Origin of the sequence: Rhizobium sp. NRK18 (genome assembly GCF_024385575.1) — a bacterium.
Classification (GTDB): domain Bacteria; phylum Pseudomonadota; class Alphaproteobacteria; order Rhizobiales; family Rhizobiaceae; genus JANFMV01.
In genome coordinates this window covers 57672-115342 of the sequence record NZ_JANFMV010000001.1, presented here as the reverse complement: position 1 = coordinate 115342, position 57671 = coordinate 57672, and the positions used below count along the sequence as shown (strand labels likewise).

General features: G+C 61.0%; 47 protein-coding genes (1 of these 47 only partly in view). 20 read left to right on the top strand and 27 right to left on the bottom strand.

Features of this window, described 5'->3' with window-relative positions; all coding sequences use genetic code 11:
• The 3 genes in view from NN662_RS00480 to NN662_RS00470 are tightly spaced (each overlapping or abutting the next) and all read right to left on the bottom strand, a layout consistent with a single transcriptional unit that may run on beyond the window.
• Positions 1 to 2060, bottom strand: the 5' portion of a protein-coding gene (locus tag NN662_RS00480; protein ID WP_261928358.1) for an error-prone DNA polymerase. The gene continues 1264 nt to the left of window position 1, outside the view; 2060 of the gene's 3324 nt are visible here — the first part of the coding sequence; it begins with the start codon at positions 2058 to 2060; the stop codon falls past the left edge of the window.
• Entirely contained in the window at positions 2057 to 3592 is a 1536-nt protein-coding gene (locus NN662_RS00475; protein WP_261931823.1) for a Y-family DNA polymerase, read from the bottom strand. Before NN662_RS00475 ends, NN662_RS00480 begins: the two co-directional genes overlap by 4 nt.
• Positions 3516 to 4448: an ImuA family protein gene (locus NN662_RS00470; RefSeq protein WP_261928357.1), complete on the bottom strand. Its 933-nt coding sequence runs from the start codon at positions 4446 to 4448 to the stop codon at positions 3516 to 3518. Before NN662_RS00470 ends, NN662_RS00475 begins: the two co-directional genes overlap by 77 nt.
• Positions 4449 to 4657: 209 nt before the next feature.
• On the opposite strand from NN662_RS00470, the gene NN662_RS00465 reads away from it, so the two are divergent.
• The gene (locus tag NN662_RS00465) at positions 4658 to 5092 is read left to right on the top strand and encodes a metallopeptidase family protein (protein ID WP_261928356.1); all 435 of its coding nucleotides are present in this window, start codon (positions 4658 to 4660) and stop codon (positions 5090 to 5092) included.
• Between the two features lie 21 nt (positions 5093 to 5113).
• Here NN662_RS00465 and NN662_RS00460 read toward each other — a convergent pair whose 3' ends face one another.
• Positions 5114 to 5320, bottom strand: a complete 207-nt coding sequence (locus NN662_RS00460; protein WP_261928355.1) for a DUF1737 domain-containing protein — start codon at positions 5318 to 5320, stop codon at positions 5114 to 5116.
• Entirely contained in the window at positions 5317 to 6228 is a 912-nt protein-coding gene (locus NN662_RS00455) for an HpcH/HpaI aldolase/citrate lyase family protein (protein ID WP_261928354.1), read from the bottom strand. Before NN662_RS00455 ends, NN662_RS00460 begins: the two co-directional genes overlap by 4 nt.
• A 114-nt stretch (positions 6229 to 6342) precedes the next feature.
• Between NN662_RS00455 and NN662_RS00450 the strand changes: the two genes are divergently transcribed.
• Complete coding sequence (locus NN662_RS00450) at positions 6343 to 6582, top strand: hypothetical protein (protein WP_261928353.1); 240 nt, start codon at positions 6343 to 6345, stop codon at positions 6580 to 6582.
• A gap of 118 nt (positions 6583 to 6700) precedes the next feature.
• Positions 6701 to 7306 (top strand): 3-isopropylmalate dehydratase small subunit, encoded by a 606-nt coding sequence (gene leuD, locus NN662_RS00445; protein WP_261928352.1) that lies wholly within the window; start codon positions 6701 to 6703, stop codon positions 7304 to 7306.
• A 51-nt stretch (positions 7307 to 7357) separates the two neighbouring features.
• Here the strand turns inward: leuD and NN662_RS00440 are convergent, their stop codons facing one another.
• Both NN662_RS00440 and NN662_RS00435 read right to left on the bottom strand, forming a co-directional pair.
• Entirely contained in the window at positions 7358 to 8101 is a 744-nt protein-coding gene (locus NN662_RS00440; protein WP_261928351.1) for an HAD family hydrolase, read from the bottom strand.
• Entirely contained in the window at positions 8101 to 9438 is a 1338-nt protein-coding gene (locus NN662_RS00435; protein WP_261928350.1) for a glycosyltransferase family 4 protein, read from the bottom strand. The genes NN662_RS00440 and NN662_RS00435 overlap by 1 nt, the downstream gene beginning before the upstream one ends.
• Positions 9439 to 9752: 314 nt before the next feature.
• On the opposite strand from NN662_RS00435, the gene leuB reads away from it, so the two are divergent.
• The 4 genes from leuB (at position 9753) to NN662_RS00415 (ending at position 14098) form a co-directional block, all read left to right on the top strand.
• The gene (gene leuB / locus NN662_RS00430; protein ID WP_261928349.1) at positions 9753 to 10865 is read left to right on the top strand and encodes a 3-isopropylmalate dehydrogenase; all 1113 of its coding nucleotides are present in this window, start codon (positions 9753 to 9755) and stop codon (positions 10863 to 10865) included.
• A 129-nt stretch (positions 10866 to 10994) separates the two neighbouring features.
• Positions 10995 to 11771 carry a lipid A 1-phosphatase LpxE gene (gene lpxE, locus NN662_RS00425; RefSeq protein ID WP_261928348.1) on the top strand — a complete coding sequence of 259 codons (777 nt, stop codon included), beginning with the start codon at positions 10995 to 10997 and terminating at the stop codon, positions 11769 to 11771.
• 272 nt (positions 11772 to 12043) lie between these two features.
• Complete coding sequence (locus NN662_RS00420) at positions 12044 to 13078, top strand: aspartate-semialdehyde dehydrogenase (RefSeq protein WP_261928347.1); 1035 nt, start codon at positions 12044 to 12046, stop codon at positions 13076 to 13078.
• A 189-nt stretch (positions 13079 to 13267) separates the two neighbouring features.
• The gene (locus NN662_RS00415; RefSeq protein ID WP_261928346.1) at positions 13268 to 14098 is read left to right on the top strand and encodes a lytic transglycosylase domain-containing protein; all 831 of its coding nucleotides are present in this window, start codon (positions 13268 to 13270) and stop codon (positions 14096 to 14098) included.
• 72 nt (positions 14099 to 14170) lie between these two features.
• On the opposite strand, the gene NN662_RS00410 is transcribed toward NN662_RS00415, so the two are convergent.
• Both NN662_RS00410 and pdxY read right to left on the bottom strand, forming a co-directional pair.
• Positions 14171 to 14812, bottom strand: coding sequence for a carbonic anhydrase (locus tag NN662_RS00410; RefSeq protein WP_261928345.1), 642 nt, complete (start codon positions 14810 to 14812; stop codon positions 14171 to 14173).
• 35 nt (positions 14813 to 14847) lie between these two features.
• Positions 14848 to 15714 (bottom strand): pyridoxal kinase PdxY, encoded by an 867-nt coding sequence (pdxY, locus tag NN662_RS00405; RefSeq protein ID WP_261928344.1) that lies wholly within the window; start codon positions 15712 to 15714, stop codon positions 14848 to 14850.
• Between the two features lie 245 nt (positions 15715 to 15959).
• On the opposite strand from pdxY, the gene NN662_RS00400 reads away from it, so the two are divergent.
• Positions 15960 to 20747 (top strand): NAD-glutamate dehydrogenase, encoded by a 4788-nt coding sequence (locus NN662_RS00400; RefSeq protein ID WP_261928343.1) that lies wholly within the window; start codon positions 15960 to 15962, stop codon positions 20745 to 20747.
• Between the two features lie 173 nt (positions 20748 to 20920).
• Positions 20921 to 22255: an MFS transporter gene (locus NN662_RS00395; RefSeq protein ID WP_261931822.1), complete on the top strand. Its 1335-nt coding sequence runs from the start codon at positions 20921 to 20923 to the stop codon at positions 22253 to 22255.
• Positions 22256 to 22264: 9 nt separating this feature from the next.
• Here the strand turns inward: NN662_RS00395 and purH are convergent, their stop codons facing one another.
• The 4 genes from purH to htpX form a co-directional block, all read right to left on the bottom strand.
• The gene (gene purH, locus NN662_RS00390) at positions 22265 to 23881 is read right to left on the bottom strand and encodes a bifunctional phosphoribosylaminoimidazolecarboxamide formyltransferase/IMP cyclohydrolase (RefSeq protein WP_261928342.1); all 1617 of its coding nucleotides are present in this window, start codon (positions 23879 to 23881) and stop codon (positions 22265 to 22267) included.
• 124 nt (positions 23882 to 24005) lie between these two features.
• Positions 24006 to 25682, bottom strand: a complete 1677-nt coding sequence (locus NN662_RS00385; RefSeq protein WP_261928341.1) for a heparinase II/III family protein — start codon at positions 25680 to 25682, stop codon at positions 24006 to 24008.
• Between the two features lie 140 nt (positions 25683 to 25822).
• Positions 25823 to 27229, bottom strand: coding sequence for an RsmB/NOP family class I SAM-dependent RNA methyltransferase (locus NN662_RS00380; protein WP_410010890.1), 1407 nt, complete (start codon positions 27227 to 27229; stop codon positions 25823 to 25825).
• Positions 27220 to 28182 carry a zinc metalloprotease HtpX gene (htpX, locus tag NN662_RS00375; RefSeq protein ID WP_261928340.1) on the bottom strand — a complete coding sequence of 321 codons (963 nt, stop codon included), beginning with the start codon at positions 28180 to 28182 and terminating at the stop codon, positions 27220 to 27222. Before htpX ends, NN662_RS00380 begins: the two co-directional genes overlap by 10 nt.
• Before the next feature lie 127 nt (positions 28183 to 28309).
• Here htpX and NN662_RS00370 point away from each other — a divergent pair, with 127 nt between their 5' ends.
• The gene (locus NN662_RS00370; protein ID WP_261928339.1) at positions 28310 to 28531 is read left to right on the top strand and encodes a DUF1674 domain-containing protein; all 222 of its coding nucleotides are present in this window, start codon (positions 28310 to 28312) and stop codon (positions 28529 to 28531) included.
• Between the two features lie 78 nt (positions 28532 to 28609).
• Here NN662_RS00370 and NN662_RS00365 read toward each other — a convergent pair whose 3' ends face one another.
• Positions 28610 to 30937, bottom strand: coding sequence for a methyl-accepting chemotaxis protein (locus NN662_RS00365; protein WP_261928338.1), 2328 nt, complete (start codon positions 30935 to 30937; stop codon positions 28610 to 28612).
• 810 nt (positions 30938 to 31747) lie between these two features.
• Between NN662_RS00365 and NN662_RS00360 the strand changes: the two genes are divergently transcribed.
• Positions 31748 to 33262, top strand: coding sequence for an aldehyde dehydrogenase (NADP(+)) (locus NN662_RS00360; RefSeq protein WP_261928337.1), 1515 nt, complete (start codon positions 31748 to 31750; stop codon positions 33260 to 33262).
• Positions 33263 to 33349: 87 nt separating this feature from the next.
• Here the strand turns inward: NN662_RS00360 and acs are convergent, their stop codons facing one another.
• Positions 33350 to 35305, bottom strand: a complete 1956-nt coding sequence (acs, locus tag NN662_RS00355) for an acetate--CoA ligase (RefSeq protein WP_261928336.1) — start codon at positions 35303 to 35305, stop codon at positions 33350 to 33352.
• A gap of 216 nt (positions 35306 to 35521) precedes the next feature.
• On the opposite strand from acs, the gene NN662_RS00350 reads away from it, so the two are divergent.
• A complete protein-coding gene (locus NN662_RS00350; RefSeq protein ID WP_261928335.1) occupies positions 35522 to 36226 on the top strand; it encodes a DUF1013 domain-containing protein in 705 nt (234 codons plus the stop codon).
• 57 nt (positions 36227 to 36283) lie between these two features.
• On the opposite strand, the gene NN662_RS00345 is transcribed toward NN662_RS00350, so the two are convergent.
• Both NN662_RS00345 and NN662_RS00340 read right to left on the bottom strand, forming a co-directional pair.
• Entirely contained in the window at positions 36284 to 38197 is a 1914-nt protein-coding gene (locus NN662_RS00345) for a propionyl-CoA synthetase (RefSeq protein ID WP_261928334.1), read from the bottom strand.
• A 140-nt stretch (positions 38198 to 38337) separates the two neighbouring features.
• Entirely contained in the window at positions 38338 to 38997 is a 660-nt protein-coding gene (locus tag NN662_RS00340) for a YggS family pyridoxal phosphate-dependent enzyme (RefSeq protein WP_261928333.1), read from the bottom strand.
• A 193-nt stretch (positions 38998 to 39190) separates the two neighbouring features.
• Between NN662_RS00340 and leuS the strand changes: the two genes are divergently transcribed.
• Genes leuS through holA form a run of 3 tightly spaced genes read left to right on the top strand, consistent with a single transcriptional unit; the run spans position 39191 to position 43385 of the window.
• Positions 39191 to 41821: a leucine--tRNA ligase gene (gene leuS / locus NN662_RS00335; protein ID WP_261928332.1), complete on the top strand. Its 2631-nt coding sequence runs from the start codon at positions 39191 to 39193 to the stop codon at positions 41819 to 41821.
• The gene (gene lptE, locus NN662_RS00330; RefSeq protein WP_261928331.1) at positions 41811 to 42341 is read left to right on the top strand and encodes an LPS assembly lipoprotein LptE; all 531 of its coding nucleotides are present in this window, start codon (positions 41811 to 41813) and stop codon (positions 42339 to 42341) included. Before leuS ends, lptE begins: the two co-directional genes overlap by 11 nt.
• A 3-nt stretch (positions 42342 to 42344) precedes the next feature.
• Positions 42345 to 43385: a DNA polymerase III subunit delta gene (holA, locus tag NN662_RS00325; protein ID WP_261928330.1), complete on the top strand. Its 1041-nt coding sequence runs from the start codon at positions 42345 to 42347 to the stop codon at positions 43383 to 43385.
• Between the two features lie 13 nt (positions 43386 to 43398).
• Here holA and NN662_RS00320 read toward each other — a convergent pair whose 3' ends face one another.
• The 8 genes from NN662_RS00320 to hemE form a co-directional block, all read right to left on the bottom strand.
• Positions 43399 to 44280, bottom strand: a complete 882-nt coding sequence (locus NN662_RS00320) for a ParB/RepB/Spo0J family partition protein (protein ID WP_261928329.1) — start codon at positions 44278 to 44280, stop codon at positions 43399 to 43401.
• A 32-nt stretch (positions 44281 to 44312) separates the two neighbouring features.
• On the bottom strand, positions 44313 to 45113 hold the full coding sequence (locus NN662_RS00315; protein ID WP_261928328.1) for a ParA family protein: 801 nt from the start codon (positions 45111 to 45113) through the stop codon (positions 44313 to 44315).
• Positions 45114 to 45130: 17 nt separating this feature from the next.
• Positions 45131 to 45769: a 16S rRNA (guanine(527)-N(7))-methyltransferase RsmG gene (rsmG, locus tag NN662_RS00310; protein ID WP_261931820.1), complete on the bottom strand. Its 639-nt coding sequence runs from the start codon at positions 45767 to 45769 to the stop codon at positions 45131 to 45133.
• On the bottom strand, positions 45769 to 47646 hold the full coding sequence (gene mnmG / locus NN662_RS00305; protein WP_261928327.1) for a tRNA uridine-5-carboxymethylaminomethyl(34) synthesis enzyme MnmG: 1878 nt from the start codon (positions 47644 to 47646) through the stop codon (positions 45769 to 45771). The genes rsmG and mnmG overlap by 1 nt, the downstream gene beginning before the upstream one ends.
• A gap of 125 nt (positions 47647 to 47771) precedes the next feature.
• Entirely contained in the window at positions 47772 to 49100 is a 1329-nt protein-coding gene (gene mnmE / locus NN662_RS00300; RefSeq protein WP_261928326.1) for a tRNA uridine-5-carboxymethylaminomethyl(34) synthesis GTPase MnmE, read from the bottom strand.
• 291 nt (positions 49101 to 49391) lie between these two features.
• Positions 49392 to 50657: a transcription termination factor Rho gene (rho, locus tag NN662_RS00295; protein WP_261928325.1), complete on the bottom strand. Its 1266-nt coding sequence runs from the start codon at positions 50655 to 50657 to the stop codon at positions 49392 to 49394.
• A gap of 190 nt (positions 50658 to 50847) precedes the next feature.
• Positions 50848 to 51387, bottom strand: a complete 540-nt coding sequence (hemJ, locus tag NN662_RS00290) for a protoporphyrinogen oxidase HemJ (RefSeq protein ID WP_261928324.1) — start codon at positions 51385 to 51387, stop codon at positions 50848 to 50850.
• A gap of 10 nt (positions 51388 to 51397) precedes the next feature.
• A complete protein-coding gene (gene hemE, locus NN662_RS00285) occupies positions 51398 to 52405 on the bottom strand; it encodes a uroporphyrinogen decarboxylase (protein ID WP_261928323.1) in 1008 nt (335 codons plus the stop codon).
• 426 nt (positions 52406 to 52831) lie between these two features.
• Between hemE and NN662_RS00280 the strand changes: the two genes are divergently transcribed.
• From NN662_RS00280 to dnaQ, 5 genes are read left to right on the top strand one after another with little or no spacing between them, the layout of a single operon-like run.
• Positions 52832 to 53653, top strand: a complete 822-nt coding sequence (locus NN662_RS00280; protein ID WP_261928322.1) for a pyruvate, water dikinase regulatory protein — start codon at positions 52832 to 52834, stop codon at positions 53651 to 53653.
• Between the two features lie 28 nt (positions 53654 to 53681).
• A complete protein-coding gene (locus NN662_RS00275) occupies positions 53682 to 54281 on the top strand; it encodes a Maf-like protein (protein ID WP_261928321.1) in 600 nt (199 codons plus the stop codon).
• Positions 54274 to 55137: a shikimate dehydrogenase gene (locus tag NN662_RS00270; RefSeq protein ID WP_261928320.1), complete on the top strand. Its 864-nt coding sequence runs from the start codon at positions 54274 to 54276 to the stop codon at positions 55135 to 55137. Before NN662_RS00275 ends, NN662_RS00270 begins: the two co-directional genes overlap by 8 nt.
• Positions 55134 to 55730, top strand: a complete 597-nt coding sequence (gene coaE / locus NN662_RS00265; protein WP_261928319.1) for a dephospho-CoA kinase — start codon at positions 55134 to 55136, stop codon at positions 55728 to 55730. Before NN662_RS00270 ends, coaE begins: the two co-directional genes overlap by 4 nt.
• Positions 55730 to 56437 (top strand): DNA polymerase III subunit epsilon, encoded by a 708-nt coding sequence (gene dnaQ / locus NN662_RS00260; protein ID WP_261928318.1) that lies wholly within the window; start codon positions 55730 to 55732, stop codon positions 56435 to 56437. Before coaE ends, dnaQ begins: the two co-directional genes overlap by 1 nt.
• A 63-nt stretch (positions 56438 to 56500) precedes the next feature.
• Here the strand turns inward: dnaQ and secB are convergent, their stop codons facing one another.
• Both secB and NN662_RS00250 read right to left on the bottom strand, forming a co-directional pair.
• Positions 56501 to 56983 (bottom strand): protein-export chaperone SecB, encoded by a 483-nt coding sequence (gene secB / locus NN662_RS00255; RefSeq protein WP_261928317.1) that lies wholly within the window; start codon positions 56981 to 56983, stop codon positions 56501 to 56503.
• A 92-nt stretch (positions 56984 to 57075) separates the two neighbouring features.
• A complete protein-coding gene (locus NN662_RS00250; RefSeq protein WP_261928316.1) occupies positions 57076 to 57576 on the bottom strand; it encodes an FxsA family protein in 501 nt (166 codons plus the stop codon).
• Positions 57577 to 57671 lie beyond the last annotated feature (95 nt).

The window sequence follows — 57671 nt, the reverse complement described above, 5'->3', positions numbered from 1 at the left end:
TGAATGGTGCCAACCCGGCGGAATGTCGCCATGGCGCGCCGCAGCTTGTCGGCCTCGCCCGGCGTGAAGCCGGCCGCGACGATGGCGATCTTCATCGCCTGTTCCTGGAACAGCGGCACGCCGAGCGTGCGGCCCAGAACCTCGCGCAGCTCCTCCTTGGGATAGGTCACCTTTTCCTTACCCTGCCGCCGCCGGAGGTAGGGATGCACCATGTTGCCCTGGATGGGGCCGGGCCGGACGATCGCAACTTCGATCACCAGATCGTAGAAGCAGCGGGGCCGCAGCCGCGGCAGCATGCTCATCTGTGCGCGGCTTTCGATCTGGAAGACGCCGAGCGTATCGGCCCGGCAGATCATGTCGTAGACATCCTCTTCCTCTTTCGGGATGGTCGCCAGCGTCAACGGCCGGTCGTAATGAAGCGCCAGCATGTCGAAGGCCTTGGCCATGCAGGTCAGCATGCCGAGCGCCAGGATATCGATCTTCAGGATGCCGAGCGCGTCGAGATCGTTCTTGTCCCACTCGACCATGGTCCGCCCTTCCATCGCCGTGTTCATCAGCGGCACGACCTCGTCCAGCCGCGAGCGCGTGATGACGAAGCCGCCGACATGCTGGGAAAGATGCCGTGGGAAGCTCATGAGAGACGTCGCATAGGCAAGGACCCGCTGCGTGACCCTGTCCTGCATCGACAGACCTGCCGCCCTGGCTTCCCGTTCGGTGAAATCGGATGACGACCAGCCCCAGATACTGCCGGAAAGCGCCGACTGCACATCTTCCGACAGGCCGAAGACCTTGGCCACCTCGCGCCCGGCAGAGCGCATGCGGTAGCAGATCACGGTGGCCGCCAGCCCGGCGCGGTCGCGACCGTATTTCGCATAAATATACTGGATCACCTCCTCGCGGCGGGCATGCTCGAAATCGACATCGATATCCGGCGGTTCGCCGCGTTCCGGAGAGATGAAGCGTTCGAACAGGAGATCCGTGAGTGTCGGGTCGACTTCGGTGATCTTAAGGCAGAAGCAGATCGTCGAATTGGCGGCCGAGCCACGTCCCTGGCAGAGAATGCCCTGGGAGCGGGCGTAACGCACGATATCCCAGACCGTCAGGAAGTAGGGCTCGTAGCGAAGCTCGCCCACCAGCGCCAGCTCATGCTCGATCTGCCGGCGAACCCGCTCGGGAAGACCGTCCGGATACCGTTCCGCCGCGCCCTCATAGGTCAGCCGCCGCAAGGTCCCGGCCGGCGTTTCACCCGCCACCGTCTCGTCCGGATATTCGTATTTCAGCTCGTCGAGCGAGAATTGCAGCTTGCCGAAGAAGTCGAGACTGTTGGCGACCGCTTCGGGATAGTGTCGAAAAATCCGCTTCATCTCCTGCGGCCGCTTCAGATGCCGCTCGGCATTGGCCGACAGCAGATGGCCGGCGGCGGCAACCGTCACATGCTCGCGGATCGCCGTCACCACGTCGGCAAGCGGGCGGCGCTCTGTCTGGTGATAGCAGGCATCGTTGGTCGCAAGCAGCTTTAGGCCCGCCGAGCGGGAAAGTCGGGCAAGGCTTGCGAAAATTTCACGATCACGACCGTCATAATGGGGAACCAGCGCCAGATAGGCATCCGTGCCGACCCGCCGGCGAAGCCGCGACAGGAAGGAAGGCAGATCAGCAAACCCCGCATGGCGGTCGGGCAGGACCGCGAGAAGCAGATCGTCCGCCCATTCGAAGAGATCGCTCTCATGAAGCGTGCAGTCTCCCTTCTTCGAACGCAGGTTGCCCTCGGTCAGAAGACGGCAGAGATGCCCCCAGCCCCTGCGGTTCTTGGGATAGGCGAGAATGTCCGGCGTGCCGTCGGAAAACACCAGCCGGGCGCCCGGCTGATAGGGAATATTCTCCTCCTTCGCCATCAGATGCGCGCGCACCACACCGGCCACCGTGTTCCGGTCGGCGAGACCGAAACCGGAAAGCTTCATCCTCGCCGCCGTCACGGCCAGTTCCTCCGGATGCGAGGCGCCTTCCAGAAAGGAAAAATTGCTCTTCAGGCCAAGTTCGGCGAAGCCCTGATCGGCATTCATGCGAAAACTCCGTGCAGGAACCAGCGCGGCACGCCGGCCTCCCGCTCGTAAAGCCCTTCCCTGAAGAGCCAGAAGCGGCGCCCGGCTTCATCCTCGATCCGGAAATAGTCGCGGGTCGGGTGCGTCTCGCCATCGATCCACCATTCGGCCGCCAGCCGCTCGGGACCTTCAGCCCGCAAAACCCGGTGAAGGGCCCTGCGCCAGCGGAAATGCACGGGCGGTCCCTCGGGCACGTCGGCCATGGCCTCCACCGGTTCGGGATAGCGGAAAATACGTAAGGGCCGCTCGGCCCTGAATGGCGGCGGTCGCGGCTCGCCCGCAGCCGGCAGACAGTCGGCGGCCTCGCCTGCCGGCATCAGCACGGAGGCGCGCTCCGGCCAATGGCTTTCCCGCGTCACCGGCACCCTCAGGCAATCGGGGCCCAGCCGGGCGCTCACCCGGTCGACAAAGGCGGCAAACGACCCGTCCTCATCCTCCTCGCCGGTGAAGTCCGGCTGATGTTGAAGACTGGGCGCCGCCTGCAGCACGTTGAGCCGCAGCATTTCGAAACCGTAACCGGCATCATAGCTTTCATGCAGGGCCGCAAAGCGCTCCTTGAAAAGTCCGCCGATGCGCGCCGGATCGCGGGTCGGCAAGGAGGCGCCTGCGAGAATGCGAAACACCCTGCCATCCACCCGGAAGAGGAGCAGCTCGAACTGCAGCCCTCCCTCGCCGCGCGCCTCGAAGCCGGATGTGAGGGAGCCCGCCAGCTGTCCGGCGAGATGGAGAAGGTCGTCCTCCTCGCCGACCGGTTCGGAAAGCCGCCGCTCGGCGGACAGGATGGCGACCGGCCGGCGCGGCGAGACCGATTCTCCGGCCGAGCCGAGTGCCTGGTCGAGCCTGAGCAGGGGTTCGGGGCCGAAACGCCGGGCGAGCGGCGCGCGGGGTGCGCCGAGAATGTCGCCGACCCGCTTGAGCCCCGACTTGGAAAGCGTGAGCAACAGCTCCGCCGTCAGGCGCAGGCAGGCAAGCGGCATCGGGGCAAGGATCCTGGCCTCGTCCCCCTGAAACGACACCGCCGGCCCGCCGAAGCGCGAACAGGCCCAGGCGAGCCCCGGCGAGGGGGCGATCGCGCCACGCACATCGAGCCCCATATGGAAAAGCCGCGTGAGAATATCATCAAGCAAGGCCTGCTCGCCGCCGAAGAGATGCGCACAACCGGTAATGTCGAGGAAAAGACCATCCGGCTGATCCAGCGCCACCAGCGGCGTATAGCGATCGCACCAGTCGGCGATGGCCTCCAGGAAACGCAGGTCGGCCGCCTCGTCGGCGGCGATGACATCGAGATCGGGCGACATGGCGCGCGCCTCCGCCACGCCCTGACCACGCTTGAAGCCGATGCTTTCGGCCACCTCATCGAGCGCCGTCAGCCGCATGGCGCTCTTGTGCCTGGCCACGCAGGCGACCGGCGGATGCTCAGGACGCCCGGTCGAACGCCAGGACAGACCCCAGCGCCTGCGGGCGATGCGATCCGTCGGCAGATGCGGAAACACCAGCGCCAGAATGCGCTGGTCCCGCCGGGACGGGAACGGCGGCTGCATGAGAGGCAGGGCGGAAAAACTGACGGTCATCGGGGTTCCACTCCAGTTCGAATTCGGCGGGGATCGCGTGATGGCTCTTTTCGACGGCAAGACGAAAGGCGGGATGGCCAAGGCTTGCCTCCAGCCGGCTTCCGTCGGCAAGCGCGCGCAGTCCGCACGGCGCCGAAACGACATTGAGACGCAGAAGCGCGCTGCTCGCCTCCTCCTCTCCGCCCTGCCGGACGAGAAACAGGGGAACGCACGCCTCCCGGGCCCGCAAATGTAACCGTCGGCTTTCCGTCAGGCCGAAATGCCTGGGATTGCCGCAAATCTCCAGGATAGCGGCGGAGAAGGCCCCGCTGCCAAGCGCGGTTTCCGTCAGCCACAGGGTTTCCTCCAGATGGTCGGACGCCGCATAAAGCAGGCTCTCCGGCTGCAGGCCGAAATCCTCGAGCCCGGCGGCATAGGGCAAGCCGGCCTCGCGGCCTGCCATGGCGTCGGCAATCCAGATCAGCCGTCCATGGCCACCCTTCGCCTCCAGCCGCGCCTGCATCAGCGCGAAGACGGCAAGCGCGAAACCGCTTGCCGCTCCCGCTCCGGAGAGCCGCTCGGAACGCAGTTCGACCAGTCCCGCAGACGGCAGGCCGCCCTGCAGACGCTCGTCGACCTCGGTAATGCCGAGCGGCAGGACCGGATCGGCGGTCTCCTGGCATTTTTGCCAGGCGGTATCGCTGCGCGCGGCGGCAATCACGGCGCCACGCCCTTCGATACGGTCGATCTCTGCCTGCAGGGCAGCAACAGTCTGCCGCGCCACGGCCAGGTCTGCCATGACGTTCACTCCTTGGAAATTTTGACGTTTACAGAACCGGCCCGGAGTGTGGTGCACTCTACGGCCCAAATGTTCCTGTTATGTTCTTATGGATTCCAGAGCCCTCGAAAAGAGTCAACCAAAATCTCAGGATTTTGGTCCGCAGCCGCGCGGGGTCTCGAAATGATCGGCAGGAAACGCTATATGAGCGCCATGATGAAGGAGCATACATGGCCCGCATTGACTTGAGTGAAAACTGGCGGGACAGCCACGCGCCGACGATCAGCGTCTTCGAGTCGCTGGCCATAGAGGCCTACGGCAATCTTCCGGAAGAATTCCGCCAGCTGACCGGCAACCTCGTCATCGAGGTGACCGATTTCCCCACGGACGAGGTTTTCGAGGACATGGCGCTGGAAACGCCGTTCGATCTGCTCGGCCTGTTCGAAGGGTGCGGCATTTCCGAACGCTTCTCGCTCGAAACCGGCGACCTGCCGAACCACATCACGCTCTACCGCCGCCCCATTCTCGACTACTGGGCCGAGAATGACGAGACCCTGGGCGACATCGTCACCCACGTGCTGATCCACGAGATCGGCCACCATTTCGGCCTGAGCGACGATGACATGCAGCGCATCGAGGAAACCGCCGACACGATCAGCCGGTAGCCCGTCCGAAAAACAGCAAGCCTATTGCTCGGACAGCTTCATGTCGGGCTCGTAGTCCTTGCCGTGAACGTCCTTCACGACCGCCTGCCCGCACTGCATGACGCCGGCCTCTGCGTTGAACGCATAGGTCGGGGAGCCGGCGAGCGACCAGCCCTGGTTCAGGGCCGCTGTCACCTTGTGGCAGAAGGAAGCATCGTCCGGACCGGTCAGAAAGCGGTAGAGTTTCATCTTGAGGCCTTTTCACGTTCGGCAATCATGCGCGCCTTATGGACGAGGACCTCGGCTTCGGCAAGATGAAGCCGCTCGACCATACACCCGTCCATGTTGATGACGCCCATGCCCGCCGCTTCCGGCGCGGCAAACGCGGCAATGATCGCCTCGGCTTCCCGAAGCGCCGTCTCGCTCGGCCCGAACGCCGCATTGGCCGGGCCGATCTGGGCCGGATGAATGAGCATCTTGCCGTCAAACCCCATCGCACGGCCCTGCGCGCATTCGGCGGCAAAGGCGCCGAGATCCTTGAAATCGTTCGAAACGCTGTCGATCACGTCGAGCCCATAGGCCCGCGCCGCCAGCACCGTCTGCATCAGCCAGGGAACGAGATAGGAACGGCCCGGCTCCGGCAGGACGCCGGTCGACTTGCGCAGATCGTTGAGGCCCACCACCAGACAATCCAGCCGTGAGGCCTGCGTGCGGCCGGACGCCGCGAGCGCCGTCAGGTTCAGGATCGCCTTAGGCGTCTCGATCATCGCCCAGATGCGCAGGCTTTCCGGCGCGTCGGCCTCGGCCAGGCGGTCGAGCACGGCGAAGATATCCTCCGGCTCCTCGACCTTCGGGATGAGGACGGCGTCGGGCCGGCAGGCGAGCACGCAGTCCATGTCGGCGGCATGAAAGGCGCTGCCCGGCTCGTTGACGCGAATGATCGTTTCCATTGCGGCGGGAGATCGTTGGCTGAGCGCATCCGCCAGGTTCTGCCGTGCCTCGCCCTTCATCTCCGGGGCGACGGAATCCTCGAGGTCGAAGATCACAGCATCGCAGGCGAGCGAGGCGACCTTGGCGATCGCCCTCTGGTTGGCCGCGGGTACGCAAAGCACCGAGCGGCGGATACGGACGGGATGAACAGGCGTTGAAGGCATCATGGCAAAGTCATGCCAAGCTTTGAACGGCGGCGCAAGCTCCGACAAATGGCCGCATCCCCCTTGAAAGCGCCGCAATCAAATCTCACATTGCTCTCCATGAAAGGATTTTTCCCGATGCAGAACATTCGCGCCATCCTCCTGACCATTGCCGGAGTCGCTCTTGTCGGCCTGACGTTCGTTTTTGCCGCGTCCTTGACGGTTGCCTTCACCGGCATTCTCGCCCTCGTGATGATCGGCCGCGCCATCTCCCTTCGCCTGAAGCCCGCCCACGTTCACGCCCGCACCACCAAGGGCCGCGAGCAGGAGCAGATGCGCATCTGGAACGACGGTCGCGGCACCATCATCGACCTTTGAGCGGCGCGAAGTTTTTTCTTCATTTTTGCCTGAATTTGCTCTATTGCCGGGGCAACTGAAATTCCGGATGGCCATCTGGCGCCGTCCGGTTGCTGTATGAAGAAGGCAGGAAGGGCTTATGGACAAGTTCGTCAAACTCACCGGCGTCGCCGCACCCTACCCGGTCGTCAATATCGACACCGACATGATCATCCCGAAGGATTACCTCAAGACGATCAAGCGCACCGGCCTCGGCAAGGGTCTTTTCGCGGAAGCCCGTTATCTCGACGACGGCTCGCTCAATCCCGATTTCGTGCTCAACAAGCCGGCCTACCAGAACGCCCAAATCCTCGTTGCCGGCGACAATTTCGGCTGCGGCTCCTCGCGTGAGCACGCCCCTTGGGCTCTCCTCGATTTCGGCATCCGCTGCGTCATTTCGACGAGCTTCGCCGACATCTTCTACAACAACTGCTTCAAGAACGGCATCCTGCCGATCAAGGTGACGCCGGAAGAGCTGGAAAAGCTCCTCGACGACGCAAGCCGCGGTGCTAACGCCGTGCTGACGGTCGATCTGGAGAACCAGGAAATCACTGGCCCGGACGGTGGCAAGATTTCCTTCGACATCGACGAATTCAAGCGCCATTGCCTGCTGAACGGCCTCGACGACATCGGCCTGACGCTGGAGAAGGTTTCCTCGATCGACACGTTCGAAAAGAAGAACGCCGAGCTTCATCCCTGGGCCTGAAGCCCGACGAATGGCATTAACAGACCGGCCCCCGGAAACGGCGGCCGGTTTTTATTGGCCGACGCCCCAGTGCTTCAGGCCTTCGATGACGCCATCCGCCATGGATGCCTTGGCCCGATAATAGCGGCTGTCTCGAGACGTCAGCGCCACCAGTTCCGGCAGTGCATTGCCGACGACGACGCCACGCACCTCCGACAGGCGGAACATGCCGGCATCATTGCCGCTGTCACCAGCGACGACAACCTGACCGAGGCTGATCCCAAGACTGTCGCAGAACCAGGTCAGCGCCTCGCCCTTGTCGGCGCGATCGGGAAGGACATCGAGATCGCGGCTGCTCGAATAGACCAGCCTTGCCGCATAGCCGGCCTCCTGCAGGCGCTGTTCGATATCCTGGATTTCCGTTTCGTCGGCGTCACGCAGATACCAGCTGGACTTGTACCCGTGCTGGTAGCGCTCCGGCTGCCGCTCGATGCCGGGAATGCCGCGCATCACCGCGTCGATCGCGGCCACATCGAAATCTTCGCCGAGCATCGACAGAAACCCGGCGCTGTCGATGTCAGGATGATCGCCGGAGAGCATGGTGCCGACGCCGCCGATATAGATGTCAGGCGGCGGCAGACCTTCCTCCGCAACGATATCCTCCATGTCGTCGATCAGCCGCCCGCTATTGTAGACGAGAAGCGGCCGCGACTCCGGCTCAAGAGATTGCCAGAAATCGCGGAACCGCAGGACCGCCAGCGTGTTGCCGAGCAGCGTGCCGTCGAGGTCGGAGGAGAAGAGCCGGATCGTCGTCATCAGTCGTCATCGTGCCAGGGTTCGGCCCATTCCTTATCATGCGCCATGGCCTGACGCATGGGACGTCCCTCGACCAGAGCGATCAGCTGCTGGGCGATGCCGGTCCAGGTAAACAGGCTGCGGGATTTGTGTGCGCCCATGCGCGACAGCCTGCCATAAAGCCGCGCATGCTTGAAGGGCTTCATCATGGTGATGCCGAGATCCTCCTTGTCGAAGGGATCGGCAAACAGGCCGTGGCGGCCGTAGCTGATCGCCCGGAAGAGCCCGCCATGCACGGTAACCACCGTCGGCGTTCCGCTGGCCATCGCCTCGATCGCGGTCATGCCAAACGGCTCATAGCGGCTGGACAGAACGAACATGTCGGCTGCACGGTAATAATCCGGCAGGTCCTCGTCGGCGACGAATCCGGCAAAGGTTACCCGGCTATCGAGGCCAAGGGCACTGACCTGCGCCTTCAGCTTGTCGAGGATCGACCGTTCGTGGTCGTCCATATTCTCGCCGCCGACAGCAAGATGCAGATGCGCCTCCGGCACTCGCTCGGCCAGTACCGAAAAGCCGTCGATCAGAAGATCGTAGCCCTTGTTGGTCGCCAGCCGGCCGAGTGCCAGCACGGTCTTGCCTTCAAAGCCGAACTTCTTGCGCAGCATCTGCCGCGTTGCCTCGGAGACCGGGAAGAAGCGGTTGTCGTCATAGCCCGGCGGGATCATGTGCACCTGATCGCGGCTGAGATTGTAGTCGTTGATCAGCATGTCGAGCTGCACGGGCGTTGTCGCCACCACCATGTCGCAGCTGCGATAGATGATCAGCTCGTGGCGAATGCGCTCCGAGAAGTTGAACTCCGTCTCGAACTGGTCCGCCTTGTCCGGATAATCGGTTTCCATCTGGCGCTTTTTCCAGATGCCGAGCGAATGCGGCGTATGGATGTGCGGGATGGAGAAGAATTCGGACAGCCGCTGGCCGGCAACCCCGGCATCCCAATAGTGACTGTTGATGAAGAAATACTGCAGATCGTTCTGCTTGATGTAACGGATCGCCTTTTCGCACCACTCCATCAGGTGCCGGTGCAGGTATTCCTTGGGAATGAATTCGCGGCCACCGCAGGGAATGCGCACCACGCGCACATTCTTGTCGACCTCGTCGATCTCCGGCTGGTCCTCAAAGCGTCTGGTGAAAATGTCTACGGCGAATCCGAGCTGGGCGAGTTTCTTGGCAAGTTCGATGACGTAGACGACCTGCCCACCGGTATCTGCCGCTCCGAGCGGCGGGTCGGCGGCGACGTAGCCATGTGTGGAAATGAGTAGAATGCGGCTTAGGTAATCTGAATTATCTGATGTCATGATGATTAAGGCTAGATGCTCCTCCGTTCATCATCAAGGGATAATGGCTATTTTTTAGACTGGCATAAGTGTGTGACAATTTTAGGCAAGACACACAGAAGGCACAAAGACTTGAACGCATGACCGGCACCGAGGTTCCGGTGAGCGGCGAATAAATTCAGCGAAGCAAGATCAAAAATGGCGGCAGACCCGTTTGCAGATTGCCCCCGAAACGTACCGCGCCGTACGGCGAAGGCCGCTATCCGGCTTGAAAAGCCCCCTGACGCCGTTTAAGAACCGCCAACTCCTCATTTTCAGTCAAGAAGGGTGCCCTCATGACCGTCCGCAATCTGTTTCTCCTGCCCGGCGACGGGATCGGTCCGGAAGCCATGGCCGAAGTCCGCAAGGTCATCGCCTACATGAACAGCGACATGAACGCCGGCTTTACAACCGACGAAGGCCTGGTGGGCGGCTGCGCCTACGACGCCCATGGCGAGGCCATTTCCGAAGGCGATATGGAGAAAGCGCTTGCCGCCGATGCCGTCCTGTTCGGCGCGGTCGGCGGACCCAAGTGGGACAGCGTCCCTTATGAGGTTCGCCCCGAGGCCGGTCTCCTGCGTCTGCGCAAGGATCTGGAACTGTTTGCAAACCTGCGCCCGGCCATCTGCTATCCGGCGCTGGCCAATGCTTCCTCGCTGAAGCCGGAACTGGTCGAAGGCCTCGACATCCTGATCGTCCGCGAACTGACCGGCGGCGTCTATTTCGGCGAGCCGAAGACCATCACCGATCTCGGCAACGGCCAGAAGCGCGCCGTCGACACCCAGGTCTACGACACCTACGAAATCGAGCGCATCGCCTCGGTCGCCTTTGAGCTGGCGCGCACCCGCAAGAATGCGGTCTGCTCGATGGAAAAGCGCAACGTCATGAAGTCCGGCGTATTGTGGAACCAGGTGGTCACCGAAACCCACAAGGCCAAGTATTCCGACGTCAAGCTCGACCACATGCTGGCGGATGCTGGCGGCATGCAGCTCGTTCGGGCTCCGAAACAGTTCGACGTCATTGTCACCGACAACCTGTTCGGCGACATGCTCTCCGACGTTGCCGCGATGCTGACCGGTTCGCTCGGCATGCTGCCGTCGGCCTCGCTCGGCGCACCGGATGGCAAGACCGGCAAGCGCAAGGCGCTCTACGAGCCCGTACACGGCTCCGCACCGGACATCGCCGGCAAGGGTATTGCCAACCCGATCGCCATGATCGCCTCGTTCGCCATGTGCCTGCGCTATTCGTTCAACATGGTCACCGAAGCCGACAACCTGGAAAAAGCGATTGCCAACGTCCTCGACAGCGGCATTCGCACCGGCGACATCATGGGCGAAGGCTGCCGTCAGGTCGGCACCACGGAGATGGGCGACGCCATTCTGGCGGAATTCAAGGCGCTTTCGGCCTGATCCCCTGTTTTCCATGCGCGCGCTTCCCTATCTGTTGGGGGCGCGCGCCGCGGGAAACAAAAGTTTCACGTGAATCATTGCTCCGTGGCCTTGACAGAACTTAATAAAAACAGGTGAGGCGAGAAATCCTTGCAGGCATCTTTCCGTGAATGGCAGAACTGGCTGGAAGCCCGCAAGCGTCGCAATTGCACGCTGTTTCCCAATCTCTACTGGCGCCAGACCCTTGCCGTCACCGCCGGTCTCGTCTTCATCGCCGCACTGACGCTGGATATCCCCTTGGGCATGTCGGCACGGGAACTGCCTGCCTTCACACGCGCGCTCGGCAGCGACATCACCGATGTCGGCAAATCCGGCTGGATCCTCTTCCTCAGCGCATTCATACTGATCGCCGGAACGGCGGCGTGGTGGAGAAACCGCACCCGCCAGGGCATCCGCGCGCTGATGTACGCCAATCTGGCCGCCTATGTCTTTCTCTCCGTCGCGCTCTCCGGTCTTTCGGCCAACATCATCAAGCGCATCATCGGCCGGGCCCGGCCGATCTACTTCGACGATCTCGGCCCGTTTCACTTCTCTGCCTTCAGCGGCAGCCGTTTCGAGAGCTTCCCGTCGGGCCATTCGACCACCATCGGCGCGCTGTTCATGGCTTTCGCGCTGCTGACCCCGCGCTACCGCATCGCCTTTTTCCTGATCGCCGTCTTCTTCGGCATGACCCGCGTCATCGTCGGCGCCCACTATCCGAGCGACGTGATCGCCGGTCTTGCCTATGGCGGCTGGTTCTCCTTCATGATGGCCGCCGTCTTCTCCCGTTACGGCCTCGTGTTCCTGATCGATCGGCACGGCATACCGGCCCCCCGACTGCCGCTCTTCAGCGGCATCCGCGCCTGGAAGGCCAAACGGACCACTTGACTCCTGTAAAAATGCTCGTATTACCACGGCGTGAAAGGGAACCGTCCTATGCAATACCGCTTTGACATTGCCGGCCAAGACGCGCTTGAAGCGCATGTCGCCGCATGTTCCCTTTTCGTGACCAAAACCAAGGCCAAAACGAAAACGACGAAAACCGTCTGACGTCCTTCGGCCTGCCGCTATCTCCCCGGTAAGCCGGGGACGGAACGACCGCAACATGCGGTCGTTCACCTCCAAACCGACCGAGGAGAGGCAGAAAAGAGAGCAGGAAAATGGGTTTCAAAATTGCAGTCGCCGGTGCAACCGGCAATGTCGGACGTGAAATGCTGACGATCCTTGCCGAACGCGGTTTCCCCGCCGACGAGGTTGTCGCACTGGCTTCCAGCCGCTCCATCGGCACCGAAGTGTCCTATGGCGACAAGACGCTCACGGTCAAAAACCTTGAAACCTATGACTTTTCCGACACCGACATCTGCCTCATGTCGGCGGGCGGCGACGTCTCGAAGAAGTGGTCCCCGAAGATCGGCGAACAGGGCTGCGTCGTCATCGACAACTCCTCGGCCTGGCGTTACGATTCGGAAGTTCCGCTGATCGTTCCGGAAGTGAACCCGGACGCCATCACCGGCTTCAAGAAGAAGAACATCATTGCCAACCCGAATTGCTCGACTGCCCAGCTCGTCGTGGCCCTGAAGCCGCTGCATGATGCCGCGAAGATCAAGCGCGTCGTGGTTTCGACCTACCAGTCCGTTTCCGGCGCCGGCAAGGAAGGCATGGACGAGCTGTTCAACCAGACTCGCGCCGTCTTCGTCGCCGATCCGATCGAGAACAAGAAGTTCACCAAGCGCATCGCCTTCAACGTCATCCCGCACATCGACGTGTTCATGGAAGACGGCTACACGAAGGAAGAGTGGAAGGTGCTGGCCGAGACCAAGAAGATGCTCGACCCGAAGATCAAGGTGACCTGCACGGCCGTGCGCGTCCCGGTCTTCATCGGCCATTCGGAATCGGTCAACATCGAGTTCGAAAACGAGATCACCGCCGATCAGGCACGCGACATCCTGCGCGAAGCGCCGGGCTGCCTCGTGATCGACAAGCACGAAAACGGTGGCTACATCACGCCTTACGAATCGGCTGGCGAAGATGCGACCTACATCTCGCGCATCCGCGAGGACGCAACCGTCGAGAACGGCCTGAACATCTGGGTCGTGTCCGACAATCTGCGCAAGGGTGCGGCTCTGAACGCCATTCAGATCGCCGAACTGCTCGTCAATCGCGGTCTGATCAGCGCCAAGAAGAAGGCCGCCTGATCCTTCGGCGAATAAAACCACGCTTTTGAGGCGGCCCCCGGGGCCGCCTTTTCTTTTACGTGTCAGTATAACGCAACACCGTCCGGAGAATGCGCCATTTTTTAACGCTCTCGGAGTAGGGCAGTGGTGACAGAAACCCGGCAAACTGGCATGTTTCCGGCGAATTTCCGAATCCCCCAGGAGAATTTCATGCGAGCAGTAAAAACGATACTTGCGAGCGCCGCGCTGGCAGCCGCAACACTTCTAGCCACCGTTACCGGCGCATCGGCGGCCGCAAAATGCGGCAACACATCGGCCGGCTTCGACAACTGGGTTCAGGATTTCAAGCAGCAGGCGCAATCGCGCGGCGTCAGCGCATCGACGCTCGACAAGGCGTTTTCCGGCGTCAAGTACAACGTCCCGACTATCCGTGCCGACCGCGGTCAGCACAGCTTCAAGCTCTCCTTCGATCAGTTCATGCGCAAGCGCGGCGGTGCGTCGATCATCTCCCGGGGCAAGCAGGTCAAGCGGGCCAATGCCTCGCTGTTCGCAGCCATCGAACGCCGCTACGGCGTACCGGCCGGACCACTGATCGCCATCTGGGGCATGGAAACCGGCTTCGGAGGTTTCCAGGGCAACCAGCACACCATGTCGGCCGTCACCACGCTCGCATTCGACTGCCGCCGCTCGGCCTTCTTCACCGACCAGCTCTACGCCGCCTTGGAACTCGTCCAGAAGGGCTATCTGAGCCCCTCCGCACGCGGTGCCGCCCATGGCGAGATCGGTCAGACGCAGTTTCTGCCGCGCAACGTCATCCGTTACGGTGTGAGCGGCGACGGCAACCGCAGCGTCGATCTGATCGGCTCGCGCGCCGACGCTCTTGCCTCGACGGCCAACTTCCTTGTCGGCCACGGCTGGCAGCGTGGCGCCGGCTATCAGCCCGGCCAGGCCAATTTCTCGGCAATCCAGGGCTGGAACGCCGCCGGCGTCTATCAGCAGGCGATCGCCTATATCGGCCAGCAGATCGACGGCGCGCAGTAACCGCCGCCGCCTGACACCCTTTTTCGATTGAGATGACCGGCCCCCAGCGGGCCGGTTATGCGTTGGGCTTTACTATGCGTTGGGGCGGGCGAAATCGCCGGTGTCCGGATCCATGACCCAGAGTTCGCCGGTCGAAATGTCGAACCAGGCGCCATGTAGCTGGATCTTTCCCTTGTCCTCGAGGATCTTGACGCAGGGGAACGTCCGCAGATTGGCAAGCGAATTGCGGATCGACACCCGCTCGAGCGCCGTCTGCCGTTCGGATGCCGTCATCAGCGTATTGCCGATGATCTGCGCCGCCGTCGGCCGCAGCATGCCCATCCACTTGCCGATGAAGTCCCCCGGCGAAAGCGGCTCGCCATCCGGGTTCAGCGCGGCATTGATACCGCCGCAACGGCCGTGCCCCATCACCAGGATATCCTTCACCCGCAGCGACTGCACGGCGAACTCCAGCGCCGCAGAGGTCGAGTGATAGTTACCGTCCGGCTCGTATGGAGGAACCATGTTGGCAACGTTCCGGATCACGAAAAGTTCACCTGGGCCGCAATTGAAGATGGTTTCCGGAGCGGCGCGGGAGTCACAACAGGCGATCACCAGCGTCTGCGGCTTCTGGCCCTGCTCGGCCAGCGCTTTGTACCGATCGCGCTCGTCAAGGTAACGGCCACCCATGAAATCGTTGTAGCCGTCGAGCAACCTCTTGGGAAAGCGCAGCATGATTTTTGATCCCTGTTCATCTGTTTGGAATGGTTCTACCGGCTTTTGGCCGGATGATGAAGTCGTCGCATCTGTACCATGGCCATGGGTGTGGACAGGCTGGCGATATCCGTCTCCAGCATCAGCTCGTCGCTGCCGCGCTTGACCGCGCGGGCGGCCACTTCGAAAACGGTTGACGTCGCCATCTGCAGCGCCCGCTCCTCGTCCTCACCCTTGACGAGACGCGACAGCATCAGAGCGGCAAGCAGGTCCCCCAGACCGTTCGGCGACCCTTCGATGGCCCGATGCTCGGCCATCAGCGCATGCCGGCCCGAGAGGAACAGGTTGCCGGTACTGCCCTTCATCATGGCGACCGCCGACGTCGCCAGCACCTGTGCAGGGCCGAGCGACAACGCGGCATCGATGACCGCGGCATTGGTCTCCAGCGAAGCACCGGACATCCAGCCAAGTTCGAAGCGATTGGGGGTAGCGAGCGACGCAAGCGGAATAAGCTGATCCCGGACAGCGGCCGCGGTCGCCTCGGGGATGTAAAGACCGCCGAAATCGCCCATCACCGGATCGCAGACATAAAAGAGATCCGGGCGCCGGTCTCGCAAGGCCCGGATCAGGCGCGCGCTAGCATGCACCTGCCGCTCATCGGCGAAATACCCCGTCAGGACCGCCTTGATCTCCCCTGCACGCGGCGAATTCGCGAGATCGTCCAGCGCCCGGTCGAAATCATCCGGCGCGAAGGACAGCCGCGTGGCCGGGCCATGGCCCGGATGCCAGGGAAGAACCACGGTCGGCATGGCCCAGACCGGGTGGCCTAGCGCCTCCAGGGCAAAAGCTGCGGCCCGGTTGCCCACGGAGCCGCGAACCACATGGCTGGATATGACGAGTACGGCCGGAGAGACGTCTGACATAGAGGTGCACCACAAACGCATAAGGCTCATCAACCCAATAGGCGCCTGATGTCAACACCTTCGCCGGCCTTACGATTATTTGCATAAGTCAAATCGATTCAATCCTGGCGAAGGACAAAAGGCGCTCGACTTTGAGGGAAAATCGACGTTATGACTGGGAAAATGCAGATTCCAGAACGCGACTGAAGCAAAATCAGCCCAAAATTTGCGGATTTTATCCGAAAACGTCACGGGAGGACGTCAAAATGGCTTCGCGGAACAGCTCCAGACATGAACGGCTTATCGAGCAGGCTCGCTCCCTCGCCAAGGAGAGTGGTGCGCCCCATATCGATCCCGCCTACCTGTTCGGTCGAGCCAGCAACGACGACCTGGAACACTATTCCGCCGATATGCTCGCCCGCTCGGCCGTTCACGCCGCCGGCGAGATTTTCAGCTGGGATGGCGAAAATACCCGGATAACGATCTCGCAGGTCGAAGGGGTGGAGCCCAGCGGACAGGCTGCAAGCGTTCTGTGCATCACCGACCGCAACATGCCGTTCCTCTACGATTCCGTGATGACCGAAGTGTCTCAGAACCATCGGGATCTCTTTCTCGCGGTGCACCCGATCCTTGAGGTGACGGGCGATGGATCCGTCGTCCTGTCCCTGCCCGGCCAGAAGTCGCAATCCGAAACCCGCGTCAGCCATATCCAGCTGCATCTGCCGTTGCTCACGCGCGAACAGGCCGAACAGCTGGTCACCAGGCTCTATCACGTCCTCTCGCAGGTCCATCTGGCGGTTCGCGACTGGCGCCCGATGCTTGCGAAGCTCGATACCGCAATGGAAGAGCTCTCCACCTATAATGCCAGCCGGAAGAAATCCGATCGCGACGAAGCGCTGGCCTTCCTGACCTGGTTGCGGGACGAGAATTTCACCTTCCTCGGCATGCGCGAGTACGTCTATTCCGGCCACGGTCCCAGCGCCAAGGTCGAGCGCGACCAGGGACAAGGCCTCGGCCTTCTCTCCGATCCCGATGTTCTCGTCCTGCGTCAGGGGCCGGAGGCCGTCACGACCACGCCGGAAATCCTAGAATTCCTCGACGGACCCGACTTCCTGATCGTCACCAAGGCGAATGTGAAATCGGTCGTCCACCGGCGCGCCTATATGGACTATGTCGGCGTCAAGCGCTTCGACAAGGACGGCAACGTCATCGGCGAACTGCGCATCGTCGGTCTCTTCACCTCGACCGCCTACACACAGTTGACGTCGGAAATCCCGCTGCTGCGCTCGAAGGTGCAGAAGGTCGTCGATCATTTCGGATTCGATCCGCAGAGCCATTCCGGCAAAATGCTGATGAACACGCTGGAAACCTATCCGCGTGACGACCTCTTCCAGATCGATGCGCCCTTGCTGGCCCGCTTTTGCGAGCAGATCAACGATCTGAGCGAACGGCCCCGCGTCCGGGTCCTGCCGCGCATCGACCATTTCGACCGCTTCGTCTCGCTCCTCGTCTATGTGCCGCGAGACGAATACAATTCCGCGGTCCGCGAAAAGATCGGCAGTTACTTCAAGACCGTCTATGACGGCCGCGTCTCCGCCTATTACCCGGCTTTCCCCGAGGGCGGCGTGGCGCGCGTGCACTTCATCATCGGCCGCTCGACGGGCAAAACGCCGCGGGTGCCGCAGGCGAAGCTGGAAGAAGCCGTCAGGGAGATCGCCAGCCGCTGGGATGTTCGCTTCGCCCAGCTCGCCGGTGCCAAGGCGCCCCGCATCGAGACAAACCAGGCCTTCCAGGAGGCCTTTACGCCGGAAGAGGCCGTCGCCGACCTTCCGCATGTCATCGCCTGCCGCAACGGTGCCGAGATCAGCATCGACTTCTACAAGAGCGCCAGCGACCACGGCGATATCCTGTCGCTGAAAATCTTCCATGCCAATTCGCATCTCGCGCTGTCGCGCCGCGTGCCCTTGCTGGAGCATCTCGGTTTTAATGTCATCAGCGAGCGGACATTCGAACTCCACGTATCGACCGGCGATGACAAGAACCAGGTGATCGTCCTACATGACATGGAGCTGGAACCGCAGGACGGCCGGAATGTCGATCTGGATCGCCGCGGCGCAGCGCTTGAGGAGGCCTTCCTCGCCGCCTTCGCCGGCACGGTCGATGACGATATATTCAACCGGCTGATCCTCGCCGCCGGCCTTCAGGCCCGCGAAGCCAACGTGATGCGCGCCTATGCCCGCTATCTGCGCCAAACGGGCATCACCTATTCGCAGGGCTATCTCGCCGAAACGCTCAACAAGTACCCGAATATCGCAGCCGACCTGTTCACCCTCTTCAAGGAGCGCATGGACCCGACGGCCTCGGACAAAACCCGGGCGAGGCGGACGGAGGCCCTGACGGAAAAGGTCGAGGAAAGCCTCTCTTCGGTACCGAACCTCGATGAGGACCGCATTCTCAGGCGCTTCATGAACGCGATCATGGCGACGCTGCGCACCAACTACTTCCAGACCGACGCCGATGGAAAGCCGAAGCCCGTGCTGGCCTTCAAGCTCGATCCGGCGGTATTGGAAGGCCTTCCCGATCCCCGCCCGTTCCGCGAAATCTTCGTCTATGGCGTCGAGGTTGAAGGCGTCCACCTGCGCTTTGGCAAGGTGGCTCGCGGCGGCCTGCGCTGGTCGGATCGCGCGCAGGACTATCGCACGGAAGTGCTCGGCCTCGTGAAAGCGCAGCAGGTCAAGAATGCCGTGATCGTTCCCGTCGGCGCCAAGGGCGGCTTCTTCCCCAAGCAGCTGCCGGCAGGCGGCAGCCGTGACGAGGTCTTCAATGCCGGCCGCGAGGCCTACAAGACCTTTATCCGCACCATGCTGTCGATCACCGACAATATCGACGGCAATGATGTCGTCGGGCCGGCCGACACGATCCGGCTCGATGGCGACGATCCCTATTTCGTCGTTGCCGCCGACAAGGGAACCGCCACTTTCTCCGACACCGCCAATGCATTGGCGCAGGAAGCTGGCTTCTGGCTCGACGACGCCTTCGCCTCGGGCGGTTCCGCCGGCTACGACCACAAGAAGATGGGCATTACCGCCCGCGGCGCCTGGGAAGCCGTCAAACGCCATTTCCGCGAAATGGGAACGGACATCCAGACGACGCCGTTCACGGTCGTCGGCGTCGGCGACATGTCGGGCGACGTCTTCGGCAACGGCATGCTCCTGTCGCCGAAGATCCGTCTTCTGGCGGCCTTCGACCATCGCGATATCTTCATCGATCCGGATCCGAACCCGGCGACCACCCTTGCCGAGCGCAAGCGTCTCTTCAATCTCGGCCGCTCCAGCTGGCAGGACTACAACAAGGACCTGCTTTCCAAGGGTGGAATGATCATTTCCCGCGCCGAGAAGTCGGTGAAGCTGACGGCGGAAGCCGCCGCCGCAATCGACCTCAACAAGACGGTCGCAACACCATTCGAGATCATGACGGCAATCCTGAAGGCACCCGCCGATCTCCTCTGGTTCGGCGGTATCGGCACCTATATCAAGGCGCCGGAGGAAACCGACGCCGAAGTCGGCGACCGCGCCAATGATCCGATCCGCATCAATGCCGGCGATGTCCGCGCAAAGGTGATCGGTGAAGGCGCCAATCTCGGCGTCACGCAGAAGGGCCGCATTGTCTACGGGCTGAAGGGCGGCCGCTGCAACTCCGACGCCATCGACAACTCGGCCGGGGTGAATTCCTCCGACGTCGAGGTCAACATCAAGATCGCACTCGCAAGCGCCATGCGCGACGAACGGCTGACGCGCGAAAAGCGCAACACCCTGCTTGCATCCATGACGCCGGAAGTCGCCGAACTGGTGCTCGCCAACAATTATCTCCAGACGCTCGCCATTTCGCTGACCGCCGACAAGGGCGCGGCAAACGGCCAGGAACTGGGCCGCCTGATGAATGTGCTGGAGGCCGACGGCCACCTCGATCGTCATGTCGAAACCCTGCCGGACGAGGCCGCGCTGACCGAGCGCTACGCCAGCGGCAAGACGCTGACGCGCTCGGAAATCGGGGTACTTCTATCCTACGCCAAGATCGTCCTCTTCGACGAACTGGTGGCGAGCGACCTGCCGGACGATCCTTATTTCGCCGATCTTCTCGCCGGCTACTTTCCGCAGAAGATGCAGCGCACCTATGCTGCGGATATCGCCGGCCACCGTCTGCGCCGGGAAATCATTTCCACCCTGCTCGGCAACGAGACGATCAACTGGGGCGGTCCGGGCTTCATCGTCCAGATCGGCGACGCAACCGGCGCCACGTCTCCGGACATCGTCAAGGCGGCAGCGGTTGTCCGCGACGGCTTCGACCTGACGAGGCTCTGGGAGGAAACCCACAAGCTCGACGGCGCGACCGACGGACGCCAACAGAACGCGATCTATGCGGAAATCAGTGCAGTGCACGCCATGGGAACGCAGATCCTCGCCAAGACCGGCGTCTCGGCAAAGGGAATGGGCGAGCATGTCGAAGCCATCAGGTCCGCGGTGAAGAAGCTCAAGTCCGTGATCCCGTCACTGATTTCCGAGGATATCGCCACCGAAATCGCGGAGCGTGAAGCACGCATGATCGACGCCGGCGTTCCGGAAGAACTGGCGAAGGAAATTGCCGCGTTGCGGGGTCTTCTCGTCATCCCGGATATCATCGAAATCGCCACGGACTCGGCGCAGAGCCTGCAACGCGCGGCCACCGCCTTCTTCGAGGCCGGCAAGGCCCTGCATGTCGACCAGCTGATCAACTCCGGCAGCAGGGTGGTCACCGCCGACCATTACGACACGCTGGCGCTGGTGCGCTGCCTCGATCAGATCGCATCGGCACGCCGCCGCATAGCGGTCGCCGCCATGACCGGCAACCCGAACCACAAGTCCCCTGTCGCCGCATGGATTTCCGCCGACAAGGGGGCCATCGAGCGGATGGCGGCGGAATTGCACATTCTCGGCGACAAGACCGATCCGACGCTCGCCAAGATCGCCGTTGCCGCAGGCATCCTGAACGACCTTGCGCAAACTGCTGCCAGGTGAGAGTGTCTGACACGTCCCCTGCGTGGATGCCCGGTTAGCCGGGCTTCCAGCGCTTCGCCCCACATCATGCGGCCGCCGGTCCCGGCGGTCACGTTCGGAGATCCGTCTTGACTTCAGCAACCGATGCACTGGCGCATGTTGCACCGGCCAAGCGCCGGGGCATTGTGGGGTGGATGTTCTTCGACTGGGCGGCCCAGCCGTTCTTCACGGTCGTCACCACCTTCATCTTCGGCCCTTATTTCGTCTCCCGGCTCACCACGGATCCCGTTGCCGCGCAAACGGCGTGGAGCAATATGGGCACGATCGCCTCGATCATAGTGGCCATCCTGTCGCCCGTTCTCGGCTCGATCGCCGACCGCAGCGGCAGCAGAAAGCCATGGATCGGCTTCTTTGCGACGATCAAGATCGCCAGCCTCACCATGCTCTGGTTCGCCGCGCCGGGTTCGCCGCTGGTCTATCCGGTGATCTTCATGATCCTGGCAAGCATCGCTGCTGAGTTTTCGATCGTCTTCAACGATTCGATGATGCCCCGGCTGGTCTCGACCGAAAATGTCGGCAAGATATCCAACATCGCCTGGGGGCTGGGCTATCTCGGCGGCATGATCGTCCTGATCTTTCTCGTGCTCTTCCTTGCCGGAAGTCCGGAGACCGGGCTGACGATCCTCGGCACGAAGCCGCTCTTCGGCCTCGATGCGGCCGCCGGCGAGGACGCGCGCATCACCGGCCCGATTTCGGCGGTCTGGTACTTCATCTTCATCCTGCCGATGTTCTTTTTCACCCCGGACGCCACGAAGGGAGAAGCCCTCGGAACGGCCGTCCGTCACGGTCTGGCGGATCTGAAGGCAACTTTGGTGGAATTGAGGGGAAGGCCGGCCATCCTGCGCTTTCTTGTGGCCCGGATGATCTATCAGGATGGCGTCAACGGTCTGCTGTTCCTCGGTGGCGCCTTTGCCGCCGGCATGTTCGGCTGGGCGACGATGGAAATCGGCATATACGGCATCATCCTCAACATCGTCGCGATCGGCGGGTGCTGGGGCGCAAGTGCCGTCGACAGGAAGTTCGGGTCAAAGGCAACGGTTCTCTCCAGCCTCATCTGCCTGACCGTAGCGACGGCAGGCATCATCTCGACCGGCCCGGGCTACACCCTGTTCGGGCTTGTGCATCTGTCGATGGTGGACAATGGCGGCATCTTCGCGACGGCGGCGGAGAAGGCCTACATCCTTTACGGCGTCCTGATCGGCCTGGCCTTTGGCCCTGTGCAGGCGTCGTCGCGCTCCTATCTGGCGCGCAGCATCAGGCTCGACGAAGCCGGTCGATATTTCGGAATTTATGCTCTGTCCGGACGGGCGACGAGCTTCATGGCGACGGCGAGCTTTTCTCTGGTCGCCTACCTGACCGGCTCGGCCCATCTCGGCATGGCGACGCTGCTCGTCTTCCTGTGCGGCGGCCTGGCGATCCTGATCGGGACGCCATATCCGGCCGGTTCGACCGGCCGGACTGAGACTTGATCGCTATGCCTAGTGGCGGAAGTGGCGAACGCCGGTAAAGACCATCGCTACATTGTGCTCGTCGGCGGCGGCGATGACTTCTTCGTCGCGCATCGATCCGCCGGGCTGGATGACAGCGGTCGCACCGGCTGCAATGGCTGCCAGCAGGCCGTCCGCGAACGGATAGAAGGCCTCGGAGGCAACCGCCGCGCCACGGGTGAGCGGCGTTTCCAGGCCCATCGCCTTGGCGGCGTCCTCGGCCTTCATGGCGGCGATCCGGGCTGAATCGACGCGGCTCATCTGGCCAGCACCGATACCGGCCGTCTGGCCGTCCTTCGCGTAGATCACCGCATTCGACTTCACATGCTTGGCGATCTTGAAGGCGAACTTCATGTCTTCAAGCTCCTGCGCCGTCGGCGCGCGCTTCGTCACCACCTTGAGCTCGAGGTCCTCGACCATGACATTGTCGCGCGTCTGCACCAGCAGGCCGCCCGACACGGTCTTCGCGGTCAGGGCCGGCGAACGGGGATCGGGCAGCGTTCCGGTCGTCAGCAGGCGGAGGTTCTTCTTCTGTGCAATGATCGCCTTGGCCTCGTCGGTCACTTCGGGGGCGATGATGACTTCGGTGAAGAGCTTGACGATCTCTTCCGCGGTTTCGGCATCGAGCACCTGGTTCAGCGCAATGATACCGCCAAACGCGGATACCGGATCGCAGGCAAGCGCCCGTGTGTAGGCTTCCTTCAGCGTCGGACCCGTGGCAACGCCGCACGGGTTGGCATGCTTGATGATCGCGCAGGCCGGGCCGTTCTCGGCCGGGAATTCGGCGACCAGTTCAAAGGCGGCATCCGTATCGTTGATGTTGTTGTAGGAGAGCTGCTTGCCCTGCAGCAGCTTGGCCGTGGCGACGCCGGGATGGTTTTCGCCGGTGACGTAGAAAGCCGCGCTCTGGTGCGGGTTCTCGCCGTAGCGCATCTCTTCCTTCAGCGCGCCGCCGATGACGCGGTGGCGCGGCGCCTTGATGTCGAGCGCTTCGGCAAACCAGTTGGAAATCGCCGCATCATAGGCCGCCGTGCGGGCAAATGCCTTGGCAGCCAGGTTCTGGCGCAGCGCATAGCCGGTCTCGAAACCGTTCGCCTTCAGCGCGTCGGTAACGTCGGCATAGTCCGCCGGATCGGTAACGATCGTCACATAGGCATGGTTCTTTGCAGAGGCGCGGATCATCGCCGGTCCGCCGATATCGATGTTCTCCACCGTGGTCGGATAATCGCCACCGGCAGCGCGAACGCTTTCGAACGGATAGAGGTTGATGACGACGAGATCGATCGCATCGATACCGTGCTTGCTCATTGCCGCCTGATGTTCCTCGTCATCACGGATCGCCAGAAGGCCGCCATGCACCTTGGGATGCAGCGTCTTGACCCGGCCGTCCATGATTTCCGGAAAGCCCGTGACCTCGGACACGTCGGTGACCGGCAGGCCGGCATCCGCGATCGCCTTGTGCGTGCCGCCGGTCGACAGGAGCTTCACGCCGCCTTCGCTGAGCGTCCTCGCAAGATCCACGATACCGCTCTTGTCAGAGACGGAAAGCAGCGCGGTCTTGATCTTGACATTGTCGGGCGCGGGAATTTTCTTCGAGATGACGGCCATGGTGTTCGAGCTCCGGTTTGCCCCGGATGGGGGAAATCGCCCGGGAAGGGCGGCGATCGGGGATAAGTCGCTGCCGCGTTACCATAGCTTGAAGGAAGATAAAACCGGCGATCGCAGTCGAATCCTAGCGAATCCGGCTAATTTCCCATCGGATTTCCGGCGTCTGCCCGAGGTCGAAGCCGATTTCGATCTGCTCCGTGCCCCGAATGCCCGTCGTGTCTGCAAAATAGATGCTCTCGGCCAGCACGATGTCGTTGCCGAACGAATAGAAGCGCCAGGTCTCACCGTTCGGAGCGTTCAGTAGAACGGTATCCGGTGACGTCTGCTCGGCGACGATCGCCGGATGGATATGGAAGCGAGCGACGGCATAGTGGCCTTCCTGCGGATCGACCGGGCCCCCTTCCGGCGGAAAGAACCGGTCGCGCCCGCCGATGGCGGTACCCTCGGCATTCATCATCAGCTCACGGCCGCACAACAGCCCGAACGAATGCATGTAACCGTCATGGACGGCAGCCAAGCTGTCATGGCCGGCCTTGGTCTGCTTGCGCTCGACCTCCACGGAGGTGACGCCGTCGAGGAAGATCGGACCGAGATAGTCGGAATGCGAAAATTCCGCATGTGAGCTGTCGTTGAGCGTGACGGCGCTGTGTGCTGCGGTCATCCGCGCCGCCTGCTGCAGGTCTTCCTGCGGCAGTTCCGGGCGTCCGGCATTGACGATATAGCGATATCCGCCCGACGACATTTCAAAGGACAGGCAGCCGGCATGCGCTTCCCGGGTGAGATCCGTGGACTGCGGAAAGCCGGTATCGACAATCACCGTGGTCTGCCCGCCAGCCATGCGATGGAAGCCCATATGCGGCAACGCCTTGAAGGGCTGGCCGGCGGTTTCGTCGTAGCGCAGCACCGAGACGAGTTCATTGGCCGGCGTGACCGTGGCGCCATTGAAAAGCGCCAGTTCACCGTTCTGGTGGCGGAAGAAGCGAAGCGCGGGATAGATGCGGTCGATGGCCGGAATCAGCTTTGATGGCACTTCCAGCCCGAGATTGAGATAGGTCTGGCGAAGCGGCAGGAGATCGATCAACAGATCGAGTGTCGCCCGCGGATTGCGGGAAATATGGCCGCCATCGGCGAGAATCTGGCGTTCCAGCTCCCGGTCGAGGTCCCGGCTCGCCTTCGCCACCACGCGGCCGCGAACCGGCACGCAGATCGACATCATCGCCAGCGCGATCTTCACCAGCAGGCGGTTCTCGCCATCCGGAACCGTCCTGGATATCGCCTGCAGATAGGTGATCTGCGCGTTCAGCGCTTTCATGAAGCGCTTGTAGAAGCCCTGCTCCGCACCCTGCAGGATCACCGGCGAATGAGACAGCCAGGCCGCCACGCGCCGCGCCACGACCTCGTCGCGCCATGCCGGCCCGGAGCGGCGGCGGCTGTGCGCGGCAATCCAGTCGTCGATGATACGGCGCACATTGGCGCAGGCTTCGTCGCTGCGATCCGCCCTGACATGCCGCAGCCATGAAAAGGATTGCAGCTGAACGGCAAACCCTTCGGAAGGCAGAGGCTGACGAAACGGCGACTTGCCGCCGGCATCGAAAAGATAGCCCGCCAATGCGAACCGCCCGTTCAGGACCTCGTTGCCGGCAAAGGAATCGATGGCTCTCAGATCCGTCGGCGCGACGAGCAGGCGATCGCCCGTCGGTCCGCTGCCACCAAGCATGCGGCCGAACAAAGCCAACCGCCGACGGGTCCTGCGCAGGGTCTCGCGTCCATACAGTTGAAGCTTTCGACGTCGATCCGACATCCCACCCGTCAATTCCAAAGTCTCCGCATTTTTTCCTGAGCGATCGCACCACGAATGAGACACGTGACCCTGGTGGCGTCCAAGGCGATTCGCGACCCATGAATATCAGCAGAGTAATGGAAAAGAAATAACGGCTTATCTCAAGCGCGGCGCTTGAGAATACACGTAAAAAAGCCGTCCAGCCCGAAAGCGTTACCTTTCGCGCTGACCTGCATATCCGGAGTAGTTCTGATTTCTCCTTTATCCGAAATCAGATGTGCAAAATCGGGCCAATCTTGGGCCTGAATCGGAACACGCTCCAAGTGGTTTAATTCACTCAATATTTTCTCGATCATCCGCTCGCCTTCCGCCTTGTCAAGCGAGCAGTTGGAGAAAACGATCGTGCCTTTGATCCGAATCAACCCGGCGGCATGCCGCAGCAGTCGCTGCTGCACGCCCGCAAGTTTCTCGATGTCGGCTTCCGTCTTCGTCCAGAAGACATCCGGATGCCGTCTTGCCGTACCGGTGGAAGAACACGGCGCGTCGAGAAGCACGGCATCGAACGGTACCTCCGGCTGGTAATCCGCCGCATCTGCCTCCACGAGTTCGGCACTGAGGCCGAGACGATCGAGGTTGGCGCGGAGCCGGGAAAGGCGGCTGCGCGATTTTTCAATCGCGGTCACTTCCGCGCCGGCAAGAATCAGCTGAGCCGTCTTGCCGCCCGGAGCCGCGCAAAGATCGGCGACGCGCCGACCCCGGATGTCCCCGAGCAGCCGCGCTGGAATGCTGGCGGCGGCATCCTGGACCCACCACTCGCCCTCCGCAAAGCCGGGCAGATCGGGAATGAACCCGGCGGCGGCATCCAGACGGACACTGCCTGTCACCAGAACCTGTCCGCCCAGCCGCTCTGCCCAGCCTTCGGGGTCGGATTTGACCGTGAGGTCGATCGCTGCCGGCTGATTGTGGGATTCGGCAATCGCCTGCGCCGTTTCCGGACCGTAATCAGCAACAAGCCTCTCCATGAACCAGTCCGGGATGACCGAAACGTCCGCGGTTTCCTGAAGGATATGCGCCTTTTGACGCGACATGTTGCGCAGAACCGCATTGGCAAGCTTGGCGAAGCGGCGGCTGCGCGGATCGCGGGTCGCCAGTTCGACGGCAATATCCACCGCCGAGTGGTCCGGAATGTCGAGATAGAGGATCTGCGCCGCGCCGACGGCGAGCAGGTGATAGAGCGAGCGAGCGCCTTCCGGCAGCGGCTTTTCGATCAGCATGGAAAGAGCCGCATCGATCCGCGGCAGGTGGCGAAGCGCCGTCGTCAGGATCGCCCTGACGAGCGCCTGATCGGCGGCGCTAAGAGCCTTGTAGGCAGGGTTGCCGCCCTCGGCGTCCAGCATGCCGTCAAGCGAAGTCCTGCGATCGACAACCGCCGCCAGCAGCTTCGCAGCCGCGGCCCGCGCTTCCAGACCAGGCTTCGTCTCCCGCTCGCTCGCCGGCCTTCCGGCCTCGTCGCCGGCAGACTTACGGTTGTTCTGTTTGTTCCTGCTTACGCGTTCATTCAAGACCACGGACCTTTCGGCGGTTGATTGTCACCGCGTCCCCATCCCGCAGCAGGAACCGAACGCGCCTTGCGGGTCGGCTTAGCAGGGGCGACAGGCTCCGTCGAGTGGTTCATCTGTCCGCCGGCCGCCATCTGTTGCAGAGCCGCGATCCGGTTTTCCGTGTTCGGGTGGGTCGAAAAGATGTTATCCATGCGCTCGCCGGAGAGCGGATTGATGATGAACATGTGTGCCGTGGCCGGATTGCGCTCCGCGTCCATGTTGGGCGTCGTCTCGGCCGCACCGGCGATCTTTGCCAGCGCCGAAGCGAGCCAGAGCGGATTGCCGCAGATTTCCGCGCCGCGGCGATCGGCCTCGTATTCGCGTGTGCGGCTGATCGCCATCTGCACCAGCATGGCCGCCAGCGGCGCGACAATCATCGCGACGAGAACGCCGACAAAGCCGAAGGGGTTGTTGCTGTCCCGCCGCCCGCCAAAGAAGAAGGCGAAGTTGCCGAGCATGGATATCGCACCCGCAAGCGTGGCGGTGATCGTCATCGTCAGCGTGTCGCGATGCTGGACGTGCGCCAGCTCATGCGCCATGACCGCGGACACCTCCTCGGCCGTCAGTCTGTTGAGGAGACCGGTGGACGCCGCAACGGCCGCATTTTCGGGGTTGCGCCCGGTGGCAAAGGCGTTCGGCTGCGGGCTGTCGTAGAGATAGACCTTCGGCATCGGCAGCCCGGCATTTTGCGACAGCCGGCGAATGATGGCGTAGAACTCGGGCGCGTTCGCCTCATCGATCTCTTGCGCATGATAGGCCGAGAGCACCATCCGGTCGGAATTCCAGTAGGAAAAGAAATTCATGCCCGCCGCGATCACCAGCGCGATCAGCATGCCGCTCTGGCCACCGATCAGGTAGCCCACGCCCATGAACAGCGCTGTCATGAACGCCAGCAGCATTGCAGTTCTAACGAGGTTCATCGTCCTGTCTCCTGTCCTTCCATTGGCATGAGAACGCATTCGCCTATAATAAGGTTCATCGATGAAGTGGCGATCGCCGCAGGCGATATCAATATGCCCGATAATTACGAAGCGGTTAGAAAAGACGATGGAAGAGAAAAATTCGCCGGAACTGGCCAACGACAACAATGACGCCGGAAATCGCGAGCGTGACCTGCCGCCGGCGGCCTTGAGGGCGCTGAAGGAAGCCGAGGAACGACGCAAGGCCGCAGAAAAGGCGGCCATACCGCGAGAGATCGGCGGACGCGGTGGCCCCGATCCGGCACGATTCGGCGACTGGGAAATTAAAGGTCGGGCTATCGACTTCTGAGGAAGAGTGGCTTCAGGCCGAACATGAAAAAGGCGGCACCATCAGGCGCCGCCTTTGTCTTTGGGATGGTATCCCGGCTCAGAACTCTTCCCAATCGTCATGGGACAGAGCCGTGTTTCCGGACACCGCCGGCGCGCGACGAGCGGGTGCCTTGGCTTCGGCGCGAACCGTCTGCTTGACTGATGGCGTGTAACGCGCCGTCGCAGTGGACTGCGCTGGGGCGCTGCCGCCGGTACGGAAGCGGGCGACGAGCGACTGCAGCACCTTCGCCTCGTCGTTCAGCGCCGCGCTTGCCGCGGTCGTTTCTTCCACCATCGCCGCATTCTGCTGGGTGACCTGATCCATCTGGTTGACGGCCGCGTTGATTTCCTTGAGACCGACGGCCTGCTCGGAAGCGGAGCCGGATATCTGCTGGATCAGTCCGTTGATCTGCAGCACCTGCTGGGCGATGTTTTCCAGAGCCTGGCCGGTCTTGCCGACGAGATCGACACCCTCCCCGACCTGCGCTTCGGACGCGTTGATCAGCGCCTTGATTTCCTTGGCCGCGTTCGCCGAGCGCTGCGCAAGCTCCCGCACTTCCTGGGCGACGACGGCAAAGCCCTTGCCGGCTTCACCTGCCCGGGCAGCTTCCACGCCGGCATTCAACGCCAGGAGGTTGGTCTGGAATGCGATCTCGTCGATCACGCCGATGATGCGGCTCACCTCCTTGGAGGACTGCTCGATACCGTGCATGGCGGCGATCGCCTTCTGCACGATCTGGCCAGACGTGCCGGCATCGGCATTCGCCTTGTCGACCGAACTTGCGGCATGGCGCGCATTCTCGGCGCTGGAATTGACCTGCGAGGTCAGCTGATCCAGGGCGGCAGCGGTTTCTTCCAGGCTGGCCGCCTGCTTCTCCGTCCGCTGGGAAAGATCATTGGCGCTTTCGGAGATCTCGTGGGTGCCGGTACTGATGCTGCTGACCGAACCCGATAGCGTCTGGATGGTTTCCTCGAGGCTCTGGACGGTGGAATTGAAGTCCGTCCTGAGTTTGGCGTAATCGCCGGGGAAATCGCCCTCCAGACGATAGGTCAGATTGCCGGTGGCAAGTTGCGACAAGCCCTCGGCCAGGCGCGAAACGACATCCTGCTGGACTGCCGCCGCAGCGTTTCGCTCCTGCTCGGACTTCGCCTTTTCGGCTTCGGTCAGCTGACGCTGTTCATTCGCCACACCTTCCAGCCGAACCGCATCGGCGAGCTTGTGGCGGAAACCTTCGAGCGCACTGGCGACCGCGCCGGTCTCGTCGACCCGTTCCTGTCCGGCAACCGGCGTGGTGTAATCACCGCGGCTGAGATTGGCGACATCGCTGACCAGGCTTGCCATAGGCTTTTGCACAAAGCGGCGAACGGCCAGATACAACCCGCCAAGCGCGGCCAGAAGCACCACCAGACCGCCGATGATCATCAACTTCGTCTGGGCGTTGACCTGCTCGGCCACCACGGCACTCGGTATGTCGACGAGAACGACCCAACGGGCATTCACGCCGGGAAGATCGAAAGGATAGATCAGACGGCTGTAGCTCTGGCCATCAGCGTCCGTAACATTGTCGACCTCACCCGGCTTGTTGTCCGAGAGGGCTTCCTTCATCATGTCCGGGTTCTGGCCGTCAAATTCCTTCATCATCGCATCGGACGACGGGCCGACCAGCCATTTCAGGTCCTGCGACAGGAGCATGACCCGACCCGTTCCGAACGGCTTCATGGCGCCGAGCTTCTCAGAAAGAGAGGCAAGCGAGATATCAGCGCCGGAGACGCCGATCAGTTTACCGCCGGAGATCACCGGATAGGCGATCGAACTCATGATCGTCGGAACGTCGGTTCCATCGGCAAGATACGGCTTGGTAATCGCGCCCTTCAGGCTCTTGGCCGCGGCGGCGTACCATTCCGCATCATAATCCACGGCAAAGGTGCTGAATTGTATGTTGCCGTTTCTGTCTTTCGACCAGTACGGCGAGAATGCTCCGTCCTCATTGCCGCCGAATTCAGTCTTGCCCTTGAACTCCGACTGCTGACCATCGAAGGCATTCGGCGCCTCCGCCATCCAGCTGCCGAAGGCAAACGGGTTCTGCTCAAGATTGGCCCTCAGGATGTCGATCGTTCCCTTGCGGTCGAGGAGACCTCCCGTGTGGGTATGGCCGATGACACCGGCCATCGTGCGCGCGGCACTCGAAATCTCTCCGACATCGGAGGCGATGCTCATCGCAATCGCCTTAGCCTCTGCCTGCGCCTGATCAAGCGCGAGCTTCTGGACGCGATCGCCTGTCTGCGAGATGAGAAAGAAGTTGGAAATCAGGAGAAGGAGAGCAATCGTTGATCCCGTTAGCAGGAGCAATTTCGCGGCGATGGACCGCTGGGCAAATTTCCACATGGGGCCTCACATGTTGAATTCACAGCCTCGTGGGGACCACGAGTGCCGACGTCTGCTGTCAATGTTTGGGAGTGCCCCTTCATGGAGCCGGAAAGCGGGCGCACAGGCCGGCAGACAACCGGAAAGGGTCGTCGATGCCAGACGATACTTAGCCCTTCTCTATTAATAAAATTTGAAATGGTTTTAGCGTCACCGACACAGCATCACTTGGCCGCGGACAAATTGCCGAGGGAATCGGACGCTGCGTCTGGACATGGAATCGGCCAGGGACCAAATTTGGGGCGCTGGCGCCTGATTCGCCCCATTTTTCCCATGCCTCGATAGCTGGGCAATGCCCGTGGGGGAACCATCCGTCGGCATGCACAGGCCGAAATCCTTAAGGCAGGACGCCTTATGCCGGATCGCTGTATCCGACGCGGACAATGACTGTCCGGGATTCCGAACCTGTCTTCGAGCCGGCATTGCCGGTTCTGCCGGACGGTTGTTCCTTGCCAGGCGACCGTCCGGTTTCTGTCCTAGACAGCATTCCTTTCGCAAAGCTGGAATCGTGAATGGCGACGTCATCGATTTCCGCAGGCGACCTTCAACCGGACGACCGCAGCTGACTGGATTCTCCCGACGTACGTCATCGAAATCCGCTTGCGCCCGCTTTTTTTTATGGGCGGCAGAACTATTTGTGCTAGTTCAATGCCGCAAAGAGCAGATCAGCTCGATTGGACATCTTCACCCGGGCGCATCTTCGCCAGTCGTGCCCGAAGATCAAACAACCACTTGTCCCAACAGCATCTCACGCCTGAGAGGAGGGTATTCATGACTTTCACACCGCACGGCAAGCACCTTATCGCCGGAGAATGGGTCGCAAGCGACACGACATTCGATTCCTCGCCCGCCCATGGTCCGAGCCACACCTTCTCGGCCGGGACCCCCGCCCAGGTCGACCAGGCCGCAAAGGCCGCGGAAGAAGCGTTCTGGACCTTCGGCTATTCCAGCCGCGCCGAACGCGCCGCCTTCCTCAACAAGTTCGCAGACGAGATCGAAGCACGCGCCGAAGCGATCACCGAGATCGGCAGCCAGGAAACCGGGCTTCCCGAAGCCCGTCTCCAGGGCGAACGCGGCCGCACCACCGGCCAGCTCCGCCTGTTCGCGAGCCACATCGAGAAGGGCGACTATCTTGACCGCCGCCTCGACGAGGCTCTCCCGGATCGCCAGCCGCTTCCCCGCCCGGAACTGCGGATGATGCAGCGCCCGATCGGCCCGGTTGCCGTCTTCGGCGCGTCCAACTTCCCGCTCGCCTTCTCCGTCGCCGGCGGTGACACGGCAGCGGCACTCGCCGCCGGTTGCCCGGTCGTGGTCAAAGGCCATTCCGCCCATCCCGGCACCGGCGAAATCGTCGCCGAAGCTGGTCTGGCCGCCGTCAAGGCGAGCGGCATCCATCCTGGTGTCTTCTCGATGATCCAGGGCGGCAGCCGCGAAGTCGGCCAGTCGCTGGTCCAGCATACCCTGATCAAGGCCGTCGGCTTCACCGGCAGCCTCGGTGGCGGTCGCGCCCTCTTCGATCTCTGCGCATCGCGTCCCGAGCCGATCCCGTTCTTCGGCGAACTCGGTTCGGTCAACCCGATGTTCATCCTGCCGGAAGCGCTTTCCGCCCGCGGCGGCGCCATCGCCAAGGGCTGGGTCGGATCGCTCACCATGGGCGCCGGCCAGTTCTGCACCAATCCCGGCATCGCCGTGCTGGTGAAGGGACCGCAGGCGGAGGCCTTCATCGCGGACGCCAAGGAAGGTCTTGCTGCTGTCGCGCCGCAGACCATGCTGACCGACGGCATCGCCGAAGCCTACCGCAACGGCGCCCGCCGCATCGAGGGCAACACGGCTGTCCAGTCGCTGCTGACCTCCAAGTGCAACAACCGCGACGCCGCGCCGTACCTGTTCCAGACGGATGCAAAGTCCTGGCTGGAAAACCATGAACTCGGCGAGGAAGTGTTCGGCCCGCTGGGCCTCATCGTGCTCGCCGACTCCACGGAAGACATGCTGGTGATTGCTCGCAAGCTCGAAGGTCAGCTGACCACGACCCTGCATCTCGATGCCGGCGACAGTGCATTTGCCCGCAAGCTGCTGCCGATCCTGGAGCGCAAGGCCGGCCGTGTTCTGGCCAACGGCTTCCCGACCGGCGTCGAAGTCTGCGACTCCATGGTCCATGGTGGTCCGTACCCGGCATCGACGAACTTTGGTGCCACCTCGGTCGGTACCCTGTCGATCCGCCGCTTCCTGCGCCCGGTCTGCTACCAGAACATCCCGGCCGACATCCTGCCGGCCGACTTCAGCTGATCGCTTCCGTTTCGTAAGCCAAGACAAACAAAAGCCCTCCCGCGTAATTCGTGGGAGGGCTTTTTCGTTGGGGCTGAACCTGTGACGTCAGGCGGCGGACTTGTTCTGCCGGTTGGCGATCAGGTCGTCGACGACGCCCGGATCCGCGAGCGTCGACGTATCGCCGAGCGCACCGAAATCGTCTTCGGCAATCTTGCGCAGGATGCGGCGCATGATCTTGCCCGAACGGGTCTTCGGCAGCCCGGGCGCGAACTGGATCTTGTCAGGAGAGGCAATCGGGCCGATCTCGCTTCTGACATGCTTGATCAGGTCCGCCTTGAGCGCATCCGAAGGATCTTCCCCGGACATCAGCGTGACGTAGCAGTAAATGCCCTGTCCCTTGACTGGATGCGGATAGCCGACGACGGCGGCCTCCGATACCTTGTGGTGCGAGACGAGCGCCGACTCGACTTCCGCAGTCCCCAGCCGGTGGCCGGAAACATTCAGAACATCGTCGACGCGGCCGGTGATCCAGTAGTAGCCATCCTCGTCACGGCGGCATCCGTCGCCCGTGAAATACTTGCCCTTGTAGGTCGAGAAGTAGGTCTGGATGTAGCGATGATGATCGCCGTAGACCGAACGGGCCTGGCCCGGCCAGCTGTCGGCGATGCAGAGATTGCCGTCGGTGGCGCCTTCCAGGATATTGCCTTCATTGTCGACCAGTTCCGGCTTGATCCCGAAGAAGGGACGGGTTGCAGACCCCGGCTTGGTGTCTGTCGCACCGGGTAGCGGCGTGATCATGATGCCGCCGGTCTCCGTCTGCCACCAGGTATCGACGATCGGGCAGCGTTCGTCGCCGACGACGCGGTGATACCACTCCCAGGCCTCCGGATTGATCGGTTCGCCGACGGAGCCGAGCAGGCGCAGCGTCGAGCGGTCGGATCTTTTGACGTATTCGTCGCCGGCCCCCATCAGCGAGCGGATCGCGGTCGGTGCGGTGTAGAAGATGTTGACCTTGTGCTTGTCGACGATTTCCCAGAAACGGCCCGCATCCGGGAACGTCGGCACGCCCTCGAACATCAGCGTCGTCGCGCAGTTCGAAAGCGGTCCGTAGACGATGTAGGAATGTCCCGTGACCCAGCCCACGTCCGCCGTGCACCAGTAGATGTCCCCGTCGTGATAGTCGAAGACATATTCATGCGTCATCGAGGCGTAGACGAGGTAGCCGCCGGTCGTATGTAGCACGCCCTTCGGCTTGCCGGTCGAACCCGAGGTGTAAAGGATGAAGAGTGGGTCTTCCGCCTTCATCTTTGCCGGCGGGCAATCCGCCTTCACGGTGTGAATTTCCTCGTGATACCAGATGTCGCGGCCCGGCGCCCAGCCGACCTTGCCGCCCGTGCGGCGAACCACAAGAACCTTGTTGACGATGACATACTGCTTGGCGGCGATATCGATGGCGGTATCGGTGTTTTCCTTCAGCGCAATCGGCTTGCGGCCGCGCAGGCCCTCGTCGCAGGTGATGACGAAGGTCGATTCGCAGTCGACCAGTCGACCGGCAAGCGCTTCGGGAGAAAAGCCCGCGAAGACCACAGAGTGAATGGCGCCGATACGGGCGCAGGCGAGCATCGCATAGGCCGCTTCCGGGATCATCGGCATGTAGATCGTGACGCGATCGCCCTTCTTCACGCCATGCTTCTTCAACACGTTCGCCATGCGGCAGACGTGCTCGTAGAGCTCGTTGTAGGTGATCTTCTTGTCGATATACGGGTTGTCGCCTTCCCAGATGATGGCCGTGCGGTCGCCATGCGTCTTCAGATGACGGTCGATGCAGTTGTAGGAAACATTGGTAATACCGTCCTCGAACCACTTGATCGGCACCTTGCCCTTGAACGACGTGTTCTTCACTTTCGTGTAGGGCTTGAACCAGTCGATCCGCCGCCCGTGCTTGTCCCAGAACTTCTCTGGCTCCTCGATGCTTTCCTGATACCATTTCTGATAGCGATCGTTATCGATCAGCGCGCGGTCCTTGACCGCTTTGGAAACCGGATAGGTTTTCACCGACATATACTCCTCCCGTGTGCATGACGGGACGTCCTCCCGTCCCACTTGTTCTGGCAAGATAAGAACTGAAATAAACAAGGCAATCAAGCGTCAGCAATTCGCATTCGAAAGAATTGCATTTATGACACATTGCGGTTATAGAAGGCGCGAAAATCCCGGAAATTGTGGTTTGACCCACGGCCCGCGCCCCCGGAGCGGACGGACAGAAGGACTTTATCTATGGCTCAACAACTGCTGATGCCGAAGGCGACCGCCGTCTGGCTCGTTGACAACACATCCCTGTCATTCGAGCAGATTGCCCAGTTCTGCAAACTGCATCCTCTGGAAGTCAAAGCCATCGCTGACGGTGAGTCCGCTCAGGGCATCAAGGGCCTCGATCCGATCTCGACCGGCCAGCTTTCCCGCGACGAAATAGCGCGGGCGGAAAAGGACACGGCCTACAAGCTGAAGCTCGCCGAGCCGAAGGTTCGGGTTCCGGAATCGAAGCGTCGTGGCCCGCGTTACACGCCGGTCTCCAAGCGCCAGGATCGCCCGAACGCCATCCTCTGGCTGGTTCGCAACCATCCGGAACTCAAGGATGCGCAGATTTCACGCCTTGTCGGCACAACGAAGTCCACGATCGAACAGATCCGCGACCGGTCGCACTGGAACTCCGCCAACCTGACGCCGATGGATCCGGTTACGCTCGGCCTCTGCAGCCAGATCGACCTCGACATGGAAGTCGAGAAGGCATCGAAAGGCCGTCCGCTGCCGACCGCTGCCGAAATGGGCGCAACGCTCGAATCTGCCCGCGAAACCGAAAACTACACCTCGAACTACGCCGAGGAAGAGGAAAAGGAAATCGACGCGGATGCCGTTTTCGCGAAGCTCAAGTCGCTGAAGTCCGACACGGTCGAGGAAGACGACGAAGACGACTTCCGCTGATTTCCTCGCGGATCATCATTCAGACGACAAAAGGCCCCTCGCGGGGCCTTTTTTCATTCATGCGGCATGTTGCGCCGAGTGAGACCGGATCGCTTCGGTAATTTCATCAAGTACCGCCGGATCCTCGATCGTTGCCGGCATCGTCCAAGGCATGCCATCGGCGATCTTCTGCATGGTGCCTCGCAGAATCTTTCCGGAGCGCGTCTTCGGCAGCCGCTTGACCTGGATCGCCATCTTGAAGGCGGCAACCGGGCCGATCTCCTCGCGGATAAGCGCGACGATCTCACGCTCCAGCTCCTTGGCACCGCGATCGGCACCGTTGTTGAGCACCAGGAAGCCGCAGGGCACCTGACCCTTGATCGGATCGGCAATGCCGATCACCGCGCATTCGGCGACATCCGGATGCATGGCGCAGACTTCTTCCATGGCCCCGGTCGACAGACGGTGCCCGGCGACATTCACGATGTCATCGGTGCGCGCCATGATGAAGATGTATCCGTCCTCGTCGAGGTAACCCGCATCCGCGGTCTTGTAGTAGCCCGGGAATTCATCAAGGCAGGAGGTGTGGAAGCGCTCGTCGGCGTTCCAGAATGTCGGCAGGCAACCCGGCGGCAGCGGTAGCTTGACGACGACATTGCCGAGCGTGCCGTTCGGCACCGGGTGACCGGCATCATCGAGCACCTGCAGATCGTAGCCGGGCATGGCGACCGCCGGTGATCCGTGCTTGACCGGCAGCAGGGCGAGCCCGATCGGGTTGCCGGCGATCGGCCAGCCGGTCTCCGTCTGCCACCAATGGTCGATGACGGGCACCTTCAGCTTCTCTTCCGCCCATTTGAGCGTATCCGGATCGGCGCGCTCACCGGCGAGAAACAGCGCCCTCAGGCCCGGCATGGGATTTTCGGCGATGAAATCACCGTTGGGGTCTTCCTTTCGGATCGCCCGGAAGGCCGTCGGAGCGGTGAACAGCACCCTGACATTGTGCTTGTTGATCACCCGCCAGAAGACGCCGGCATCCGGCGTCCCGATCGGCTTGCCCTCGAACAGGATCGTCGCATTGCCGTTCAGCAGCGGCGCATAGACGATGTAGGAATGGCCGACGACCCAGCCGATATCCGAGGCGGCCCAGTAGGTCTCACCCGGTGAAACACCATAGATATTTCGCATCGACCAAATGAGCGCCACCATGTGCCCACCATTGTCGCGCACGACACCTTTCGGCTGTCCGGTCGTTCCCGAGGTATAGAGGACGTAAAGCGGATCCGTCGCATCGACTGGTTCGCAATCGACCCGGGCGCCCTTCTCCTGCGCGGCCCCGATGAGGGCTCGCAGATCGTGGTCCCGGCCGTCCTGGAGATCAGCCCTCAGCTCCGGACGCTGGACAATCAGGCAATGGTCGGGCTTGACCTTTGAAATCTCGATGGCGTGATCGAGCAGCGGCTTGTAAGGCACCGTCCGGTTCGGCTCCAGACCGCAGCTCGCCGAAATGACGATCCGCGCACCACTGTCCTCGATGCGCTTGGCAAGCTCATGGGCTGCGAACCCGCCGAACACGACGGAGTGCACGGCGCCGATCCTGGCACAGGCCAGCATGGCGAAGACGGCTTCCGGGATCATCGGCATGTAGATGATCACCCGGTCACCCTTGCCAACGCCGAAATCCTTCAGAACGCTGGCGCAGGCGTTTACCGATTCGAACAGCTGTTGATAGGTGTAGATGCGATCCCGCCCGGTGATGGCGCTCTCATAGATCAGTGCCGCCTGCTCGCCATTGCCGGCAATCACATGCCGGTCGATGCAATTGTAGCAGGTATTGGTGATGCCGCCGGGAAACCAGCGGCCATAGGTGCCCATCGCCGGATCGAATATCGTCTGCGGAAAGACCGACCAATCGATGGATTCTGCGGCATTTTTCCAGAAGCCGAAGGGATCGGCCTGCCATCCGGCATAGGCCGCCTTGTAGTTGTCTGCCATGCTCTCCTCCCATTACACATGCATCCGCATGTGCTCCTCGTGGGAAAAGATAGGAAAATCCGAATCAATTCGGAAGCGCTAAAACGCAGGAATGCGGGTGCACCCGCGATAAAAATTGAAAGGTTTGACGAAAGTCAGTTTCAACGCTCGCCGAAGATCGCCGACCCCACCCGAACGCTCGTCGCGCCGAACTCGACGGCGGTCTGATAGTCCCCGGACATGCCCATGGAGAGCTTTGCAAGGCCCGCTTCGGCCGCCAGCTTCTGCAGCAGGGCAAAGTGCGGACCGGGATTTTCGCCGGCCGGCGGAATGCACATCAAGCCCTCGATGGTGAGCTTCAACTCGTTGCGGCAGAAGTCGACGAAGGCGACCGCGTCATCCGGCGCAATCCCTGCCTTCTGCGGCTCGAGCCCCGTATTGACCTGGACATAGAGGCGAAGCGTCCGGCCCTGACGCTCGATTTCGGACGCCAATGCCCTGGCGATCTTTTCCCGGTCCACCGTCTCGATCACATCGAACAGCGCCACAGCGTCCGCCGCCTTGTTGGACTGAAGCGGCCCGATCAGGTGCAATTCGATGTCATCGGTCTCCTGCTTCAGGTCCGGCCACTTCGCCTGTGCTTCCTGGACCCGGTTTTCGCCAAAAACCCGCTGGCCGGCGGCAATCGCCAGCCGGATTGTGTCGGCATCGAAGGTCTTCGACACCGCGACAAGTGTCACACTGCCGTCCGCCCGTCCCGCACGCTTTGCGGTTGCGGCGATCGTGTTGAGAACTTCAGCGAGACGATCTGCGAGAACCATTGTCTTTCCGTCCTTTCGGCACCATTTATCGCCAAGTATCCTCCCCAACCTCCATTGCCAAGCCGACACGGGCAAATTTCGCCAGCCGACCGAGCTTTTGCCTCGGCCCCGTGGCCGCCGAACTTGACGCTCCAGCGGTTTCGTGGTGAAGGTCAGCCCCAATTCTCCCTGATTTCCGGAATTCTGAAAGACCATGGCCAACGAACGATATAATCCGCGTGACGCCGAGCCACGCTGGCAGAAAAAATGGACCGAAGACAAGGTCTTCGAGACCGACAACGGCGATCCGCGCGAAAAGTATTACGTGCTGGAGATGTTCCCCTATCCGTCCGGACGCATCCACATGGGTCACGTCCGCAACTATGCGATGGGCGATGTTGTTGCGCGCTACAAGCGCGCCCGCGGCTATAACGTTCTGCATCCGATGGGCTGGGACGCCTTCGGCATGCCGGCCGAAAATGCCGCCATGAAGAACAAGGTTCATCCCAAGGAATGGACCTACGAAAACATCGCCACGATGCGCGGCCAGCTGAAATCCATGGGCCTGTCCCTCGACTGGTCGCGGGAATTCGCAACCTGCGACGTGGAATACTATCACCGCCAACAGCATCTGTTCTTGGATTTCCTTGAGCATGGCCTGGTCTATCGCCGGCAGTCGAAGGTCAACTGGGATCCGGAAGACCAGACGGTTCTCGCCAACGAGCAGGTGATCGACGGCCGCGGCTGGCGCTCGGGCGCCCTCGTCGAGCAGCGCGAACTGACGCAATGGTTCTTCAAGATCACCGACTTTTCGCAGGATCTGCTCGATGCACTGGACGGCCTCGACCAGTGGCCGGAAAAAGTGCGCCTGATGCAGAAGAACTGGATCGGGCGCTCCGAAGGCATGACCGTGCGCTGGGAAATCGTCGGCGATACGGCACCTGCCGGCATGAGCGAAGTGACGGTCTACACGACCCGGCCGGACACCCTGTTCGGCGCATCCTTCCTGGCCATCGCCGCCGATCATCCGCTCGCCAAGGCCGCGGCTGAAACGAACGCCGAGATCGCCGCATTCTGCGAGGAATGCCGCCGGGCAGGGACGTCGCTGGCAGCACTGGAAACAGCCGAGAAGAAGGGCATCGAAACCGGAATTCGTGTGAAGCATCCGCTCGACCCGAACTGGGAACTGCCGGTCTACGTCGCGAACTTCGTTTTGATGGAATACGGCACCGGCGCCATCTTCGGCTGCCCCTCCGGCGACCAGCGCGACCTGGATTTCGCCCGCAAATACGGCTTGCCGGTCGTACCCGTCGTCATGCCGGCAGATGGCGATGCGGCGAGCTTCGAGGTGGGCGACACGGCCTATGTCGACGACGGCGTGATGATCAATTCCCGTTTCCTCGACGGCATGACGACGTCGGAGGCTTTCCAGGCCGTTGCCGAAAAGCTCTCCAGCCAATCGCTCGGCAACCAGCCACAGGGCGAGCGCAAGGTGAATTTCCGTCTTCGCGACTGGGGTATTTCCCGCCAGCGCTACTGGGGTTGCCCGATCCCGGTCATCCATTGCGACGACTGCGGTGTTGTGCCGGTGCCGAAGAAGGACCTGCCGGTCAAGCTGCCGGACGATGTCAGCTTCGACCTTCCCGGCAATCCGCTGGACCGTCACCCGACCTGGCGCCACGTGGCCTGCCCGGTTTGCGGCAAGGATGCCCGCCGGGAAACCGACACGATGGATACCTTCGTCGATTCGAGCTGGTATTACACGCGCTTCACTGCACCATGGGAAGACGCACCGACCGATCCGGCCGTTGCGGACCGCTGGCTGCCCGTCGACCAGTATATCGGCGGCATCGAGCACGCGATCCTGCATTTGCTCTATTCGCGCTTCTTCACGCGCGCCATGAAGGTGGCAGGGCATGTCAACCTCGACGAGCCCTTCAAGGGCCTGTTCACGCAGGGCATGGTCGTGCACGAAACCTACAGCCGCGGCGAGGGCGCTGCCCGCGAGTGGCTGGCACCCGCCGATATTCGCATTGAAGAGAGCGAAGGCACCCGCCGCGCCGTCCTGATGTCTTCCGGTGAGGAGATCAAGATCGGCTCGATCGAGAAGATGTCGAAATCGAAGAAGAACGTGGTGGATCCGGACGACATCATCGCCTCCTATGGCGCCGATACGGCCCGCTTCTTCGTGCTGTCGGACTCACCGCCCGATCGCGACGTGATCTGGTCCGAGGCTGGCGTCGAAGGTGCCCACCGCTTCGTCCAGCGCGTCTGGCGCATCATTTCGGAAGCGTCTGAGTTCCTGCAGTCGGTGACGGCGAATCCGGCTAAGGATGGTGCTTTCCTTCCGGTTTCGCAGGCAGCGCACAAGACGCTGAAGGCCGTGCAGGGCGATTATGACAAGCTTGCCTTCAACAAGGCCGTGGCGCGCATCTACGAACTGGTCAACAGCATGGCCGGGCCTTTTGCCGCGCTGGCGAAAGGCGAGGGGAGCGACGAGGACAAGGCTGCTGCACGTGACGCCGCCGAACTCCTGATCCACATGATTGCGCCGATGACGCCGCATCTCGCCGAGGAATGCTGGTCGGTTCTCGGCAACGAAACGCTGATGTGCGAGACCGGTTGGCCAAGCTATGACGAGGCTCTGGTTGCCGACAACGAGATCGTGCTGCCCATTCAGGTCAATGGCAAGAAGAGAGCGGAATTGACAATCGCGCGCGATGCCGATCAAGATGCCGTCAAGGAAGCCGTTCTGGCCCTCGAGCAGGTCCAGCATCACCTGAACGGCCAGCCGCCGAAGAAGATCATCGTGGTGCCGCAGAGGATCGTCAACATTGTCGTATAAGTCGAAATCCAGCATCCTTCGCCGGCTCGTCGTTGCCGCCACACTTGGTCTGGCCGTCACATCGGCCGGCTGCCAGGTCCAGCCGCTCTATTCCCAGCAGGGAAAGGTCCCTGCGGAACTGGCATCCGTCGGCATATCGCCGGCCGGTGACCGGGTTGGTCTCGAAGTTCGCAACCGATTGATTTTCCTGATGTCCGGTGGCGCAGGCGAGCCTGCGAATCCGGCTTATGAACTGAAGCTTCTGGTGAATACGAAGAGCCAGGGCGTTCTCATCGACAGCTCGTCAGACACGGCCAATGCCGGTCGCGTCATCGTCACGGGTGACTACACCTTGACCCGCCTTTCCGATGGCGAGGTCCTTCGCGCGGCAAGCCGCAAGGCCACCGCCCTTGTCGATTATTCCTCGCAGGAGTTTGCCAAGATACGCGCAGGGCGGGATGCCGAGAATCGTGCCGCCAAGGAACTGGCCGAAATGATCCGTGCGGATCTGCTGGTGACGCTCTCGCAGCAGCCCATGTAGCCGATGACGGAAATCAAGGCATTCGAGTTCGATCGCCTGATCCAGAGAGGCCCGCTTGAATCAAGGGTCTTTCTGATCTTCGGGCCGGACGGCGGTCTGGTCAGCGAAAGAGCCGAAGAAATCGCCCGCAAGACCGGCGTCGCCCTCGACGATCCGTTTTCTCTCGTCCGCCTAGACGTCAGCGATCTGCAGGGCGACAACGGCCGGCTTCTCGACGAGGTCAATTCCATCGGGTTGTTTGGCGGCGAGCGGCTGATCTGGATACGCGGCGGCTCCGGAGAGAAGCAGCTCTCCGCGCCGCTGCAGATCCTCGGTGAAACACCGCCGGAGGCCTGCTTCGTCATCATCGAGCAGGGAGATCTGAAAAAGACGTCTTCCCTGCGCAAGACCGCGGCCGGTAGCCGGCATATTCTGTCCGTTCCCTGCTACAGCGACGACGCCAGAGCCGTCAGCGGGCTCATAGACGAGGTTTTGGGAGCGCATGGCCTCCGCATTGCCCCGAACGCCCGATCGCTTCTGGCGACGCTTCTCGGCGGCGACAGGCGCGCATCGCGTGGCGAGCTCGAAAAGCTCTGCCTCTATTGCCGCCAAGACGGCATGGTCGAGGAACACCACATCCGTGAGATCATCGGCGATGCGAGCGCGATCTCCGCCGACGACGCCGTTGACGCCGTTCTTGCAGGCAATACCGACAGCTTCCTGCAGGCGATGGAAAAGATTGCCTCTTCGAAGACGCCGATGTTCCTCGTCCTGCAAAGCTGCCTCAGAACCTTCCAGCTCATGGACCTCATGCGGGGAGAAATGGAGGGTGAGAATGCGCCGCTCGCCAAGGTCATGCAGAGCCGCGGGCGTCATCTCCACTTTCGGCGCAAGCCGATCATCGAGCGCGCACTCGCGGCCTGGACGTCGGCCGATATCGGTCGGGAAACGAACCGGATCAACGCAGCGATCCTGCAGTCGCGCCAGCGGCCGTCACTCGAAGACAGCATCGCCCGGCAGACACTGCTTTCAACGGCCCTGCAAGCCAAGCGCCGGCTTAGATAAGCGTTAGAAGGTACTAACGCTTTTCCAGCAGCCGGCAGATTTCCTCAAGCTGCTCCAGGCTCTTATACGCAATCCGCACCTGGCCACTCTCCCCCTTGTGGTTGATCGTAACGTCGAGGCCGAGCGTGTCGCTGAGCGTGCGTTCGAGCGCCAGCGTGTCTGAATCCTTCGGCGCCTGAACAGACGACGAGGACACAAGCCCGGGGCCGCGGATATCCTTCTGAGCAAGCTTTTCCGCGTCACGAACGGACATGCCCTTGGCAACGATGGCCTTCGCCAGCGTCTCGGGATCGGATGTCGAGACGAGAGCCCGGGCATGACCGGCGGAAAGACTGCCCGCCGCCACCATGTCACGGACGGGCTCCGGCAGCTTCAGCAGCCGAAGGCTGTTGGCCACGTGGCTGCGGCTCTTGCCGATGATCTCGCCCAAATTGTTCTGCGTGTAACCGTGATCCGCAATCAGCTGCTCGTATCCCAGGGCTTCTTCCAGCGGATTGAGATCAGCGCGCTGGACGTTCTCGACAATCGCGATCTCCAGAGCCGTGCGATCGTCCACATCGCGGATGATGACCGGAATTTCGACGAAGCCGGCCAGCTGCGCCGCCCGCCAGCGGCGTTCGCCGGCGATGATCTCGTAATTGTTCTCGCCGAGCGTTCGAACGACGACCGGCTGCACGATGCCGTGCTGACGGATCGAGGAAGCAAGATCCTGCAGTTCCTCGTCGTCGAAATAACGGCGCGGATTGCGCGGGTTCCTGGCAATGAACTCGATCGGAATCATCCGGTCGGCACTGACCGGTTTGACCGGCTGTGCAGACGTCAGCGGCTGGTCCATTTCCCCGATCAGGGCCGCAAGCCCCCTGCCGAGCCGGCGTTTCGAAACGTCATCATTCATGTCAGTGCTCACTTACATAAAACCGGGCGACCTCAAGCGGCCGCTTTCCTTTGCCTTTCCCTCTGAATGACCTCTGACGCCAGTTGCAGATAGGCCTGGCTGCCGGCGCATTTCAGATCGTAGAGAATGGCAGGCTTGCCATAGGAGGGCGCCTCCGAAACCCGCACATTGCGCGGGATAAGGGTGTGATAGACCTTGTCACCAAGATGCGTCCGAACATCGCTCACCACCTGCTGCGCAAGATTATTGCGCGAATCGAACATGGTAAGCACGATTCCCTGTATATCGAGCTGGGGATTGAGGCTTTGCCGCACTTCATTGACAGTTTCGAGAAGCTGGCTCAGGCCTTCCAGCGCGAAGAATTCGCACTGCAGCGGCACCAGCACCGAATGGGCGGCCGCCATGGCATTGATTGTCAGCAGATTGAACGAGGGTGGGCAGTCGACCAGAATGTAGGAATATTCCAGTGCCTCATCACCCGAAATGGCGCGCCGCAGCCGGAAGGCGCGATCGGAAGCCTGGCCGATCTCCATCTCGATGCCGAGCAGGTCCATGGTCGAAGGAATGATGTAGAGATTCGGTACCACAGTCTTCAGCACCGTCTGGGAGACGCTGTGGGTTCCCATCAGAAGATCGAAGGACGAATGCGCACGATCCTTGCGGCTGATGCCCAAGCCAGTGCTGGCATTCCCCTGGGGATCGAGATCGATGATCAGAACGCGCTCGCCGATGGCGGCTAATGCCGTCGCGAGATTGATGGCCGTCGTCGTCTTGCCAACCCCACCCTTCTGGTTAGCCACTGTAATTACACGATTTTTCTTTGTGCCGATCATGCCGCTGAACCCAATATCTACGCGCTGGTACGCCGTCTAAGGCCGCTGATTTCGAGAACCACCGAATCCGTCTCGATTTTGCTTTGATGTTGTACCAGATCGAAATCCCAGCGACCACGCGCTTTGTCGATTTCCGCGGCGTAATCCCGCCCTTTATGGAAAAAGGCCTTCAGTTTCGCATTCTCTTGAGCCCACGGCTCGGCATAGGCGAGAAGCAGGTCCAGTTCAGCGAGCGCCCGTGCAGAGATCGCATCGCAATGCGGAATTGCGCCTGGCGCATCCTCGATTCGAACGGGATGAACTGACCCTCTGCCACCCGCTTCCCGCAGCGCAGTCCTGAGAAAAGCACATTTTTTCTGATTGCTTTCAACGAGATGCACCCAGCCGGTGCCACGCTCCGCCAACAGTATTGCGCTGATGACCCCGGGAAAGCCGCCACCACTGCCGAGATCGATCCACGTTTCGGCCTCCGGATACAAGGGCTGGATCTGGAGACTATCCGCAATATGCCGGCGCCATAGTTCCGCGATCGTCGACGGCGCCACCAGATTGATGGACTTGGCCCATTTCTGGAACAGCTCGGCAAAGATCGTCAGCCGCTCCCGCGTTTCACGTGAAACTTCCCGGCCGATATCCGGGACAGGATGCACCACCATCACGCAACTCTCTCATTCTCGTCGGCAGAACCCAATTTCCGGACCCAGGCGATCAGCAGCGACACCGCCGCCGGTGTCATTCCATCCACTTTTGCCGCCTGCGCAATATTTACAGGCCGGGCTCTCTGCAGTTTCTGCCGGAGCTCAAGGGAAAGCCCGGGGAGGGCAGAGTAATCGAAATCCTCCGGAATCTGCCGGCTTTCCTCCCGCCTTGCGTCCGCAATATCGGAGGCCTGCCGCTGCAGATAGACCGCATAGGCCGCCTCGATCTCCAACGCTTCTCTCAGCTTGCCCGTGATCGACTGCAGCTCCGGCCAAACCCTGGAAAGGGAATCGATAGACTGCTCGGGATAGGACAACAGCTCATAGGCCGACCGTCTGTGCCCGTCCTGATTGAGCTTCAAACCCTTAGCCGCGCCCTCGGACGGCGTCACCGACAGGGCGTTCAACACATCGCGAGCGGCGTCCATATCATTGATATACTGCGAGAATTTCTCCCGTCTCGCCCGCTCGACGCAGCCGATGTCGATACCCAGCGGCGTCAGGCGAACGTCGGCATTGTCGGCGCGAAGAGACAACCGATATTCTGCGCGTGATGTGAACATGCGATACGGCTCGGTAATTCCCCGGCTGGTCAAGTCATCGATCATTACGCCTATGTAACTATTGGTACGGCTGAAGACGTATGGTTCAGCACCCGAAGCGAGCAGCGCGGCATTCAGGCCCGCCACCAGTCCCTGTGCGCCCGCTTCTTCGTAACCCGTCGTTCCATTGATCTGCCCGGCAAAGAACAGACCGCTGACCTTGCGCAATTCAAGACTGGGCCGGAGCTCCCGCGGATCGACGTGATCATATTCAATCGCATAGCCCGGTTGAAGAATACCAACATTCTCCAGCCCTGGAATGGAGCGGATGAAGGACTCCTGGACATCGATCGGCAAAGATGTCGAAATACCATTCGGATAGACCGTATCGTCATCGAGACCTTCCGGCTCCAGGAATATCTGATGTCCGTCACGATCACCAAATCGAACGATCTTGTCTTCAATTGAGGGACAGTAGCGCGGTCCAACACCCTCAATCTGACCGGAATACATGGCAGAGCGGCCAATATTATCCCGGATGATCTGATGGGTTTTCTCCGTGGTTCGCGTTATGCCACACTCGATCTGCGGATTGACGATGGAGTCGGTCATGAAAGAGAAGGGGACCGGATCGTCGTCGGCCGCCTGGCGGCCGACGGAGTTCCAGTCGATGGTCTTGCCGTCCAGCCGCGCCGGCGTGCCGGTCTTCAGACGGCCAAGCCGCAAACCGAAGCCCTTCAGCGTTTCCGATATGCCAAGGGAAGGGGCTTCACCCATGCGACCCGCCGGCGTCTTCTTATCACCGATGTGAATAAGTCCCCTGAGAAAGGTACCGGTGGTGAGAACGACAGACCGACACTCAAAGGAACGGCCATCGGCGATGACAACACCGCTGATCCCGCCGGCGTCCAGCGTCAGATCGTGCACGTCGCCTTCGATCACATGAAGACCGTCCACTGCCGAAATTGCCGACTGCATCGCCAACCGATAGAGCGTTCTGTCAGCCTGGGTGCGCGGCCCGCGCACTGCCGGCCCTTTCTTCCGATTCAGCATGCGGAACTGAATGCCGGCGGCATCTGCCACGCAGCCCATCAATCCATCCAGTGCGTCAATTTCGCGGACCAGATGCCCCTTGCCGAGGCCACCGATCGCCGGATTGCACGACATAACGCCAACCGTATCACGTCGATGCGTGATCAGCGCGGTCTTGGCACCCATACGGGCGGCCGCGGCAGCCGCCTCACAGCCGGCATGACCTCCACCTATCACGATGACATCGAACCGAGTATCCATCTCATTACCCTATACCGTATTGCTTCGGTTTGCCTCAGAATGCGCAAATGTCAATATGTTTCACGTGAAACATCAGCATCATTTGCCATATAAGGCGTCCCGCAAAACGCGATGTTTCACGTGAGTCACTTGCCCACGCAGAACTCCCGAAATATCACGTCAAGAAGATCTTCCACATCCACACGACCTGTAATCCGTCCCAGGGAGTTCGATGCCTGTCTCAGCAACTCCGCTCGAAGTTCGATATCCAAAGCGGAGGACTGCAACGCAGCATTAATGGAGCGGCTTGCCTCTTCGAGGTAACGACGGTGTCTGGCACGATTGGGGAGAGCGGCATTTAGAACCGGAACCGAATCGATTACTGCTTCAAGCAAGCGCGCCTGCAAATCATCCAGTCCAAACCCTGAACTGGAGGAAATGAGCAGATCATAATTGGCAGCGTCGGCATTCCGGTGAAGATCCGCCTTGGAACCAACCCGCAATACAGGCACATCAACATCAACCAGATCGCCAACATCATCATACGAGCCGTACTCGGACAACAGAAGCACAAGATGGGCCGCTTCCATCTCCATCCGTGCCCGACGTATGCCCTCTGCCTCTACGACATCACTTGATTCACGCAAGCCGGCCGTATCGATAAGATGAACAACATATCCGTTGAGATTGAGATCCACCTTCAGTACATCGCGCGTCGTCCCGGCAACGTCGGTGACAATCGCAACATCTCGCTTCGCTAACGCATTCAAAAGACTAGATTTTCCGGCATTGGGCGGTCCCGCGATCACCACCTTGAAGCCATCACGAATGATTTCTCCTGCCGCGATTCCTTTCGTATGCGAATCGATCTCGTCTACGAGCCTCTGCATGTCCGTCCAGATCTGGTCTGAGACCGCCCCCGGGATATCCTCCTCATCCGAAAAGTCGAGTTCCGCCTCGATCAACGCACGACCGCGGGTCAGGCGATCGGCCCAGCCGGCATAGATGTGAGACAGACCGCCGCGCATCTGCTCCACAGCCAGCCGCCTCTGCATTTCCGTTTCCGCCGATATGAGATCGCCAAGACCCTCGATCTCGGTGAGATCCAGCTTCCCGTTCTCGAAGGCTCTGCGCGAAAATTCACCCGCCTCCGCATGCCGAACGTCATCATGGCCTTCTGAGATGACCTGAAACAAGCCCTCCACGACCGCACGTCCGCCATGAACGTGCACCTCAAGGCAATCTTCCCCTGTAAAGGAAGCTGGGCCGGGAAACCAGAGCACGATCGCCTGGTCCAAAACGTGATCATTGCGGTCCCGAATCGTCCTGAGCGCAGCCCGGCGCGGGGCAGGGAGTTCATCAGCCAGGCGCGCTCCGATTTCCCCGGCACGTGCGCCACTGATCCGTACCACGGCGACCCCAGCAGGCAAGTGACCGCTGGACAGCGCATAGATCGTATCCGTGGAGGATGCCATGTGACTGTCACTTTGTTCAATGGGAGGCCAAGCCGCATCGGCGGCGGAAACATCATGGACGCGTGAGAGGCTTCATCATCCGTCCGATGGTGTCATCGGCAATGCTTATGAACAAAGACCTGCGTCATTGCAAGTCCTTCGCCATCAACGGGCGGGCACGGGCAAATCACCTGCCATCTGAAAAGGGCTGACTATCCAAATGAAGAACCCGTCATCGTGGAAAACGGTGACGGGCTGTGCAATCCAGAATTTCAACGATCAGAAAATCATCAGACTCCGGCTAATTAAAAATCACGTGTTCATCGAGTCGAAGAAATCGCCATTGTTCTTGGTCTGCTTCAGCTTGTCGATGAGGAACTCGATGGCGTCGGTCGTGCCCATCGGGGCGAGAATCCGGCGAAGAACAAAGATTTTCTGGAGATCCTGGCGCGGCACAAGAAGGTCTTCCTTACGCGTACCGGATTTGAGAATATCCATGGCCGGGAAGATGCGCTTGTCGGCAACCTTGCGGTCGAGCACGATTTCGGAGTTGCCGGTACCCTTGAACTCTTCGAAGATGACTTCGTCCATACGGCTGCCAGTATCGATCAGCGCCGTGGCGATGATCGTCAGCGAACCGCCTTCCTCAATATTACGGGCGGCGCCGAAGAAGCGCTTCGGACGCTGGAGCGCGTTGGCATCCACACCACCGGTCAGCACCTTGCCGGAGGACGGGACAACCGTGTTGTACGCGCGTCCGAGACGCGTGATTGAATCAAGCAGGATGACGACGTCTCGGCCATGTTCGACGAGACGCTTGGCCTTCTCGATGACCATTTCAGCGACCTGCACGTGACGCACGGCCGGCTCGTCGAAGGTCGAGGATACCACTTCGCCCCGCACGGAGCGCTGCATGTCTGTCACTTCTTCAGGGCGTTCATCGATCAGGAGAACGATCAGATAGCATTCCGGATGGTTTGCCGTGATCGAGTGGGCGATGTTCTGCAACAGAACCGTCTTACCGGTTCTCGGCGGCGCGACGATCAGGCCACGCTGGCCCTTGCCGAGCGGCGCCACCAGGTCGATCACGCGGGGAGAGAGATCCTTGGTGGTCGGGTTCTCCAGCTCCATCTTGAAGCGCTCGTTCGGATAGAGCGGCGTCAGATTGTCGAAATGGATCTTGTGGCGGATCTTTTCGGGGTTGTCGAAATTGATCGTGTTGACCTTCAAGAGGGCGAAATAGCGCTCGCCTTCCTTCGGACCGCGGATAGGACCCTCGACCGTGTCACCCGTCTTCAGCGAGAAGCGACGGATCTGGGAAGGAGAAATATAGATGTCGTCGGGACCGGGAAGATAGTTGGCATTCGCCGAGCGCAGGAAGCCGAAACCATCCTGCAGCACTTCCACCACGCCTTCGCCGATGATCTCCACGTCCTGGCTGGCCAGCACCTTCAGGATTGCAAACATGAGTTCCTGCTTGCGCATCGTGCTGGCATTTTCGACTTCCAGCGATTCTGCGAAAGCCAGCAGATCCGTCGGTGTCTTGTTCTTGAGTTCTTGAAGCTTCATTTCAGCCATGAAGGGAAACCATATCCAATTTCTGAGGAGATCGGTGCGCTTATTCTTTTTGGAGCTGCTCCAGCATCATTTGCCGGCAGTTCGATCTTGCACGCACCACGGAGAAGAGATGGCCGGAAAATAGCGATTCACGTGAAACCCCGCAAGGAAAAACCTTTCAGGCCATCGATTAATTCAGGAGGGTCGCCGCCTAAAACGGTTTAAGCACGACCAGAATGACGATGAGGATCATCAGGATTGTCGGAACCTCATTGGCAAGACGCCAATACCGGACCGACTTTCTCGGTCCATCCGATTCGAAATCCCGAACGGCGCGACCGAGATGCTCATGAAACCCGGTCATTATGGCGACAAGAAGGATTTTGGCGTGCAGCCATCCGCCCATGAAACCATACATGCTCCAGGCGAGATCGAGCCCGAGCAGCCAGGTGATCACCATCGCCGGACGCATGATCACGTTGAACAGCCGGCGTTCCATCACCTTGAAGGTTTCCGAGAGCTCCGAGCCGGGCAGCGCATCGGTGTGGTAGATGAAAAGCCGCGGCAAATAGAACAGACCGGCCATCCATGAAATCACCGCGACAATGTGGAAAGCCTTGATCCAGAGGAAGAAGTTGTCCGGCTGCGCCAGATAGATCGCTCCCAGAATGCCCAGAAACACGGCAATCGCGATACCCGCGCGCAGCGCCGCTTTGCGCCCGGAAACCCGATCAACAGCCTTTCCCGTCATCGTCTGCCTCTTACCCCTTGCCCCGCACCCGATTGACCAGTGCCGTCACGTGATCCGGATTTGCCTGCGGCGTAATGCCGTGGCCGAGATTGAAGATCAGCGGGCCATTCCCGAGAACCTCAAGGATCGCGTCGATCCCGTCCTCGAGCGCCTTGCCGCCGGCCACGACCCGCATCGGATCGAGATTGCCCTGGACCGCTCCGTCCTTCTGCAGCTCCGCGGCAAAGGCGAGCGGCACCGACCAGTCGAGGCCGATCGCATCCGCATCCGTGCCCTGCCGATATCCCTTGAGCATGTAGCCCGCGCCTTTGGCAAAGGCGATGATCTTCGCGTTCGGACGACTCGACCTCACACGATCCACCATCCGCCGGACCGGTCCAACCGCGAAGCGCTCGAACTCCCGCTCTCCAAGAACGCCTGCCCACGAATCGAAAATCTGCACAGCATCCGCACCGGCATCGATCTGCCGGATCAGATACTCCGCCGAGACATCGGCGAGAAGCGCCAGGAGGTGATCGAAGGCTTCCGGGTGCTGATAGGCAAACAGGCGGGCCGGCGCCTGGTCCGGCGTTCCATGCCCGGCGATCATGTAGGTCGCAACCGTCCAGGGCGCGCCGCAGAAGCCGAGCAGGGTCGTTTCCTCCGGCAGCGCAGAGCGAATGCCCGTCACCGCTTCGAAGACCGGCGCCAGATGATCGAGAACGCCTTCCGGCGTGAGCTGGCGGATACCCTCTTCGCTAATCGGGTCCATTGATGGCCCATAGCCCTCGGTGAATTTCACGTTCCGCTTCAGGGCATCCGGAATGACGAGAATGTCGGAGAAGAGGATGGCAGCATCAAAGCCATAGCGGCGGATCGGCTGAAGGGTCACTTCGATGGCATGTTCCGGCGTGTAACAGAGATCGAGAAAACTGCCGGCCTTGGCCCTGGTCTCGCGATATTCCGGAAGATACCGCCCTGCCTGTCTCATCAGCCAGATTGGCGGTGGAGAGACCGTTTGTCCGCTCAACACCCGCATGATCTTACGCTCTTCGCTCAGCAAAGCGCTTCCTTCCCAATAAATAAGAAATGAATCTAAATAGGCTTCTATTTCTTAGAGTCGGTGAGTAGCAAGGATTAAAATCAATTCACGGAATGTTCGAAAATCGGGATGATTGGTCGGTGTTGGGGAGCAAAAATCCGGTCAATTGAAAAATAGGCGATATAGCATCGCTTAGCCAAGCAATTTCAAAGCGATAGGAAGCCATGAAAAATTCGCCCGCTTGTGGATCAACTGTTGATAAGAGATAACAACGGAAATCAATCCCCGGAACGCACAGGCACGTTGAACGCCCATCCCGGAAAATCCAAATGTGGATATCTCGGCCATTTTCCCACAGGCTCAGGCGCCTGATTTCGGACAGACGGGATTGTCCCGGCTTATCAACAGGCAAAGGATCTTAGCGTGGAGAACAGAAAAAACTTCTTCCATCTCCATCTGATTTCTGACTCGACCGGCGAGACTCTCATCTCGGCAGGTCGTGCCGCTTCGGCACAGTTCAATGGAAGCCACGCCATCGAACACGTCTATCCTCTAGTGCGTAATCGTAAACAATTGGTTTCCGTCCTCGAAAAGGTCGATGCCGAACCGGGAATCGTTCTCTATACGATCGTCGATCAGGAGCTCGCGACCATCCTCGATCACACCTGTATCGAAATCGGCATCCCGTCGGTCAATGTGCTGGAACCGGTCATTTCCGTCTTCCAGACCTATCTCGGCGCCCCGTCGCGCCGGCGGGTCGGTGCGCAGCACGATATGAACGCTGACTATTTCGCCCGTATCGAAGCGCTCAATTTCACCATGGATCACGATGACGGTCAGATGCCGGAGGATCTGGATGAGGCCGATGTCATTCTCGTCGGCATCAGCCGGACGTCGAAGACGCCGACCAGCATCTATCTGGCCAACCGCGGCATCAAGACGATCAATATTCCGATCGTTCAGGGCGTGCCGTTGCCTGAGCAGCTGATGAAGGTCAGGAGACCCCTGATCGTCGGACTGATCGCCACAAGCGACCGGATCTCACAGGTGCGCGGCAATCGCGATCTTGGAACGACTCCAGGCTTCGACAAGGGGAGCTACATCGACCGGGCGGCCATCGCCGAAGAACTGAAATATGCGAGGGCCATCTTTTCCAGAAACAACTGGCCGGTGATCGATGTGACGCGCCGTTCGATCGAAGAGACGGCCGCGGCTATTGTTGCCCTGCGTCCGCGCTTGCGGTAATCCGGCGACAGTTACCGAAAGGCCATTCATGCAGCCGACACTGATTCTCGCCTCGACCAGCCCTTTCCGCCGCATGCTGATGGAGAATGCCGGCCTTCGCTTTTCCGCCATTGCTGCAGAGATAGACGAGCGGGCAATCGAAGATGGCATGCCGGCATTCGAGAGAACGGGGGAGGCCGTGGCCCGTCGCCTTGCCGCGGAAAAGGCGCTGGATGTCAGCCGCCGCCATCCCGATGCCTATGTCATCGGATCGGATCAGACCATGTCGCTCGATGGCGTCCTCTTTCACAAGCCGAAGTCATCCGACGAGGCAAGACGGCAGTTGGCGACGCTTGCCGGTCGGACGCATCGGCTGAACAGCGCCGTTGCGATCGCACGGGATGGCAAGGTGGTGCACGCGTTTGTCAGTCACGCCGATCTCACGATGCGATCGTTCGGCGATCGGTTTCTGGACACTTATATAAAGAGCGTCGGAGACAAGGCATTGCAAAGCGTCGGCGGCTATCAGCTCGAAGGCGAGGGGATACAGCTGTTCGAAAAAATCGACGGTGACTACTTCACGATTCTCGGCCTGCCGCTGCTGCCGCTCTTGGAAACTTTACGCAAACTGGATGTCATAGATGCATGATTCACGTGAAACAAAATCGCCGGCAGCATTCGTAACCGGCTATCCAGTTCGCCATTCGCGTTCCCCGATAATCCATGGATACTGGCTGAAAATCTTCGGTATTGATGGAAGCTATTCGGCTAAGGAGGTTGCGCCTGATGACTTCGCGGACTTCATTCAGGCACAGAAGGATGGTCGCTCCGACTACGTTGGCGGCAACGTCACCATCCCGCATAAGGAATCCGCCTACGCATTGGCGGACCGGCCGGATGAGCTGGCCAAGGAACTTGGCGCTGCCAATACGCTGTGGCTCGAAGAGGGACGTCTGTGTGCGACGAACACCGATGGTTATGGTTTCACGGCCAATCTGGACGCCCGGGCGCCGGGATGGGATAGCTCTGGAGCGCGCGCCGTTATTGCCGGCGCCGGTGGCGCGAGCCGAGCGGTTATTCAATCCGTGCGTGACCGCGGCTTTTCCGAAGTGCATGTCGTCAATCGCACGGAAGCCCGGGCGAGGGAGCTCGCGGACAGGTTCGGATCCCGCGTCCATGGGCACGCCTGGGATGCCTTGCCGGAAGTCCTCTCGGGCGCCAGCCTGTTCGTCAATACCACGTCGCTTGGTATGGACGGGGGGGAAGCGCCGGATATTGACTTCGGCAAGATGGCGGACGGCGCGGTCGTGACGGACATCGTCTATATTCCTCTCGAGACGCCGCTTCTTAAACAGGCCCGCCAACAGGGTTTGAAAACGGTCGACGGCCTTGGCATGCTGCTGCACCAGGCGGTGCCCGGCTTCGAGAAATGGTTCGGTCGCCGTCCGGAGGTTACGGACGAATTGCGAAATCTGGTCATTGCCGACATGGAGGCGCATGCGTGATCGTCATAGGGCTGACCGGATCGATCGGCATGGGAAAGTCGACGACGGCGAAAATGTTCGCCGATGAGGGCATACCCGTCAGCGATTCCGACCAGGTCGTCCATGATCTCTACACCGGTGAGGCAGTCCCGCTGCTCGCTGACGATTTCCCCGAAGTGATCGATGGCGGCGCCGTAGATCGGCAGCTGTTATCGAAGACTCTGGCTAAGAATCCGGATAAATTGAAGCTGCTGGAAGCGATCGTCCATCCGTTGGTCCGGCAGAAGCAGCGCGATTTCGTTGTCGCCAGAGAGCGGGAAGGTTGCGATCTCGTCCTGTTGGACATCCCACTTCTGTTCGAAGTTGGACGCGCGGATGATGTCGATGTGATCGTGGTGGCGAGTTGCGATGTCGAGCAACAGCGCAAACGGGTGCTCGCCCGCCCGAACATGTCTGTGGAGAAGTTCGAATTCATCCTGTCGCTGCAGATGCCGGACGCAGAAAAGCGCCGGCGGGCCGACTATATTGTCGATACCGGCCAAGGCATGGATGCTGCCCGCGATCAGGTCAGGAAGATCGTCACGGAGTTGAGAGCCAGAGAAGGAAGACGCTGATGCGCGAAATCATCTTCGATACGGAGACGACCGGCCTCGATAACAAGACAGACCGCGTCATCGAAATCGGTGGCATCGAACTTGAAAACCACTTCCCGACCGGTCGCACACTGCACATCTACATCAATCCGGGAGACAAGACCGTCCATCCGGACGCCTTGGCCGTGCATGGCATCACCGACGAATTCCTGAAGGACAAGCCGCCCTTCGCCGCAGTGGTCGACGAGATCCGCGAATTCTTCGAAGGTGCAAAGTGGATCGCTCACAACGCCTCCTTCGATATGGGCTTCATCAATGCCGAGTTCGCCCGGCTCGATATCCCGCCGGTTCCGCAGGACCAGGTCATCGATACCCTGGCGATGGCGCGCCGCAAGCATCCGATGGGTCCGAACTCGCTCGACGCACTTTGCCGTCGCTACGGGATAGACAATTCTCACCGAAACAAGCACGGCGCGCTGCTCGACTCCGAACTTCTCGCCGACGTCTACATCGAGATGATCGGTGGTCGGCAGACGGCTCTGGGCCTGAATGTCGAAACGGGACGCGACGGTTATTCAGACGAGGAAGATGGTTCGGATCAGCCGATCGTGCTGGAAGCGAGACCGCGACCGCTCGCGCCGCGTCTGAGTGAAGCGGAATTGGCGGCGCACGAAAAGATGATTGCCGGCATGGGCGACAAGAGCCTCTGGAAGAAATACGTCGATTGAAACGTCTGGCGCAGAAGCATGCCCCAAAGAAGAAGCCCGGCTCTTCGCCGGGCTTTTGCTTGATCAGTTGGTGGTTGCCTGAACCTGCTGGCGGGCCTGTTCTTCGGCCATGCGCTGCTGGAACATCCGGGCAAAGTCGATCGGATCGATCATCAGCGGCGGGAAGCCGCCATTGCGGGTGGCGTCGGCGACGATCTGGCGAGCGAACGGGAACAGCAGGCGCGGGCACTCGATGAAGAGGACCGGCAGCAGGTGTTCCTGCGGGAAGCCGGTGATGCGGAAGACGCCGCCATAGACCAGCTCGCAATTGAAGACGACCTTGTCGCCGTCGCGTGCTTCGGCGGTCAGGGACAGGATGACGTCGAAGTCGGAACCGGAAAGCGGGTTCGCGTTGACATTGACGTTGATGTTGATGTCGGGCGCCTTGTCACGCGACTGCAGGGAGCGCGGTGCGCCAGGATTTTCGAAGGAAAAATCCTTGATGTACTGGGCGAGAATATTGAGGGACGGGCTTTCAGGAGCCTGTGTGCCGTTTTCGTTGGCCATCGAATTTTTCCTCTAGGTCAAAAAGTCGATAGGCGATCTAGCACTTTGGCCATGGGCTTACAACCCGTGGAAGCCCGCGGCAAAGCGGCCGGTCAGTTGTCGATCCGGGGCTTGTCGGACCATGGAGAGGAACCGTTGCCGGGCTTGCGCTCGAACTCGTCCTCGTCGAGATCGACGACGGGGCTGCGATCCCGGTTGCCGCCGGCCGTTCTGAAGGACGCTGCCGACGAGGTGTAGACAGTGATGTTCTGGCGGAAATGCCGCCAGACGAAGTCGCGCACCGGCGGCAGGAAGAGAAGCAGGCCGATCGCATCGGTGATGAAACCGGGCAGAAGCAGAAGCAGTCCGGCGATCACCACCATGACGCCATGGATCATGTCGCGGGCGGGGTCTCGGCCGGAACGCGCCTCGTCATTCAGTCTTCTGAGAATCCCGAAGCCCTGGACCCGAAGCAGGACGATGCCGGCAAGCGAGGTCAGCATGATGAGGGCCAGTGTCGGCAGAACACCGATTTCCCTGCCGACCAAGATGAATCCGGCGATCTCCAGTATCGGCAGAAGCAATATCGTCGTGGCTATCATGGGCGTGCGCATTCCGTCTGTCCTTTTCGTCGCTGTATGGGTCATCCGACCGTTCACCGGCGAGTCTTCTTTGTTTGAATGATCGTCCTATCGAGACTATATGGGTA

What these genes read in the sequence shown, in the direction of transcription:
- NN662_RS00470 (WP_261928357.1), bottom strand. Translation starts at nt 4,448, where the DNA reads ATGGCAGACCTGGCCGTGGCGCGGCAGACTGTTGCTGCCCTGCAGGCA.
- NN662_RS00465 (WP_261928356.1), top strand. Translation starts at nt 4,658, where the DNA reads ATGGCCCGCATTGACTTGAGTGAAAACTGGCGGGACAGCCACGCGCCG.
- NN662_RS00460 (WP_261928355.1), bottom strand. Translation starts at nt 5,320, where the DNA reads ATGAAACTCTACCGCTTTCTGACCGGTCCGGACGATGCTTCCTTCTGC.
- NN662_RS00455 (WP_261928354.1), bottom strand. Translation starts at nt 6,228, where the DNA reads ATGATGCCTTCAACGCCTGTTCATCCCGTCCGTATCCGCCGCTCGGTG.
- NN662_RS00450 (WP_261928353.1), top strand. Translation starts at nt 6,343, where the DNA reads ATGCAGAACATTCGCGCCATCCTCCTGACCATTGCCGGAGTCGCTCTT.
- leuD (WP_261928352.1), top strand. Translation starts at nt 6,701, where the DNA reads ATGGACAAGTTCGTCAAACTCACCGGCGTCGCCGCACCCTACCCGGTC.
- NN662_RS00440 (WP_261928351.1), bottom strand. Translation starts at nt 8,101, where the DNA reads ATGACGACGATCCGGCTCTTCTCCTCCGACCTCGACGGCACGCTGCTC.
- NN662_RS00435 (WP_261928350.1), bottom strand. Translation starts at nt 9,438, where the DNA reads ATGACATCAGATAATTCAGATTACCTAAGCCGCATTCTACTCATTTCC.
- leuB (WP_261928349.1), top strand. Translation starts at nt 9,753, where the DNA reads ATGACCGTCCGCAATCTGTTTCTCCTGCCCGGCGACGGGATCGGTCCG.
- NN662_RS00420 (WP_261928347.1), top strand. Translation starts at nt 12,044, where the DNA reads ATGGGTTTCAAAATTGCAGTCGCCGGTGCAACCGGCAATGTCGGACGT.
- NN662_RS00415 (WP_261928346.1), top strand. Translation starts at nt 13,268, where the DNA reads ATGCGAGCAGTAAAAACGATACTTGCGAGCGCCGCGCTGGCAGCCGCA.
- NN662_RS00410 (WP_261928345.1), bottom strand. Translation starts at nt 14,812, where the DNA reads ATGCTGCGCTTTCCCAAGAGGTTGCTCGACGGCTACAACGATTTCATG.
- pdxY (WP_261928344.1), bottom strand. Translation starts at nt 15,714, where the DNA reads ATGTCAGACGTCTCTCCGGCCGTACTCGTCATATCCAGCCATGTGGTT.
- NN662_RS00400 (WP_261928343.1), top strand. Translation starts at nt 15,960, where the DNA reads ATGGCTTCGCGGAACAGCTCCAGACATGAACGGCTTATCGAGCAGGCT.
- NN662_RS00395 (WP_261931822.1), top strand. Translation starts at nt 20,921, where the DNA reads ATGTTCTTCGACTGGGCGGCCCAGCCGTTCTTCACGGTCGTCACCACC.
- purH (WP_261928342.1), bottom strand. Translation starts at nt 23,881, where the DNA reads ATGGCCGTCATCTCGAAGAAAATTCCCGCGCCCGACAATGTCAAGATC.
- NN662_RS00385 (WP_261928341.1), bottom strand. Translation starts at nt 25,682, where the DNA reads ATGTCGGATCGACGTCGAAAGCTTCAACTGTATGGACGCGAGACCCTG.
- htpX (WP_261928340.1), bottom strand. Translation starts at nt 28,182, where the DNA reads ATGAACCTCGTTAGAACTGCAATGCTGCTGGCGTTCATGACAGCGCTG.
- NN662_RS00370 (WP_261928339.1), top strand. Translation starts at nt 28,310, where the DNA reads ATGGAAGAGAAAAATTCGCCGGAACTGGCCAACGACAACAATGACGCC.
- NN662_RS00365 (WP_261928338.1), bottom strand. Translation starts at nt 30,937, where the DNA reads ATGTGGAAATTTGCCCAGCGGTCCATCGCCGCGAAATTGCTCCTGCTA.
- NN662_RS00360 (WP_261928337.1), top strand. Translation starts at nt 31,748, where the DNA reads ATGACTTTCACACCGCACGGCAAGCACCTTATCGCCGGAGAATGGGTC.
- acs (WP_261928336.1), bottom strand. Translation starts at nt 35,305, where the DNA reads ATGTCGGTGAAAACCTATCCGGTTTCCAAAGCGGTCAAGGACCGCGCG.
- NN662_RS00350 (WP_261928335.1), top strand. Translation starts at nt 35,522, where the DNA reads ATGGCTCAACAACTGCTGATGCCGAAGGCGACCGCCGTCTGGCTCGTT.
- NN662_RS00345 (WP_261928334.1), bottom strand. Translation starts at nt 38,197, where the DNA reads ATGGCAGACAACTACAAGGCGGCCTATGCCGGATGGCAGGCCGATCCC.
- NN662_RS00340 (WP_261928333.1), bottom strand. Translation starts at nt 38,997, where the DNA reads ATGGTTCTCGCAGATCGTCTCGCTGAAGTTCTCAACACGATCGCCGCA.
- leuS (WP_261928332.1), top strand. Translation starts at nt 39,191, where the DNA reads ATGGCCAACGAACGATATAATCCGCGTGACGCCGAGCCACGCTGGCAG.
- holA (WP_261928330.1), top strand. Translation starts at nt 42,345, where the DNA reads ATGACGGAAATCAAGGCATTCGAGTTCGATCGCCTGATCCAGAGAGGC.
- NN662_RS00320 (WP_261928329.1), bottom strand. Translation starts at nt 44,280, where the DNA reads ATGAATGATGACGTTTCGAAACGCCGGCTCGGCAGGGGGCTTGCGGCC.
- NN662_RS00315 (WP_261928328.1), bottom strand. Translation starts at nt 45,113, where the DNA reads ATGATCGGCACAAAGAAAAATCGTGTAATTACAGTGGCTAACCAGAAG.
- rsmG (WP_261931820.1), bottom strand. Translation starts at nt 45,769, where the DNA reads ATGGTGGTGCATCCTGTCCCGGATATCGGCCGGGAAGTTTCACGTGAA.
- mnmG (WP_261928327.1), bottom strand. Translation starts at nt 47,646, where the DNA reads ATGGATACTCGGTTCGATGTCATCGTGATAGGTGGAGGTCATGCCGGC.
- mnmE (WP_261928326.1), bottom strand. Translation starts at nt 49,100, where the DNA reads ATGGCATCCTCCACGGATACGATCTATGCGCTGTCCAGCGGTCACTTG.
- rho (WP_261928325.1), bottom strand. Translation starts at nt 50,657, where the DNA reads ATGGCTGAAATGAAGCTTCAAGAACTCAAGAACAAGACACCGACGGAT.
- hemJ (WP_261928324.1), bottom strand. Translation starts at nt 51,387, where the DNA reads ATGACGGGAAAGGCTGTTGATCGGGTTTCCGGGCGCAAAGCGGCGCTG.
- hemE (WP_261928323.1), bottom strand. Translation starts at nt 52,405, where the DNA reads ATGCGGGTGTTGAGCGGACAAACGGTCTCTCCACCGCCAATCTGGCTG.
- NN662_RS00275 (WP_261928321.1), top strand. Translation starts at nt 53,682, where the DNA reads ATGCAGCCGACACTGATTCTCGCCTCGACCAGCCCTTTCCGCCGCATG.
- NN662_RS00270 (WP_261928320.1), top strand. Translation starts at nt 54,274, where the DNA reads ATGCATGATTCACGTGAAACAAAATCGCCGGCAGCATTCGTAACCGGC.
- dnaQ (WP_261928318.1), top strand. Translation starts at nt 55,730, where the DNA reads ATGCGCGAAATCATCTTCGATACGGAGACGACCGGCCTCGATAACAAG.
- secB (WP_261928317.1), bottom strand. Translation starts at nt 56,983, where the DNA reads ATGGCCAACGAAAACGGCACACAGGCTCCTGAAAGCCCGTCCCTCAAT.
- NN662_RS00250 (WP_261928316.1), bottom strand. Translation starts at nt 57,576, where the DNA reads ATGCGCACGCCCATGATAGCCACGACGATATTGCTTCTGCCGATACTG.